The sequence below is a fragment of the Streptomyces sp. RGM 3693 genome, from assembly GCF_050471125.1.
Classification (GTDB): Bacteria; Actinomycetota; Actinomycetes; order Streptomycetales; family Streptomycetaceae; genus Streptomyces.
The window spans coordinates 621,925-679,595 of the sequence record NZ_JBMPPQ010000001.1 but is presented as its reverse complement, the minus strand read 5'-3'; the positions used below and the strand labels follow the sequence as shown (position 1 = coordinate 679,595).

General features: G+C 73.4%; 25 protein-coding genes and 2 pseudogenes (2 of these 27 only partly in view). 13 read left to right on the top strand and 14 right to left on the bottom strand.

Annotated features, from left to right (window positions below; genetic code table 11):
* The 6 genes from scy to ACO0M4_RS02845 form a co-directional block, all read left to right on the top strand.
* On the top strand, window positions 1–3,079 hold the 3' portion of the coding sequence (gene scy / locus ACO0M4_RS02870) for a polarized growth protein Scy (RefSeq protein ID WP_430367947.1). It extends 1,370 nt beyond the left edge of the window; the window shows 3,079 of its 4,449 coding nt (coding positions 1,371–4,449); its start codon lies beyond the left edge, outside the window; the stop codon is at window positions 3,077–3,079.
* A 114-nt stretch (window positions 3,080–3,193) separates the two neighbouring features.
* Window positions 3,194–4,132 (top strand): cellulose-binding protein, encoded by a 939-nt coding sequence (locus ACO0M4_RS02865; RefSeq protein WP_430367946.1) that lies wholly within the window; start codon window positions 3,194–3,196, stop codon window positions 4,130–4,132.
* Window positions 4,133–4,284: 152 nt separating this feature from the next.
* Window positions 4,285–5,307: an ABC transporter ATP-binding protein gene (locus ACO0M4_RS02860; protein ID WP_430367944.1), complete on the top strand. Its 1,023-nt coding sequence runs from the start codon at window positions 4,285–4,287 to the stop codon at window positions 5,305–5,307.
* Window positions 5,308–5,310: 3 nt separating this feature from the next.
* Window positions 5,311–6,084, top strand: coding sequence for an ABC transporter permease (locus ACO0M4_RS02855; protein ID WP_430367942.1), 774 nt, complete (start codon window positions 5,311–5,313; stop codon window positions 6,082–6,084).
* A 126-nt stretch (window positions 6,085–6,210) separates the two neighbouring features.
* Window positions 6,211–7,551: an ABC transporter ATP-binding protein gene (locus tag ACO0M4_RS02850; RefSeq protein WP_430367940.1), complete on the top strand. Its 1,341-nt coding sequence runs from the start codon at window positions 6,211–6,213 to the stop codon at window positions 7,549–7,551.
* 335 nt (window positions 7,552–7,886) lie between these two features.
* Window positions 7,887–8,843: an ABC transporter permease subunit gene (locus ACO0M4_RS02845; RefSeq protein WP_430371216.1), complete on the top strand. Its 957-nt coding sequence runs from the start codon at window positions 7,887–7,889 to the stop codon at window positions 8,841–8,843.
* Window positions 8,844–8,847: 4 nt separating this feature from the next.
* Here the strand turns inward: ACO0M4_RS02845 and ACO0M4_RS02840 are convergent, their stop codons facing one another.
* Complete coding sequence (locus tag ACO0M4_RS02840; protein ID WP_430367938.1) at window positions 8,848–9,171, bottom strand: ATP/GTP-binding protein; 324 nt, start codon at window positions 9,169–9,171, stop codon at window positions 8,848–8,850.
* 228 nt (window positions 9,172–9,399) lie between these two features.
* On the opposite strand from ACO0M4_RS02840, the gene ACO0M4_RS02835 reads away from it, so the two are divergent.
* Complete coding sequence (locus tag ACO0M4_RS02835) at window positions 9,400–10,449, top strand: LLM class flavin-dependent oxidoreductase (protein ID WP_430367937.1); 1,050 nt, start codon at window positions 9,400–9,402, stop codon at window positions 10,447–10,449.
* A gap of 122 nt (window positions 10,450–10,571) precedes the next feature.
* Here the strand turns inward: ACO0M4_RS02835 and ACO0M4_RS02830 are convergent, their stop codons facing one another.
* On the bottom strand, window positions 10,572–10,964 hold the full coding sequence (locus ACO0M4_RS02830; RefSeq protein WP_390014845.1) for an SCO5389 family protein: 393 nt from the start codon (window positions 10,962–10,964) through the stop codon (window positions 10,572–10,574).
* A 252-nt stretch (window positions 10,965–11,216) separates the two neighbouring features.
* Between ACO0M4_RS02830 and nucS the strand changes: the two genes are divergently transcribed.
* On the top strand, window positions 11,217–11,879 hold the full coding sequence (nucS, locus tag ACO0M4_RS02825) for an endonuclease NucS (protein ID WP_390014843.1): 663 nt from the start codon (window positions 11,217–11,219) through the stop codon (window positions 11,877–11,879).
* Window positions 11,880–12,016: 137 nt separating this feature from the next.
* Here nucS and ACO0M4_RS02820 read toward each other — a convergent pair whose 3' ends face one another.
* From ACO0M4_RS02820 to ACO0M4_RS02805, 4 genes and pseudogenes are all read right to left on the bottom strand, one after another.
* Window positions 12,017–14,716, bottom strand: coding sequence for an ATP-binding protein (locus ACO0M4_RS02820; RefSeq protein ID WP_430367935.1), 2,700 nt, complete (start codon window positions 14,714–14,716; stop codon window positions 12,017–12,019).
* A gap of 324 nt (window positions 14,717–15,040) precedes the next feature.
* Entirely contained in the window at window positions 15,041–15,364 is a 324-nt protein-coding gene (locus tag ACO0M4_RS02815; RefSeq protein ID WP_430367933.1) for an STAS domain-containing protein, read from the bottom strand.
* Between the two features lie 145 nt (window positions 15,365–15,509).
* Window positions 15,510–16,358: a 3-hydroxyacyl-CoA dehydrogenase family protein gene (locus ACO0M4_RS02810; protein ID WP_430367932.1), complete on the bottom strand. Its 849-nt coding sequence runs from the start codon at window positions 16,356–16,358 to the stop codon at window positions 15,510–15,512.
* Window positions 16,359–16,502: 144 nt separating this feature from the next.
* Window positions 16,503–16,961, bottom strand: a pseudogene (locus tag ACO0M4_RS02805) (TetR/AcrR family transcriptional regulator); the annotation flags it as partial.
* A 149-nt stretch (window positions 16,962–17,110) separates the two neighbouring features.
* On the opposite strand from ACO0M4_RS02805, the gene ACO0M4_RS02800 reads away from it, so the two are divergent.
* From ACO0M4_RS02800 to ACO0M4_RS02790, 3 genes and pseudogenes are all read left to right on the top strand, one after another.
* The gene (locus ACO0M4_RS02800) at window positions 17,111–18,310 is read left to right on the top strand and encodes an RNA-guided endonuclease InsQ/TnpB family protein (RefSeq protein WP_430367931.1); all 1,200 of its coding nucleotides are present in this window, start codon (window positions 17,111–17,113) and stop codon (window positions 18,308–18,310) included.
* A gap of 94 nt (window positions 18,311–18,404) precedes the next feature.
* Window positions 18,405–18,734, top strand: a pseudogene (locus ACO0M4_RS02795) (ABC transporter permease); the annotation flags it as partial.
* A gap of 10 nt (window positions 18,735–18,744) precedes the next feature.
* Window positions 18,745–19,335, top strand: a complete 591-nt coding sequence (locus ACO0M4_RS02790) for a cob(I)yrinic acid a,c-diamide adenosyltransferase (RefSeq protein WP_430367929.1) — start codon at window positions 18,745–18,747, stop codon at window positions 19,333–19,335.
* A gap of 27 nt (window positions 19,336–19,362) precedes the next feature.
* Here the strand turns inward: ACO0M4_RS02790 and ACO0M4_RS02785 are convergent, their stop codons facing one another.
* Window positions 19,363–19,950, bottom strand: a complete 588-nt coding sequence (locus ACO0M4_RS02785) for a hypothetical protein (protein ID WP_430367928.1) — start codon at window positions 19,948–19,950, stop codon at window positions 19,363–19,365.
* A gap of 183 nt (window positions 19,951–20,133) precedes the next feature.
* Here ACO0M4_RS02785 and ACO0M4_RS02780 point away from each other — a divergent pair, with 183 nt between their 5' ends.
* Both ACO0M4_RS02780 and ACO0M4_RS02775 read left to right on the top strand, forming a co-directional pair.
* Window positions 20,134–21,411, top strand: coding sequence for a sensor histidine kinase (locus ACO0M4_RS02780; protein WP_430367926.1), 1,278 nt, complete (start codon window positions 20,134–20,136; stop codon window positions 21,409–21,411).
* A complete protein-coding gene (locus ACO0M4_RS02775; RefSeq protein WP_430367925.1) occupies window positions 21,408–22,097 on the top strand; it encodes a response regulator in 690 nt (229 codons plus the stop codon). Before ACO0M4_RS02780 ends, ACO0M4_RS02775 begins: the two co-directional genes overlap by 4 nt.
* Window positions 22,098–22,223: 126 nt before the next feature.
* On the opposite strand, the gene ACO0M4_RS02770 is transcribed toward ACO0M4_RS02775, so the two are convergent.
* The 7 genes from ACO0M4_RS02770 to ACO0M4_RS02740 all read right to left on the bottom strand — a co-directional run.
* Entirely contained in the window at window positions 22,224–24,788 is a 2,565-nt protein-coding gene (locus tag ACO0M4_RS02770; protein WP_430367923.1) for a type I polyketide synthase, read from the bottom strand.
* A gap of 10 nt (window positions 24,789–24,798) precedes the next feature.
* On the bottom strand, window positions 24,799–25,947 hold the full coding sequence (locus ACO0M4_RS02765) for an OzmP (RefSeq protein ID WP_430367921.1): 1,149 nt from the start codon (window positions 25,945–25,947) through the stop codon (window positions 24,799–24,801).
* Between the two features lie 50 nt (window positions 25,948–25,997).
* Window positions 25,998–29,651, bottom strand: coding sequence for an amino acid adenylation domain-containing protein (locus ACO0M4_RS02760; protein WP_430367919.1), 3,654 nt, complete (start codon window positions 29,649–29,651; stop codon window positions 25,998–26,000).
* A complete protein-coding gene (locus ACO0M4_RS02755) occupies window positions 29,648–44,836 on the bottom strand; it encodes an SDR family NAD(P)-dependent oxidoreductase (protein ID WP_430367918.1) in 15,189 nt (5,062 codons plus the stop codon). The genes ACO0M4_RS02760 and ACO0M4_RS02755 overlap by 4 nt, the downstream gene beginning before the upstream one ends.
* 87 nt (window positions 44,837–44,923) lie before the next feature.
* Window positions 44,924–48,295: an ACP S-malonyltransferase gene (gene fabD / locus ACO0M4_RS02750; protein ID WP_430367916.1), complete on the bottom strand. Its 3,372-nt coding sequence runs from the start codon at window positions 48,293–48,295 to the stop codon at window positions 44,924–44,926.
* The gene (locus ACO0M4_RS02745; protein WP_430367914.1) at window positions 48,292–54,294 is read right to left on the bottom strand and encodes an amino acid adenylation domain-containing protein; all 6,003 of its coding nucleotides are present in this window, start codon (window positions 54,292–54,294) and stop codon (window positions 48,292–48,294) included. Before ACO0M4_RS02745 ends, fabD begins: the two co-directional genes overlap by 4 nt.
* Window positions 54,295–54,344: 50 nt before the next feature.
* Window positions 54,345–57,671, bottom strand: partial view of a beta-ketoacyl synthase N-terminal-like domain-containing protein gene (locus ACO0M4_RS02740; RefSeq protein ID WP_430367912.1) — the 3' portion only. The gene runs 288 nt beyond the window's last position; 3,327 of the gene's 3,615 nt are visible here — the last part of the coding sequence; its start codon lies off the right edge, out of view; its stop codon occupies window positions 54,345–54,347.

Sequence of the window (57,671 nt, the reverse complement as noted above, 5' to 3'; positions counted from 1 at the left end):
GGGCGAGCGGATCCGTGGTGAGGCGCGCCGGGAGGCGGTTCAGCAGATCGAGGAGGCGGCCGGGACCGCCGAGGAGCTGTTGGCGAAGGCCAAGTCGGATGCGGAGGAGTCTCGTTCGGGTGCGGTCGCGGAGAGCGAGCGGGTTCGGACGGAGGCGATCGAGCGGGCGGCGGCGCTGCGGCGGCAGGCCGAGGAGGCGTTGGAGCGGGCCCGTGGTGAGGCCGAGCAGTTGCTGTTGGAGGGCACGCAGGCTGCTGAGGAGTTGACGGGCGAGGCGGAGAAGAGCGCCGCGCGGCTGCGTGCGGAGGCCGAGGAGGCTGCGCAGGAGCGGCGGGCCGAGGCGCAGTCGGAGTTGGACCGGCTGCGTGGTGAGGCCGAGGAGAAGCTGGCGGCGGCTGAGGAGTCGTTGCGGGAGGCGCGTTCCGAGGCTGAGCGGTTGCGGCGGGAGACGCAGGAGGAGGCGGCTCGGCTCAAGGCGGAGGCGGCGGAGCGGCGGCGGTCGCTTCAGCAGCAGGCCGAGGAGGAGGCCGAGCGGCTGCGGTCGGAGGCGACCGGGGATGCGTCGGCGGCGCGGTCGGAGGCCGAGGCGGCGGCGGCGCGGCTGCGGAGTGAGGCGGCTGCGGAGGCCGAGCGGCTGAAGGCGGAGGCGCAGGAGACCGCGGACCGGGTGCGTGCGGAGGCGGCGGCGGCCGCTGAGCGTACGGGTGCGGAGGCGGCGGAGGCGCTCGCCGAGGCGCAGGAGGAGGCCGGGCGGCGGCGTCGGGAGGCCGAGCAGCTGCTGGGTGAGGCGCGCGAGGAGGCTCATCAGGAGCGGACCGCGGCGCGGGAGCAGAGCGAGGAGTTGCTGGCGTCGGCCCGTACGCGGGTCGGTGAGGCGCAGGCGGAGGCCGAGCGGCTGGTCGAGGAGGCGGACCGGCGGGCTGCGGAGTTGGTGGCGGCGGCCGAGCAGACCGCGCAGCAGGTGCGGGATGCGGTGGCGGGTCTGCATGAGCAGGCCAATGAGGAGATCGCCGGGTTGCGTTCGGCGGCGGAGCACGCTGCGGGGCGTACGAAGTCGGAGGCGCAGGAGGAGGCGGACCGGGTCCGCGCGGATGCCTACGCGGAGCGTGAGCGCGCGTCGGAGGATGCGGCGCGGGTGCGGCGGGAGGCTCAGGAGGCGACGGAGGCGGCCGCGTCGCTTGCCGAGCGGACGGTTGCGGAGGCGATCGAGGAGGGCGAGCGGCTGCGGTCGGAGGCGGCCGGGGTGCTCGACGAGGCGCGTCGGGATGCGCATGCCGCCCGGTCGGAGGCGGCGGAGCAGGCGGACCGGCTGGTTTCCGAAGCCACTGCGCAGGCGGAGGAGTTGGGCGCGGAGGCGTCCGCGCAGGCCGAGGGGTTGCGGGCCGAGGCGGCGGAGGTCCTGGACGGGGCGCGTCGGGACGCCGATGGTGTGCGGTCGGAGGCTGCGGAGCAGGCCGATCGGTTGGTTTCCGAGGCCACCGCCGAGGCGGAGGGGTTGGTCGCGGAGGCGACGGCGAAGGCCGAGAAGTCGGTTGCGGACGCCCTGGCGAAGGCGCAGCAGCTGCGTACTGATGCGTCGGATGCGTTGGCGTCGGCGGAGCAGGATGCGGCGCGGGCGCGGGCCGAGGCGCGCAACGATGCGAATCGGATGCGGTCGGAGGCGGCGGAGCAGACGGAGCGGCTGCTCGGTGAGGCGCGTGCGGAGGCCGAGCGGATCGTCACCGAGGCGGCTGAGCTGACGTCGTCGGCGCAGGATGATGCGGATCGTGCGGTCCGGGAGGGTCAGGAGGCCGCCGAGCGGTTGCGTGCGGAGGGTGAGCAGCGGGCGCAGCGGTTGGTGGCGGAGGCCACGGAGGCGGCCGAGCGGTTGCGGGCCGAGGCGGCTGAGGTGTTGGAGGGTGCGCGTACGGATGCCGGGCGGACCGCCGACGAGGCGCGTACGGCGGCCAACAAGACGCGGGCGGATGCCGCGGCGCAGGCTGATGAGTTGGTGGCGGAGGCGGCCGGCGAGGCGGAGCGGCTGCGGTCGGAGGCGGCGGAGCGGTCCGCGGAGGCGGAGCGGGAGGCGGACCGGGCTCGGGCCGATGCCCGTGAGCAGGCGGACCGGATGGTCGCGACGGCCACTGCGGAGGCGGATCGGTTGCGTGCGGAGGCGGCGGAGACCGTCACTGCCGGGCAGGAGCATGCGAATCGGACGCGTGCGGAGGCCGCGAAGGTCTTGGAGGAGGCCGAGGCGGCTGCCGAGCGGGCTCGTGCGGAGGCGCAGGAGGAGTCCGATCGGGTGGTGGACGAGGCGCGGAAGGGTGCCGCCAAGCGTCGTGTCGATGCGGCCGAGCAGGCCGATCAGTTGATCGCCAAGGCGCAGGAGGAGGCGCTGAAGACGGCGACCGCTGCGGAGGAGCAGGCTGACTTGATGGTCGGGGCGGCGCGCAAGGAGGCCGAGCGGATCGTTCGGGAGGCCACCACCGAGGGCAATGTGCGGGTGGAGAAGGCGCGTACGGATGCCGACACGTTGCTCGGTGAGGCGCGGCGGGATGCGACGGCGATAAGGGATCGGTCCGAGGAGTTGCGGGTCCGGGTCGAGTCCGAGGTCGAGGAGTTGCACGAGCGGGCTCGGCGGGAGTCGTCGGAGGCGATGAAGAACGCCGGTGAGCGGGTGGACAAGCTGATCGCGCAGGCCACCGCGCAGCAGGTGGAGGCCGAGGAGAAGGCCGAGAAGTTGTTGGCGGATGCCAACAGTGAGGCGAGCAAGGTGCGGATCGCCGCGGTGAAGAAGGCCGAGGGTCTGATCAAGGAGGCCGAGAGCAAGAAGGCCGCGGCGGTGCGGGACGCGGAGAAGATGCGGGTGGAGGCGGAGGAGGAGGCCGCCCGGGTCGTGGCGGAGGGCAAGCACGAGTTGGAGGTGCTGACGCGCCGCCGGAAGGACATCAACACCGAGATTTCCCGTGTTCAGGACGTGCTGGAGGCGTTGGAGTCGTTTGAGGTTCCTGCGCAGGGCGGGGAGGGCAAGGGTGGGGCGGCGAAGGCTGCTGCGGGGGCCGGTACAACTCGTTCGAGTGGCAAGCCGTCTGAGGGGTAGCCACTCAAATGAGGGGTCATTCTCCACTTCAAACGCGCAATGACTCGATGACACGCCGTTAAGACCCCTAGGATTCTCCTTATCACCTCACCGGTCTCTTTCGACAGGAACCCCATGAGCGACACTTCCTCCCCCTTCGGCTTCGAGCTCGTGCGGCGTGGGTACGACCGCGGTCAGGTGGATGACCGCATTACGAAACTGGTCGCGGATCGCGACAGTGCGCTGGCCCGTATCACCTCGCTGGAGAAGCGCATCGAGGAGCTGCACCTCGAGACGCAGAACGCCCAGGCTCAGGTCACCGACGCCGAACCTTCGTACGCGGGCCTCGGGGCGCGCGTGGAGAAGATCCTCCGTCTTGCGGAGGAGGAGGCCAAGGAGCTGCGTGAGGAGGCCCGTCGGGCCGCCGAGCAGCACCGTGAGCTGGCCGAGTCGGCTGCCCAGCAGGTCCGTAACGACGCGGAGTCGTTCGCCGTCGAGCGCAAGACCAAGGCCGAGGACGAGGGCGCCCGGATCGTCGAGAAGGCGAAGGGCGAGGCGGCCACGTTGCGCGCGGAGGCGCAGAAGGACGCGCAGTCCAAGCGTGAGGAGGCGGACGCGCTCTTCGAGGAGACCCGCGCCAAGGCCGCGCAGGCCGCTGCGGACTTCGAGACCAACCTCGCGAAGCGTCGTGAGCAGTCCGAGCGTGATCTGGCTTCGCGGCAGGCGAAGGCCGAGAAGCGGCTGGCGGAGATCGAGCACCGGGCGGAGCAGCTGCGTCTGGAGGCGGAGAAGCTGCGGACGGATGCGGAGCGTCGGGCGCGGCAGACGGTGGAGACGGCGCAGCGTCAGGCCGAGGACATCGTGGCGGACGCCAATGCCAAGGCCGACCGGATCCGTAGCGAATCGGAGCGGGAGCTGGCGGCGCTCACCAACCGTCGCGACTCGATCAACGCGCAGCTGACCAATGTCCGCGAGATGCTGGCGACGCTGACGGGTGCGGCGGTGGCCGCCGCCGGTGCGCCCGGCGACGACGAGTCCGTGTCCCGCGGCGTGCCTGCCCAGCAGAGTCGCTGAGGCTGACGTCGGAGGTTTCGCGGCGTTCTTCTTCGTGCCCCTGTACCGCCTGTGTGGTGGTGCGGGGGCACGGGTGTGTGCGGGGCGGGGTGGTCGTCCGGGCGGCGTCGCCCAGGTGGCGGGGGTCTTGGGGCGCGCCTAGCGTGCTGTACATGATCGAGCTCAAGGGGCTGACCAAGCATTACGGTGAGAAGGTCGCGGTGGATCAGCTGACGTTCACCGTGCGGCCGGGGATCGTCACCGGCTTTCTCGGTCCCAATGGTGCGGGGAAGTCCACCACCATGCGGATGGTGCTCGGTCTGGACAATCCGACGGCGGGTTCGGTGCGGATCGATGGGAAGCACTACCGGCAGTTGAAGGATCCGTTGACGTACGTCGGGGCGCTGTTGGACGCCAAGGCGATGCACGGTGGTCGTAGTGCCGCCAATCACCTGCTGTGTTTGGCGCAGAGCAACGGTATTCCGCGGTCCCGGGTCGACGAGGTGTTGGATCTTGTCGGGTTGACGTCGGTGGCGAAGAAGCGGTCGAAGGGCTTTTCGCTCGGGATGGGGCAGCGGTTGGGGATCGCGGCGGCGTTGCTGGGCGATCCGCGGATCTTGATGTTCGACGAGCCGGTCAACGGGCTGGATCCGGAGGGCATCCACTGGATTCGTCATGTGATGAAGCGGCTCGCGTCCCAGGGGCGGACGGTGTTCGTGTCTTCGCACCTGATGAGCGAAATGGCGTTGACTGCGGAGCATTTGGTGGTGATCGGGCAGGGGCGGCTGTTGGCGGATACGTCGATGGCGGAGTTCATTGAGGAGAATTCGCGGTCGTACGTGCGGCTGCGGTCGCCGGAGCGGGAGCGGCTGTTGGACGTGCTGCACCGGGCGGGTGTCCGGGTGGTGGTCGGTCGGGATGGTGCGTTGGAGGTCGATGGGGTGTCGGCGGAGCGGCTGGGTGAACTGGCTGCTGCGCAGCAGGTGGTGCTGCATGAGTTGAGTCCCCAGCAGGCGTCGTTGGAGGAGGCGTTCATGCAGTTGACGGCGGGGGTGGTGGAGTATCACGCGCGCAACGGTGGGCCGCCGGCGGCGGGGCGTGGGGTGCCGTCGCGGTCGGTGGTGCCTCAGGGGGCGTTGTCGGGTGGGGCGCCGCCGGGTGGTTGGGGTACGGGCTGGCAGAGGAAGAGGAGCTGACGGATGGCTGTCGTCGGGCAGGCCCTGCGGTCGGAGTGGACCAAGATCCGGTCGGTGCGGTCGACGGTGTGGACGCTGGGTACGGCGGTGGTGGTCACCGTGGTGCTGGGTGTGCTGATCTGCACGTTGGCGCGGAAGGACTTCGATGGGATGCCGGATCGGCAGCGGCTTGCCTTCGATCCCACCAACATCAGTTTCGCGGGGATGGGGTTGGGGCAGCTGGCGATGATCGTGTTCGGGGTGCTGGTGGTGTCGAACGAGTACAGCACCGGGATGATCCGGACGTCGCTCGCGGCGGTGCCGCAGCGCGGGGTGTTCCTGTTCTGCAAGGTGTCGGTGGCGGCCGGGTTGGTTTTCGTGGTGGGCGTGGTGACCAGTTTCGCGACGTTCTTCGCGGGTCAGGCGGCGCTCGGCGAGCATCGGGCGCAGCTGGGTGATCCGGGGGTGCTGCGGGCGGTGATCGGCGGCGGGCTGTACATGACGATGATCGCGTTGTTCTCGATGGCGGTGGCCACGATGTTGCGCAGTCCGATGTTGTCGCTGGGCATCCTGATGCCGTTCTTCTTCTTGATCTCCAACATTCTGGGGAACGTCTCGGCGACCCGGAGGATCGGCCGGTACCTTCCGGATCAGGCCGGTTCGAAGATCATGCAGGTGGTCACGCCGGTCAATGACGAGACGCCGTACGGGCCGTGGGGCGGTTTCGCGATCATGGCGGTGTGGACGGTGGCCGCGTTGCTCGCCGGGTATCTGATGTTGAACCGGCGGGACGCCTGAGGTCGGGGCGGGTTGGTCGGTCGTCTTTCGGCGTTTTGGCGGGAACCGTCAACATCCCGATAGCCTCATAACCCTCACGGGGGTACGAGGGCGCCTCTGCCCCGACCATCTCGCGAGGGGCGGAGAATGATCGAGGCAGTCGGCCTGACCAAGCGCTATGGGCCGAAGACGGCCGTGCACAACTTGTCGTTCCAGGTGCGTCCGGGCACCGTCACCGGCTTTCTCGGGCCCAACGGCTCCGGCAAGTCGACGACCATGCGGATGATCCTGGGCCTCGACGCCCCGACGTCCGGCCACGCCACGATCGGTGGTCGCCCGTTCCGTCAGACCCCGAACGCGGCGCGTCAGGTGGGTGCGCTGTTGGACGCCAAGGCGGTGCACGGTGGCCGTAGTGCGCGGGCGCACCTGTTGTCGCTGGCGCAGTTGTCCGGGATCCCGGCCCAGCGGGTCGACGAGGTGCTGGGGGTGGTCGGTCTTCAGGACGTGGCCCACCGGCGGTCGAAGGGGTTCTCGCTGGGCATGGGTCAGCGGTTGGGGATCGCGGCGGCGCTGCTCGGCGATCCGCAGGTGTTGCTCTTCGACGAGCCGGTCAACGGGTTGGATCCGGAGGGCATCCTGTGGGTGCGGAACCTGATGAAGCAGTTGGCGGCCGAGGGCCGTACGGTCTTCGTCTCCTCGCATCTGATGAGCGAGATGGCGTTGACCGCGGAGCATCTGATCGTGATCGGCCGTGGCCAGTTGCTCGCGGACATGGCCGTCAAGGACTTCATTTCGGCCAACTCTGCGGACTTTGCGCGGGTGCGGACGCCGGACGGTGAGCCGGAGCAGCGGGAGAAGCTGACCGCGGCGCTGACCGAGGCCGGCGGCCAGGCGGTGGCCGAGGCGGACGGTGCGCTGCGGGTGATCGGGCTGCCGCTGCCGCGGATCAGTGATCTGGCGCATGCGTCCGACATCCGGCTGTGGGAGTTGTCGCCGCACCAGGCGTCGCTGGAGGAGGCGTACATGCGGATGACGCAGGGGGTCGTCGACTACCGCTCGACGGCCGATCAGCGGGCCGGTCTCCAGCAGGCGCCCGCCGGGTACCCGCCGCAGGGCGCCGCCGTGCAGGGGTACGGGCCGGGGCAGCCGGGCGGGCCGGGGCAGATGCCGCCGCGCCAGGTGGCGCCGGGGCAGATGCCGCCAGGGGTGCCCGCGCCGCCGAACCCGTACGCGCAGCCGGGGCAGTACGCGCAGCCGGGTCCGTATGCCCCGGCGGATCCCTACGCCGCCCAGGCCGCCCCGGTGCCGGGTGGACCGGTGCCCCCGCAGCAGGGTCACCCGTACGGGGCACCCGGTGCGTACGGTGCGCCCCACCCGTACGGGCAGCAGCCGCCGCCCGCCGCGCCGGTGCCGCCCGCCCAGCCGCCGGTGCCGCCGGCCGCCGCCCCCGTCGACCAGCCCACGCCGCACACCCAGGACGCCCGATGACCAGCCCTCAGCAGCCGCAGCCCCAGCCGCAGCCGGAGAACGGCGCGCCGGAGGCCGGTGCGCAGCCGATGCCGCCCTCCCCCGAGCTCTCGACTCCGTTCGAGCAGGGGGCACCCCCCTCGCCCTCGCCCGTCCCGACCGCCGGGCCGATGCCGCCCGTCGCTCCCCCGGCCCCCGCGAAGGAAGCGGGGACGATGATGCTCCAGGCCCAGTCGCCGCCAGCCCCCGCCAAGGAGGCCGGCACGATGATGCTCCAGGCGCAGCCGCCGGCCGGGGGCCATCCCGAGCCGACGCCGTTGGCGGCGCACGGGCCGGGCAGGGAGGGCGGCACGATGATGCTCACCGTCCCCACCCCCTCGCCGGCCCAGCCGCCGCACGCCCAGCCCCAGCCCCAGCCCCAGCAGCCGCAGCAGGCACCCGTCCCGCAGCAGCAGCCGCAGCAGCCGGTTCCGCAGCAGCACGCCGCCGCCAACTGGCAGGCGGGGGCGCGGGGTTACGTCTCGCCCATCCCGGTCCGCCCGACCCACCTCGGCCATGCGCTGGCCGCCGAGTGGACCAAGATCCGTTCGGTGCGGTCGACGGTGTGGACGCTGGGCGTGATGTCCGTCCTCGTCCTCGGCATCGGGGTGCTGGTCGCCACGTCCGTGGGGTCGATGGACAGCGTCGGCACGACGTCGCCGCTGTTCTTCGGGCTCTTCGGGATGCTGCTGGGCGTCCTGTGCGTGCTGCCGCTCGGCGTGCTGGTGACCTCCTCGGAGTACAGCACCGGCATGATCCGTACGACCCTGGCGGCCTGTCCCTCCCGGGGCAGGGTGCTGGCGGCCAAGGCGATCGTCTTCTTCGTGCTGACCTTCGTGGTGACCACCGTCGTCACCGGGGTCGTCGCGCTCACCGACAACGCCATGATCGGCAGCATCAGCAAGGCGGAGATCGGCGCCGCCGAGTGGCTCCGGTCGACCGTGGGCATCGGCCTGTACGTCTCGTTCCTGGGGCTGCTGGCGCTGGCCGTCGGCTCGCTGATCCGGCATTCCGCGGGGGCGATCACGCTCATGGTCGGGGTGGTGCTGCTGCCGTTCGTGCTGTCGATGTTCATGCTCGCCGAAAGCCTCCAGGGGGTGCGCAACTTCCTGATGGGCTACTCGATCCCCAACCAGCTCACGGTGATGTACGGCAACAAGTTCCCGTTCGTCCAGGGCGGTCCGTCCGGCTGGCAGCCGCTGTGGATCGTCATGGGGCTCGCCGCCCTCGCGCTCGGCGGCGCCTACGCGGCCATGCGGCAGCGCGACGTGTAGCCCTTCAGTACCGCGGTGCGTTACGGGACCGCTGGAGCCGTGCGCTCCGGCGGTTCCGTGCGTTCCAGCAGGCTTTGTGCCAGTGCCGGCGGTCGTCGACGTCGCCGTGCTGGGGCCAGGTGACGACGTGCGGGACGCCGGGCGGGATCTCCTGGTCGCAGCCGGGGCAGCGGTAGTGCTTGGTCGCGCCGGAGCCACCGACCTGCCGGACCACCCAGTCCTCGCCGCGCCATTCCTCGATGGCCTCGAAGCCGTAGCGGCCGACGCCGGGCTGGTCCGCGTGGTCGGAGGGCTTCACACCGCGTTGGCGGTTTCGACGCGGAGACACAGAACACCTCGGCAGGTCGACGGGGATGGGGTCCCCCTGCTCGAACTCCAGGGGAGAGCTTGGGGGAGGGCTGTCACCAGCGTACGCGGCACGGTCAGGGGCAAAAGTCCGCCGTCACGTTTCTGCGATGATCTGGAAATTTCGCGTCAGGCCGTGCCTTGGGCACGTGTCTCACGTTGTTGCCGGGTGAGGGAGGGGTCGCGTCGGCTGCAAGGAGGCAGAAGAGCGATGCGCGTAGGGGCTTTCATCCTGGCCGCCCAGTTCCCCGGTCAGGGACAGGGGGAAGCACTGCACCGCGCGGTGCGTTCCGCGGAGATCGCGGAGCAGGCCGGACTCCATGAAGTCTGGCTGGCCGAACACCACTTCGTCCCGTACGGGGTCTGTCCGCAGGCCGCGACGCTGGCCGCGCTGTTGTTAGGGCGGACCCGGCGGATCGGGGTCGGGACGGCGGTCAGTGTGCTGCCGACCCAGCATCCGGTGGCGCTCGGTGAACAGGCGGCGCTGCTGCACCTGACGTCGGAGGGCCGGTTCACGCTCGGCGTCGGCCGGGGTGGTCCCTGGGTGGACCTGGAGGTCTTCGGCTCCGGCCTGGCCGCGTACGACCACGGGTTCCCGGAGTCGCTCGATCTGCTGCTGCGCTGGTTGCGCGAGCCGCGGGTGGGTGCGCGGGGCGAGCGCTATGCGTTCCGGGAGGTGGCGGTGGTGCCGCGGGCGGCCGAGGCGCTGGCCGATCCGGACGACCCCGGTGGGCTGACGAGCGGTCCGCCGGTGGTGGTGGCGTGCACCTCCCCGGCCTCGGTCCGGCTGGCCGCCACCCGCGGGCTGCCGATGCTGCTGGGGATGCACTGCGGCGACGAGGAGAAGGCGGAGATGGTCGCGCTGTGGCGGGCGGCGGCGCTGGAGGCCGGCCGGGATCCGGGCGAGGTGGCCGCGGCGGAGCACGTCTCGGCCGGGGTGGTGCAGATCGCGGACGGCCGGCCGGCCGCGGTGGAGACGCTGACCAAGGCGATGCCCGGCTGGCTGCGGCAGGGGCTGGGTGCGCATGTGACGGTCGACGGCCGGTACCGCGGGATGCGCGATCCGTTGGCGTACACGGAGTTGCTGTGTGCGTTGCATCCGGTGGGCCCGCCGGCGTTGTGCGTGGACCGGCTGGCGGCGACCTCGGAGCGCACCGGCATCCGGCGGTTCGCGCTGCTGGTGGAGGGCTCCGGGGATCTCGCCGCCACCGAGGAGAACGTCCGGCGGCTGGGCGCGGAGGTGCTGCCGCAGCTGGGGTAACCCCGCCCGGGGTGGGCGGCGGGGTCACCTCCCACCGGTCCGGGGCACGGCTGGTCGGTGGTGCTGCCGCCGGTGCGCGGTGCCGGAGGGTGCCCCGGTCGGCTCAGCGGCAGCAACTCCGATCAGCAGTCGCGGAGTTCGGGCGACTGGTTCAGCAACTGGCCCCGGATGGAGGTGAAGCGGGTCAGCCGCTGGTCGGCGGCCTGGTCGAGCGGGAAGACCGCGACCCGGTGGCAGTTCTGGAAGGCGAGGCGCACTCCGAAGTGACGCTCCAGCGAGCCGCGGATGGCGTTACTCGCCAGTGCGCGGAGCAGCTGGCCGCGCGCCTGCTCGTCCGGCGGCGGCGTCTGGTTGTCGGCGAACTCTCCGCCGTCCGCCTTCAGCCGGTCCACCAGAGAGCTGATCATCCCCCACGCGTAGGGCAGGGAAGTCCGGACGCAGTCGACAAACGCGGCTTCGTCGACCTCGCCTCGCTCGGCCTGTTCGAGGAGGGCCGGTGAGACGTCGAGCGACATGAGGTTCTCCTCTCGCGGCCCCGCCGGGACGGTCGGGGCCTCATGGGTAGGACAAGGGGAAATCGCGACAGAGCGTGTTCGCCCCGCGACCCCCCGCGTCAACGGTATGCCGCGCAAGGGGCCCGCACCAGGAGATTGCACATACAACCGGCCATGCACGGGCGCCGGGGGTGCGGGGGTTTCCGCCGTAAAGGGACCCTGGGGCGGGGGCGAATCGCGTCGGCGCCCCCGATTCGAGTAGCGTGACGCACCATGCGTCTCGTCATCGCCCGTTGCTCCGTGGACTACGCGGGTCGGCTCACCGCCCATCTGCCCTCCGCCCCCCGCCTCATCCTGGTGAAGGCGGACGGCTCCGTCTCCATTCACGCGGACGACCGGGCCTACAAACCCCTCAACTGGATGTCCCCGCCCTGCTCCCTCAAGGAGGGGGACGGCAATGTCTGGACGGTGGAGAACAAGGGCGGCGAGAAGCTCATCATCACCCTGGAGGAGATCATGCACGACTCCTCGCACGAGCTCGGGGTGGATCCCGGACTCATCAAGGACGGGGTGGAAGCCCACCTCCAGGAGCTGCTCGCCGACCGGATCGAGACACTGGGCGAGGGCTACTCGCTTATTCGGCGTGAATACCCCACCGCCATTGGCCCGGTGGATATCTTGTGCCGGGACGCCGACGGCCAGACCGTCGCCGTCGAGATCAAGCGGCGCGGTGAGATCGACGGCGTCGAGCAGCTCACCCGCTACCTCGAACTCCTCAACCGCGACCCACACCTGGCCCCGGTGAAGGGCGTCTTCGCAGCTCAGGAGATCAAGCCGCAGGCCCGGGTGCTGGCCACCGACCGCGGGATCGGCTGTGTGGTGCTGGACTACGACGGGCTGCGCGGCATCGAGGACGACAAGCTGCGCCTGTTCTGACCCGGCCGCGCCGGCCGGACGACGACGGCCCGGTACGCGATCCGCCCGCCTTTACGGCGGGTGGTCCGTACCGGGCCGTCGTGGTGTTCCGGCGCGCGTCGGGTGTGCCGGGCGGGGCGCGCGGGACGCCGGGGGCGTCAGCCGGTCGGGGTGCCCTGGCCGGATGCCGACTGCCCGGACGGTGCCGGTGCGGTGTCCGGGGCGGTTCCGGCGGTTCCGTTGCTGGTGGACGGTGCCACCGCGGAGTTGCTGCCGGACGGGCTGCCGCCCGAGGAGCCGCCGGACGTCGTCGGCGGCTGGCCGGTCGGGGTGTCGGTGGGCTTCTGGGTCGGCGTGGCCGGTGGGGTGTCGGTGGGCTTCTGGGGCGGCGTGGGCTCCGTGGGGCTGCTGGTCGGGCTGTGCGTGGGGTGGGTCGGGTGGCCGGTGGGCGAGGTGGGTCCGCCGGTCGGGGTGGTGCCGGAGGTCGGGCCGCCGGTCGGGGTGGTGGGGGCGCCGGTGGTGCCGGGGGCGGACGGCGCGGTGGTGGGCCGGTGGCCGGGGGTGCCGGGGGTGCCGGGTCGGGTGGTGCCGGAGCCGGTGGGCGGCAAGCCGGAGCCGGTGCCGGGCTGCTGCGCCGGTTCCTGGGTGTCGTCGCCGACGGCCGGGGACTGCTCGGTGGTGACCTTGTTGTCGTGCGGGGTGGAGTCGTCGGAGGTCATGCCGAGGGTGACGGCGGTGCCGAGAGCGGCGGCCAGCAGCACTCCGGCGCCGGCGGCGATGAGGTTGCGGCGGCCGGTGCGGCGGATGCCGCGCCCCAGGCCCCCGGCGGCGGATCCGCTGCCGGCGGCGGACTTCGCGGTCGTTGCGGCCTTCCCCATCGTCGCAGCCGTCGCAGCCGTCGCGGTCATCGCGGTCGTCGCGGCCTTGGCTGCCGGGACGGCGGCGGTGGCCGCGGTGGAGGAGGTCGTGGCGGGCCGGGCGGTGACCGTGGTGGCGGGGCCTTCCGGGCAGGCGACGGCCTGGAGTTTGGCGGTGGACACGGCGTCGGGCGACGCCTCGCCGGCCCGGCCGTGGGCCGTGGGCTCGGCCGCGCCACCGGCGGCGGCCGCCGGGTCGACGGATGCCAGCAGGGTGGTCGGCGCGTCCGCGGCGGCGGCCCTGGACCGGTCGATGACCAGGGCGAGGGCCCGTCGTCCGGCGATCGCGCCGTCGCGGTCGGAGAGCACACCGCGCAGCCCGATGGACGCCTCCAGTTCGGCGCGCGCCCGGTCGACGTTGCCACTGCACAGGGCCAGCACGCCCAGGTCGTGGTGGAAGTACGCCTCCTCGGCGACCTCGCCGGCCAGTCGGGCGGCCTCCTGGCCGTGCCGCAGGCTGCGCTCCCAGGCGCTCCAGTGCAGCGCCGCGGCGAACGCGGGGGCGGCGGTACGGGCCAGCAGCACCGCGGCGGCCGGGTGGCCGTTCTCCCGGCTGCCGGTCAGTACGCCCATGGCGGCCAGTACCGCGTCGGACTCGGCGGCGGCCCGCTCGGGGGCGACCGAGGGGTGTCCGGCCCACCAGGCGTAGTGCTGGGCGGCGGTGTGCGCCCGGGCGGCGGCGTCCTCGGCGTAGCCGGCGGCGGTCAGCTGGTCGTGGACGGTGGCGGCGAGGCGGTAGTGGCCGCCGGCCGGGCTGATCAGGCCGCAGCCGAGCAGTTCCCCGAGGGCGGCGTCGGCGTGGGTGTCCTGGGTGAGGGCCGGCAGGTGTGCCTGGTGCGGCAGTTCGCCGCCCAGGGCGACCGCGAAGCGGAGGGTCTCCTGGGCGGCGACGCCGAGCCGTTCGGCGAGCAGCGCGGCGGGCGCGGCGGCCTCGCCGCGGGCCGGCAGCGGGGTCGCGGGGCGCTGGCCCGGGTCCGTCTGGTCGGCCGTGCCGTCCTCGGGGAAGAGCCCGTAGCCGTCGTCGAGGGCGCCCGGTGCGGTCCGGGCCTTGTCGCGCTGCCGGAGCAGGGCGGCGGCCTGGACGAACCGCAGGGGCAGCCCCTCGGACTCGAACCAGAGGTCGGCGGCCCAGGTCTTCTCGTCCTTGGTGAGCGGGCGGTCCACGGCGCGCTCCAGCAGCCGCAGGCCGGCGTCCCGGCTGATCCCGCCGACGAAGACCTCTTCGATGTGTGCGTCGGCGCTGGGGGCGGGCACGTCGGGGGTGGCGGCGAGGACGAAGGCGCACTCGGGGGTGGCCTCCAGCAGCTCGTCGAGCGCGGCGCCGCCGAACTCCAGGTCGTCGAGGACGACGACCGCGCCGATGCTGCCGAGGAGGCGCAGCAGCTCGGGGCGCTCCGGGCGGTGCTGCGGGGCCCCGTAGACCGCCGCGAACAGGGCGTACAGGACGTCGGTGGCGCTGCGGTGGTAGCCGGAGAGTCGGACCACGCCGTCCGGGGCGAGGTCGGTGACGCTGCCGGCGACCGCGTCCAGGAGTCGGGTGCGGCCCGATCCGGCGGGGCCGGTGACGCGCACGGAGCGGCCGCGGGTGAGCAGCCGGATCAGTCGGGCGATGTCTTCGGAGCGCTCTTCGAGGAGGATCTCGTGGCCGGCGAAGGAGAGCGGTCCGGTCGGTGCCGGCGGCTGGGCGGCGCGGGCCGCGGCGGCCCGTTCCTGCGGGTCGAGCTTGGTGGGCGGGGTGGGGCGTTCGCCGGGCGGGCAGGGCTGTATTTCGCAGCCGTCGACCGGGTTGACGGTGACCAGGTAGTTACCGGAGACGAGCCGGACGACGCGGGCGAGGCCGCCGGATCCGCGCTGTCGGCCGGTGGCCTCGGGGGTCGGCGGGCCGGCCGGGCCGCCCTGCTGGCCGTACTCGTCGGGCCCCGGGTGGGTGTTCGGGTCCATGCTGCAAGCTCCCAGAATGTGCGTGCCGTCGGTGCTTCCGGCCGTCCGCACTCCCCCGGCTCCGGCGGATCTCCTCAGCCGTCGCGTCTGGTCCGGTGCCCCGCCGCGGATGATGGCACACGGCGGGCAACCGAACCATAGACCGATCCCCGGCATGGGGCACGGGCGGGGTGGCACCTTGACGGAAACGCCAGCAGATCAGGCGATATGTACGGTTTGCGGCGTTTGCTGCGTTTTTAGCGCTTGCTGTGCTTGCCGGCGTTGGCGTCGCCCCGGCAGCGGCCGGCGGGGCGCGGTGGTGGCCACGCCCCGCCTCGCCCCGCCTCACGCCCGGGGAAGCGATTCCACTCCGGTCCCGCCCTCGATCGCGAGGATGCGGTGGAGCCGGGTGGCGACCAGGAGGCGCTGCATCTGTGGCGGCACCCCGCGCAGCACCAGCCGGCGGTTGTTGCGGCCGGCCCGGCGGTGCACGCCCATGATCACGCCGAGGCCGGTGGCGTCCCACGACTCCAGCTCGGTCAGGTCCAGCACCAGATCACCTCGGCCGGAGTCCACGGCGGCGTGCAGGGCCGTACGGGCGTCCGCCGCGCTGCGGACGTCGAGGCGGCCCCCGACGACCAGCTCGGCGTGGTCGCCCCTGATGTACATATGCGCTCCCCGATGTCATGGGTTGTGGTGCATTGTCGTCTACCGATCTGACTGCCTCTCATACGGCGAAGTTGCCGTTTGTAAGCGAACCGATACCGAAATCACCCTGCGGGGTGACCCCGCCGGAGTACAGCCTGACGCGGTGTCAGTGCGAGTAGAAGCCCTGCCCGCTCTTGCGGCCGATGTCGCCGGCGTCCACCATGCGGCGCATGATCTCCGGCGGGGCGAACTTCTCGTCCTGGGACTCGGTGTAGATGTTCTCGGTGGCGTGCAGCAGGATGTCGACGCCGGTCAGGTCGGCGGTGGCCAGCGGCCCCATGGCGTGGCCGAAGCCCAGCTTGCAGGCGATGTCGATGTCCTCGGCGCTGGCGACCCCGGACTCGTAGAGCTTGGCGGCCTCGACGACCAGTGCCGAGATCAGCCGGGTGGTGACGAAGCCGGCCACGTCGCGGTTGACCACGACGCAGGTCTTGCCGATCGACTCGGCGAACTCCCGTGCGGTGGCGAGGGTTTCGTCGCTGGTCTTGTAGCCGCGCACCAGCTCGCAGAGCTGCATCATCGGCACCGGCGAGAAGAAGTGCGTGCCGACCACCCGCTCGGGCCGGGAGGTGGCCGCGGCGATCTTGGTGATCGGGATCGCCGAGGTGTTGGAGGCCAGCACCGCGTCGTCCTTGGCGAGCTTGTCCAGCGCCTGGAAGATCTCCCGCTTGACCTCGATCTTCTCGAAGACCGCCTCGACGACGATGTCCGCGTCGGCGACGGCTTCCAGGTCGGTGGTGGTGGTGATGCGGGCCAGCGCCTGCTCGGCGGCGGCCGCCTCCAGCTTGCCCTTGGCGACGAACTTCTCGAAGGAGTCCGCGATGCCGCCCTTGCCGCGGGCCAACGCCTCGTCCGTCACGTCACGGAGGACGACGTCCCAGCCCGCCTGGGCCGAGACCTGCGCGATACCGGAACCCATCAGTCCGGCGCCGATGACGGCAAGCTTCTTTGCCACTGCTTGTCCCCTCACACCCTGTGCATTTGACGGTCGTGAGTGACGTTAGCGGTCGCCGGCGATCGATTGGCCGCGAAGAGATGCGCGTCACGTCTCGAATGACGGACATCACACCCCGGGGAGCAAAGAGCGCCCGGAAGGCCGTCAGCGGGCGGGGCGCACGGCGTAGTTGAGGACCTTCTCGCTCAGCACCTCTTCCATCTCGTCCAGCACGACGAGCGCCTCGCGGGAGACCTCCGCGGGGTTGCGGCCGGCCATCATCTCCTGGGCGATGGTGACGATCAGGGTCTGGTGGACCCAGTTGATCTGGCCGGCCATCAGACGGGGCATCGGGTCGTCGGCGGCGGCACCGGTCTCCTGGCGGAGGGTGGCCTCCAGGTGCTCGTACTGCTGGCGCTGGAGGTGCCACATGCGGGCCTGGAGGGCGGCGGAGTCGTAGATGACCCGCATGAAGTGCTGGTAGCCCTCCATCAGGCCGACCTTGGGCGAGATGCTCACCACCTCCACGCGCAGTTCGCGCAGTACGGCGGCGGCGGCGGACTCCCCCTCCGGGCGCCCCCGGACATACCGGGAGAGCCGGTCGACCAGCTCCTGGCTCCGGTCCACCCTCACCTCCGCAAAAGTGCCCGGCTTCAGCCGGGTAGAAGATGCCCTCCTCAGGGGAAGCGACAGCCCCCTGCGTTGTCAGTGGCGGCCATTACGCTAGTTCCAGCAGCTTTGACCAGGAGAAGGCATGGGGGGAGTGGTCCGCCGTGATGCGTACGTACAAGTTCTTCATGCGGCCCACCGCACGCCAGGGGCACGCGCTCATCGCGATGCTCCGGGATCACTGCTCGCTCTACAACAGCGCCTTGCAAGAGCGCCGCGATGCCTACCGGCATGCCTCCAGGACCAAGGTGCGCTATGGGCAGCAGTCGGCGCAGCTCAAGGAGATCCGAGCGTTCGATCCGGAGCGTCAGGGCCGCTGGTCGTTCTCCAGCCAGCAGGCGACACTTCGCCGTCTCGACAGGGCATTCGCTGCCTTCTTCCGTCGGGTCAAGGCAGGTGACAAGCCCGGCTATCCACGTTTCCGTTCGGTCTCGCGCTTCGACACCGTGGACTTCCCCAGGGACGGGGACGGTTGCGGGTGGAACTCCACTCCGCACGCCCTGGTGACCCGCGTCCGCCTGCAAGGCGTCGGCCACATCAGGGTGCATCAACACCGGCCGGTGATCGGCAAGGTCAAGACGGTGTCGGTCAAGCGCGAAGGCCGCCGGTGGTACGTCATCCTGACTGCGGAACGCGCCAAACCCGAGCCGCTGCCCGCAACCGGCAGCGTAGTCGGCATCGACATGGGCATATCCAACTTCCTCGCAGATTCCAACGGCAGGTTCGTCAACAACCCCAGGCACGGCCGGAAGGCCGCCGCGAAGCTGGAGGCCGCGCAACGGGGGCTCCGCCGATGCAAGCGCGGCAGCAAACGGCGGTGCACGGCTGTAGAGAAGGTCGCGCGGCTGCACCGTAAGGTACGCCGCCAGCGCCTCGATCACGCGCACAAGATCGCTCTCGACCTCGTACGCTCGCACGACGCCATCGCACACGAGGACCTCAAGATCCGAAACATGATCAGGAGGCCCGCCCCAAGGCCCGACCCGGCCAAGCCGGGCAATTTCCTACCCAACGGGGCCGCGTCCAAGGCTGGGTTGAACCACTCGATCGCTGATGCCGGATGGGGGGTGTTCCTCGCGATCCTGAACGCCAAGGCAGAGTGCGCCGGACGAGAAGTGATGGCGGTGGACCCCCGCAACACCTCACGGCGGTGTCCCGCATGCGGGCACACTGCCAAGAGAAACCGGCCCACACAGGAGAAGTTCCACTGCGTCTCGTGCGGTCACTCTGCGCACGCGGACACGGTGGGCGCTCTCAACGTTCTACGGGCCGGGCTGGCCCGTCGCGAAGCCCAACCGGCCTAAGCGAGAAGCCGCCCCGTCTACTGGGGCGGAGGAGTCACGAACAGGTCTTCCTTGGCGCGGCGCGCGACGCGCCCCGGGCCGGAGCCGGACGGCCGTCGCCGTGCTGGCGATCGCGCTGGCCTCGCTGTCGTACGCGCTGGCCATGAAGGTGCGGATGCCGCAGGAGTTCGGTCCGGTGGTCAACGCCGTCACCATGCCGGCGATGCTGCTGTCCGGGCTGATGCTGCCGATGGCGCTGGCCCCCCGCTGGCTCGACGCACTGTCCCACCTGATGCCGCTGCGCTACCTGGTGGACGCGGTGCGGGCGGCGTTCACCGGTGCCTACGCCGCGCCGGTGGTGCTCCGCGGGGCGCTGGTCGCGGTCGGGTTCGCGGCGCTGGCGATGGCCCTGTGCACCCGGGCCTTCCGCCGGGCCGCGGCGTAGTCTCACCCGTATGGTGAATCTGACCCGCATCTACACCCGTACCGGCGACAAGGGCACCACGGCGCTCGGTGACATGAGCCGGACCGCCAAGACCGATTCCCGGATCGCGGCGTACGCGGACGCCAACGAGGCCAATGCGGCGATCGGCGTGGCGCTGGCGCTCGGCTCGCTGCCGGAAGAGGTCGCCGCGGTGCTGCTGCGTGTGCAGAACGACCTCTTCGACGTCGGTGCCGACCTGTCGACCCCCGTGGTCGAGAACCCGGCCCCTGAACAAGAAAAATGGGGCCCGCCGCTGCGGGTCGAGCAGTCCTACATCGACAAGCTGGAGGCGGACTGCGACCGCTTCCTGGCGGAACTGGACAAGCTCCGCAGCTTCATCCTCCCGGGCGGCACCCCCGGCGCCGCCCTGCTCCACCAGGCGTGCACCGTCGTCCGGCGGGCCGAGCGGGCCACCTGGGCGGCCATGGAGGAGCACGGCGCGACCATGAACGCGCTGACCGCCACCTACCTCAACCGCCTCTCCGACCTCCTGTTCATCCTCGCCCGGACGGCGAACAAGGAGGTCGGGGACGTGCTGTGGGTGCCGGGCGGCGAGCGCTGAGCCGGCTCTGAGCCGCCAGAGGCGGCCCTACCCCAGGGACTTCTCCCGCTGGGGCCGGGTCCGCGCCACGTCCGGTGCGGGCCCGGCCTCGGGGGCCTTCTTCTGCCAGATGAGGTACGTCAGCGCGATCACGCCGTGGATCGCCACCAGGCGCAGGGCCATCCCCTGCCAGCTGCGCAGCGAGGTGACGTCCCCGTCACCGCCGACGTACCAGATCGCGCCCTGGAGCAGGGCGGCGGCCACCGCGGCCATCAGGACCGTGCGCAGCCACAGTTTCGCTTCGTGCCGGAAGCGGTCCAGACCGTACCGCTTGACCGGCGGCGGTCCGCCGGCGAAGCGGTGCGCGACGAGCCGGTCGGCCCAGGTGATCGTGTAGTGCCCGTAGGCGACGGTGTAGCCGATGTAGAGGGCGGCCAGGCCGTGTTTCCAGTCCGCCGCGGCACCGTTCTTCAGGTCGATCGCCGTGACGATCAGCAGCGCCAGCTCCAGCAGCGGCTCCAGTAGCAGCACCACCGCCCCGGTCTTCGGCATCCGCGCCAGATAGCGCAGCGCCAGACCGGCGACGAGCAGCACCCAGAAGCCGACCTCGCAGGCGATGATCAGCGTGACGACCACGGCGACTCTCCTCTCGTGCCGCTCCGCGCCCCGGGCGGTTCCGGGGCTCCCACCGGGCGGAACGGTCCTGTTCAGGCTCTCAGCCGGCGGCGCCCGGAACGTCGTCGCCGGTGACGATCCGGCGCTGCATCTTTCGATGTAGCCGGCCCGGTCCGCGGGGGGAGGGCGGACGGTGTCGGCGCCATGTTGGATGGAGGGGTGATTGTCAGAGCCCTCGCCGCACCCGGACGGCCGCACCCCCACGACGTGTTGATCGCGGGCGGTGGGCTGGCCACCGGGGTGCTGCTGTGGACGCTGCGCCTGCACGGTGGACCGCCGCTGTTCGGCCTGCCCGCGTCGTTGACGCTGCTCGCGCTCACCGTGATGGCGGCGGCCGAACTCCTGCGCCGGACCGCCCCGATGGCCGCGCTGGTCCTGGCGCTGCCGGCGCTGGCGCTGGACTTCTGCACCGGCACCCTGATCGCCACCGTCCTGATGTTCACCGACGTGGTGTACGCCGCGGTGCTGTACGGGCCGCCGGGCGCCTCCCGTCGGATCCCGCTGTACTCGGAGCTGCTGACGGTGCTGGCCACGGTCGTCACGGCGGCGGTGTGGCGCGTTCCGCAGGTGATGCTGGTCGGTATCGGGCTCGCGTTGATCACCATGGCGCCGGCCAGTACCGGCCTGATCATCCGTAACCACCGGGACGCCGCGCAGTCCGCCCGGCTGCGGGCCGAACAGACCGCGCTGCTGGCCGAGATGGACCGGACCCAGGCGGTGGCCGGGGAACGTGCCCGGATGGCCCGGGAACTGCACGACCTGGTCGCCAACCACCTGTCCGCGATCGCCATCCACGCCACCGCCGCGCAGACCATCGACGACCCGGCCGCGACCCGGGCGGCGCTCGGTGTGATCCGCGAGAACAGCGTCCAGGGGCTGGCCGAGATGCGGCGGCTCATCGGGCTGTTGCGGGACCCGAAGGCCACTGGGGAGGAGCCGGCCGCCACCCCGACCCTGGACGGGGTGGCGGCGCTGGTCGAACAGGCCCGGACGAACGGCGCCGCCAGCGGCCTGGCGTTCGTCCTGGACGACGCGCGGCGGCCGGCCGGGCCGAGCGGCCCGAGCAGCCCACGCGGCCCGGCCGATCCGAGCGGTGGGCGGCCGCCGGCACCGGTGGAGTTGGCCGCGTACCGGATCGTCCAGGAGTCGCTGACCAACGCGCTCAAGCACGCCGCGCCCGGTGAGGTCCGGGTGCGGATCGCCCACGACCCCGGTGGGACGCTCACCGTCGCCGTCCGCAGTCCCTACGCCGACCGGCCGGGCCCCCGCGCGCCCGGTTCCGGGGCCGGGCTGGTCGGTATGCGGGAGCGGATCGCCCTACTGGGCGGGGAGTTCGACGCCGGCCCGACGGACGGGCCGGACGGAACGGTCTGGTGGGTGCGGGCCGCGCTGCCCGGCACCGGAGAGGAAGGACGACGATGACGAGCACCGCGGCGCAGCCGATCCGGGTCCTGGTCGCCGAGGACCAGTCCGCCGTACGGGCCGGGCTGGTCCTCATCCTGGGCTCCGCGCCCGACATCGAGGTGGTCGGGGAGGCGGTGGACGGCGAGGAGGCGGTCCGCCTGGCCGGCGCGCTGCGCCCCGACGTGGTGCTCATGGACGTCCAGATGCCGCGGCTGGACGGGGTCTCGGCTGCCGGCCGGATCACCGCGGAGGGGCTGGCCGACGTCCTGGTGCTGACCACCTTCGACCTGGACGCCTACGTGTTCGGCGCGCTGCGCGCGGGCGCCGCGGGTTTCCTGCTCAAGGACAGCGACGCGGCGACGCTGCTGACCGCGGTGCGCACGGTGGCGGCCGGTGAGGGGCTGATCGCGCCGGCGGTGACCCGACGGCTGATCGCCGAGTTCGCCCGGCCGGGGTCGGCCGGGCGGACGGCGGGTGACCGGCCGGCCCCGGACCCGGCGGTGCTGGAGGCGCTGACGCCGCGGGAGCGGGAGGTGCTGGGGTGCCTGGGCGAGGGGTTGTCGAACGCGGACATCGCGGTGCGGCTGGCGATGGCGGAGGCCACCGTGAAGACCCACGTCAGCCGGCTGCTGGGCAAGCTGGAGCTGCGCAGTCGGCTCCAGGCGGCGGTGTTGGCGCGGGAGTTGGGGGTGGTGGGGACGTAGCGGCCGGGCGCCGGGGGGCGGGCCGGGAGGTGCCTTGGGGGCCGTGGCCGCGGACCGCTCCGGAAAGTCCGGGCGGTCCGCGGCCACAAGCCGGTCAACTGCCGGCCGGTGACCGGACGGGGCCGCTCACGACGTGGCGGTCCGACGGGCGGCGGCCCGCTGGGCGCGCCGCGAGACGCGGCCCTGGCCGCCGGCCGCCGCGCCGGCCGCGGCGTCCTCCGGGTGGATCCCCAGCTCCCCGGCGAGATCGGCCACGAACGCGCGCACCGTGGGGAACTCGACGAAGGCCGAGGTCCGTACCGGGTGGTCGAGTTCGTCGCTGAGCTTGGCGATGACCTCGATCAGGATCAGCGAGTCCAGGCCCATGTCGAAGAGGTTGGTGTCCAGATCCACCGCCTGCGGATCCGGGTTGCCGACCACCGCAGCGATCGCCCCCTGGATGAACTCGGTGATCAGGGCGGTCCGGTCGGCGTCCGTGACCCCCTCGAAGCGGTCCAGCAGCCTGCTGCCCGCGGCCGGGGCCGGGGCGGTCTCCCGGCCGTGCGGCTCGATCCAGTACCGCTTGTGGTCGAAGGGGTACGTGGGCAGCGGCACCCGGCGGGCGGGATCGTGCCGGTGGACCTCCGGCCAGTCGACGTCCTCGCCGGCGGTCCACAGTCGCGCGAGGAGGTCCAGCAGGAACACCCGGCCGGTGGTGGCGTCGCCCGCCGTCGTGCCGTCGGGCAGCAGCGCGAGCGCGGGCCGCCCGTCCGGTACCGCGGACGTGGCGCCGGCGGCCTCCAGGAGCCGGCGGGCGGCCTCGGGGAGCGCCGTGCGGTCCGCGGCGGCGGCCTCCGCGCCGACGCCCCAGTCGGCCAGGGTCCGCCAGGTGGCGTACTGGATGGCGAAGGCGGACAACGGCCCGTCCCCGTTCAGGAGTCCGGCGGCGCCGTCCGGGGCGCCCAGTTCCCCGGCGCACCGGTCGAGGTGCGTGCGGAAGGCCGGGACCTGCTCGTACAGCGCGGCGGCGTGCCCGGCCGGGGCGCCGGCGGGGGCGCCGAGGACCAGGACCGGCCGGTCGGCTCCCGGTGCCCCGGTCAGTACCCGGGCTCCGTCGCCGAGCGCCAGGGTGAGTGCGGCGTCCCGTAGGTCGGTGGCGACCAGGGCGCGCCGGTGGACGTGTCGGCGGCGTCCGGTCGCCAGGGTGTGGGCCACCGCCGCCAGGTCGAGGTCCCGGTGCTGCCTCAGGTACCGGGCGAGGTTGGCGGTCGCGGTGTTCAGCGCCGTGGTGGTGCGGGCCGAGAGGACCAGGAGGCGGGGCGCGGTGGCGGCGGGTCCCGGGGTGCCGGCCGCCGGGGGTTCGGGGGCCTCCTCGACGATCACGTGGGCGTTGGTGCCGCCGATGCCGAACGAGCTGATCCCGGCGCGGCGCGGGGTCGGCCCGGCCGGCCACTCGCGGGTCTCGGCGCCGACGTGGAACGGTCCCGCCGCGAAGTCGATCTCCGGGTTGGGCGACTCGAAGTTGAGGCTGGGCACCAGGGTGCGGTGGCGCAGCATCAGCACCGTCTTGATCAGACCGGCCATGCCCGCGGCGGTGTCGAGGTGGCCGACGTTGGTCTTGACCGAGCCGATCACGCAGGACTCACGGTCGAGCGGGTCGCCGTCGCGGCCGAACGCCTGGTTCAGCGCGGCGATTTCGATCGGGTCGCCGAGCGGGGTGGCGGTGCCGTGCGCCTCCACGTAGGAGATGGTCCGCGGCGGGCAGTCGGCGATCTCCTGGGCTTCGGCGACGACGGCGGCCTGGCCGTCCACGCTGGGGGCGGTGTAGCCGGTCTTGGCCGCCCCGTCGTTGTTCACCGCGGTGCCCTTGATCACGGCGTGGACGGTGTCGCCGTCGGCCAGCGCGTCGGTGAGTCGTTTGAGGACGACGACGCCGACGCCGTTGCCGATCACCGTGCCCTGGGCCTTGGCGTCGAAGGCCCGGCAGTGGCCGTCGGGCGAGAAGATCATGCCGTCCTGGTGGAGGTAGCCCTCCTGCTGCTCGGCCTGGACGTGGGCCGCGCCGGCCAGGGCCATGGTGCAGTCGCCGGAGAGCAGCGCGAGGCATGCCTGGTGCACGGCCACCAGCGAGGTAGAGCAGGCAGTGTTGACGCTGATGCTCGGGCCGCGCAGGTTCAGCTTGTACGAGGTCCGGGTGGCGGCGAAGTCCTTGTCATTGGTGATCATCATCCGGTAGCGGTCCACGGACGACGCGGTCCGGTAGCGCTCGGCGAGGTTGTGCAGCAGATAGGTGTTCATCCCGACGCCGGCGTAGACGCCGATCGGGTGGTCGGTGCGCTCGGGGTCGTAGCCCGCCTGCTCCAGGGCCTGGAGGGCGCATTCCAGGAACTGCCGCTGCTGCGGGTCGATGAGTTCCGCCTCGTCCCGGGTGACGCCGAACAGTCCGGCGTCGAACCGGTCGGCGTGCGGCAGGACCTGGCCGGCCCGTACGTAACGGGGGTCGTCGAGCGTCCGGTCGCTCACACCGGCCGCGCGCAGTTGTTCCTCGGTGAAGTGGGTCAGGGTCTCCCGGCCCTCCTTCAGCACGTCCCAGAACGCGTCCGGGCTGTCCGCGCCGGGGAACCGGCATGCGAGGCCGATGATCGCGATGTCCGCGTCCCGGGCCTCGGGGTGCTGACGGTCCTGGTCCGCCTGTATTGCCTGCTCGTTCATTCTCTCTCCCTCAACCGACCTTGATCCCGAGGTCCGCGGCGACCTTCCGCATGTCCAGGAAGGTCTCCGCGACGAACCGTGCGCCGTCCTCGGTGGCGTCCATCTGCCGGAAGAGCTCCACCAGGATCTCCCGGTGCTCCTCGCGGTCGCCGGTGCCGGCGGCGATCTCCATGACGACCCGCCCCAGCCGGTCCTCGACCTCGGGCAGGTCCAGGGAGCGGGGGAACTTGATGCTGAAGGTGGACCGGTCGTAGTCCTTGCTGCGGCGCACCGAGCGGACGTAGCTCGAGGCGTTGAGCTTGTAGAACATGCAGCCCCAGTTGCTGAACGAGTAGTAGTTCAGCAGCGGGAACAGGGTGCAGTGGGTCTCCAGGGGAGAGGACTGGTACAGGCCCTTCTCCTTGAGTTCGGCCACCATCCGGTCCGGGTCGTAGTCGTGCCGCATGGCGATGAACGGGAAGACGATCTTGGGGAGTTCGTCGTCCTCGGCGAAGAGGACGTCCTCGATCTCGCCGTTGAACAGTTCGCCGACGAGTTCGGGTCCGAAGGTGCGGTAGAAGTCCCGCACGACCTCCCGGACGTTCGACTCCATCGTGAGGATCTGTTGGGGGTCGGCGCACAGGGCGATGTACGGGATGCGTTCCCGGAAGGCGTGCAGGATCGCCCTGATGACGAAGAACGTCCGGCAGGAGACGCACGGCAGCTTTTCGTCGAGGTACTTCCCCGGCTGCTGGGGGCGCGGCCGGTTGAAGACGTCCCGCATCATCTTCTTGATGTTGTCGTCGTCCGAGTCGAGGACGAACGTGGCCGGCAGCTTCTCCTGTGCGAGCCGGATGTTCTGGGCGGTGTGCGTGCTCTCGAAGGGCACGTCGAAGGTGTAGGCGAGGGTCCGCTTGCCGTATTCGTTGACGAACTTGTCCAGCATGTAGGTGCTGTCCTTGCCGCCGCTGTACATGAAGAGGCAGTCGAAGTCGCCGCGCGGGTTGGGCGGCGCCTGCTGGAACTCGGCGAACACCTCGTTGGTGTACTTGTAGTTCTCCAGCAGGTCGCCCGCGACGTCGAGGTTGCACAGATTGCACACCTGATCGTCGTCGAGGACCACTCCGGGGTGCCCGGCCTTGAGCGCGCAGATCCGGCAGCGCACATCGGTGGTTTGCATGAGCTCTCCTTGGAAGGGGTTCGGCTGTCCGTCGCGGTGCGGGGCCGGTGTCAGGTGCTGGTCCGGCGGCGGCGGGCCCCGAGCAGGGCGCGGTCCCGGCCCGCCGGGCGGACGGGCCCCGGCGGGGGCGCCGCCGCCCGGTCGCCGGCGAGGTGCCGGGCCATCGCCCGGATCGTCGGATGGCGGAACATGTCCAGGCGGCTCAGCGCCGGGTTCAGCTCCGCCCGGAGTCGCGCCACCACCCGGGTCAGCCGGAGCGAATCGCCGCCGGCGTCGAAGAAGTTGACGTCGACGCCGACCGTCGGGGCACCGAGCGCCGCCTGCCAGATCCCGGCGATCCGCTGTTCCAGTGGGCCTTCCGGCGCCGTCCCGCCGCTCTGCGCGGCGAGGACCGCGGCCCCGGGCGCGGGCAGTGCCCGGCGGTCGAGCTTGCCGTTCGGGGTGAGCGGGAGTTCTTGCAGGGGGACGACGACGGCGGGCGCCATGTAGGCGGGCAGCCGTGCCTGCACGTGGTCGCGCAGGGCGGCGAGGGTGGGGGCCGGGGTGCCGGCGGCGACGAGGTAGGCCACCAGGCGGCTGTCGCCGTTGTCGTCGTCGTGCACGATGACCGCTGCCTGGGCGACGGCGGGGTGGTCCCGCAGTACGGTCTCCACCTCGCCGAGTTCGATCCGGAAGCCGTGCACCTTCACCTGGCTGTCGACCCTGCGCAGGTAGGCCAGGCGGCCGTCGGGGAGTTGCCGCACCAGGTCGCCGGTGCGGTAGACGCGGCCGGGGGCGAAGGGGTCGTCGAGGAACTTCTGCGCGGTGAGGTCGGGCCGCTCGTGGTACCCGTCGGCCACCCCGTCGCCGCCGATGTACAGCTCTCCGGGAGTGCCGGGGGGAACCGGCCGGAGCCGCTCGTCGAGCACATACATCCGTGTGTTGGCCAGGGGGCGCCCAATCGTGACCGGTGCGCCGGCCACCACCCGGTCGAGGGAGGACCAGATGGTGGTCTCGGTCGGCCCGTACATGTTCCAGACCCGGCGGGCGCGCCGGACGAGGCCGTCGGCGAGGTCGCCGGGGAGCGCCTCGCCCCCGCACAGGACGGTCAGTGCGTCGCTGCCCTGCCAGCCCGCGCCGATCAGCATGCGCCAGGTGACCGGGGTGGCCTGCATGACGGTCGGCCGGCACTCCTCGACCAGTGCGCGCAGCGCGAAGCCGTCGGCGGCGGTCGCGGCCGGGGCCACCTGGACCTGGCCGCCCGTCACCAGCGGCAGGAAGAGCTCCAGGCCGGCGATGTCGAAGCAGGCGGTGGTGACGGCGAGCAGGGTGTCGGTGCGGTCGAAGCCGGGCTCGCGGGCCATGGAGCACAGGAAGTTGGTCAGGGCGCGGTGGCCGACCCGCACCCCCTTGGGGCGGCCGGTGGATCCGGAGGTGTAGATGACGTACGCCGGGTCCTTCGCGGACGCCCGGTCCTGGAAGTCCTCGGCGGTGTCCGCGGGCGGTTCGTCGGCCGCGTCGAGCTCGACGACCCGGGAGGGGCAGTCGGCCGGCAGGGCGGAGGAGAGCGCGGACTCGGTGAGCACCAGGAGGGCGCCGGAGTCGGTCAGCATGTTCCGGATCCGCTCGGCCGGATAGACCGGGTCCAACGGCACGTACGCCGCCCCGGTCTTGAGCACCGCCAGCAGGCCGGTGAGCAGGTCCGTGGAGCGGTGCAGGAACACTCCGACGAGGGTGCCGGGGTCGGCGCCGAGGCGGGCGAGGCGGTGGGCGAGCCGGTCCGAGCGGCGGTCGAGCTCGCCGTAGGTGAGGACGGTGTCGCCGAACCGGGCGGCGGGCGCGTCCGGTTGGCGGCGGCTCCACTCCGCGAAGAGCTGGTGGACGCAGCGGTCGCCGGGGTAGTCGGCCACCGTGTCGTTCCAGGTGTCGAGCACCCGGCGGCTCTCGTCCTCGGTCAGCAGGGGGAGCAACCCGGCGTCCTCGGCGGGCTGTTCGACGGTGAGGCGGAGGAAGTGGCCGAAGCGGTCGGCGAGGCGGCGCGCGGCGTCGGACCGGGCGGGGTCGGCCGGTTCGAAGGCGAGGTGCCGGGGCCGCTCACCGGGCGGGCCGAGTCGGACCGTGAGGGCGGGGCCGGCCGGCCGGCGGGCGGGGCCGGGGCGGCCGGTCAGGTCCACGGTGACGGGCAGCGCGGCACCGGACGGGGCCGCGGGGCCGCGGAGTCGGGGGGCGCGCAACTGCACCCCGCGCAGCGGTGCGCCCCGCCGCCGTACCTCGGCGAGCTGTGCGGCGACCGCGTCGGTGAACGCGGCCACGCTCTGCCCGACGGGTATCGCGGGGGTGCGGAAGGGCACGTCGGCCCGCAGCGGGCTCGGGCCCGCGCCGGCGTCCGGGCCGGCGGGCAGGCGCAGCCCGATGTCGAAGCCGCCGGTGCCGCCCCCGGCCATCCGGCCGAGGAACAGCAGCAGCGCGGCGAGCAGCCGGGCCCCGCCCTCCGTCCCGTCGGGAGCGAGGGCGTCGTCGAGCAGCACGTACGGCGCCGCCGTGCCGGTGCCGGAGGCCGTGCCGGTGCCGGTCGCCGTGCCGGTGCCGGTCGCCGTGCCGGTGCCGGTCGCCGTGCCGGTGCCGGTCGCCGTGCCGGTGCCGGTCGCCGTGCCGTCGGCGGTCTCCCCACCCGGCTGCCCGCCCGTCTCCCCGCCCGGTTCCCCGTCCGCCCAGGGCACGTCGAGGGGCGCCGGTTCGGTGAGGCGCCGCAGCCAGTGGGTCTCGTGTCGGCGGGCCGCGCCGACGGTGGACGTCCAGCGCTCCAGCGCGGCACCGTCGAGCTGGGTGAACCGGTCGCCGGGGCGGAGCGGCTCCGCCTCTCCGGCCACCGGTCCGTCCAGGTCGACGAGTTCGGTCAACCGCACGTCGAGGTCCGCGGTCGCGACGACGACGGCGGTGTCCTCGACGGCCAGTACGGTGCCCGGCGGGCTCGTCGAGGGGCGTGCGGTGACCTCCGTGCCCCGGACGGCGAACAGTCGCTCGCCCAGGGCGAGGAGGGCCAGGCCGAACGCGTTGTGGTGCGGTCCGAGAGTGGTGGCCCGGACCAGCGCGTCGAGTTCCGCGGCCGGTCGCTGCCAGGAGAACAGGCCCTCGCGGGGCGGGCCGTCGTGGCGGCCGTGGTAGGTGCGCCGGCTCAGGTCCTGGGCGGTGCGCACCTCGGTGCCGGCGGCCAGCTCGTCGACCAGTTCGCCGAAGGAGTCGGCGGCGGCCTCGTAGCAGGCGAGGTTGAGGGTGTGGGCGGTGTCGTCCGGCTTGACCGGGACGGTCCGCTGCTTGAGCAGGTCGCCGGTGTCCGCCTCCCGTTCCATCACGTGCCAGGTCACGCCGTGCTCGGTCGCGCCCTCCAGGACGGCCCAGCTGGTGGCGTGGAGACCGGCGTGCCGGGGCAGCAGCGCGTCGTGGAAGTTGACGGGCATGCGCTCGGGCAGCGCCAGGACCTCGTCGGGCAGCATCCTCAGGTTGGTGATGCTGAAGAGGTAGGCGAAGCGCAGGGGGCGCAGCCGTTCCAGCAGGTCCCGGCCGGGGGCGAGGACGGTCAGGTCGTGCTCGGCCGCCCAGCGGCGCAGCCCCGGGTCGGCGGCGACCACGGCGACCACCTGGTGGCCGCGGGTGAGCAGGTGTTCGCCGCATTCGGCGAGGAGCGGTTCCTCCCCGATCAGGACGGCGCTGAAGGGTGTGGTCATCGCTGCTCCTCCTGTTCCTGGAGAACGGTGCTCAGTTGGTGGAGCAGGCGGTCCACCTCCGCGTCGGAGAGGCCGCCGACGATCTGTGCGAGCCCGTTGTCCGGCGTGCCGGGGGCCGTTGTCGCGGGCGCGGGCGGCGGGTCGGCCGCCGCGCCGGTCCCGGCAGCGGGTCCGGTCGGGCCCGTCCCCAGGGTCGCGAGGTGGCGGGCCAGCCGCTCGATGGTGATGTGCTCGAACAGCAGGGTCGTCGGGAGCGGGCCGAAGTCCGGTTCCAGCTCCTTGGTGAGGGTCAGGGCGACGAGGGAGTCGACGCCGTAGTTCTCGAAGGTGGACGTGGGGTCGAGGAGGTCCTCGGACATCTCCAGGACGCGGGCGAAGACCGCCCGCACCCGGAGTTCCGCGGCGCGGACCGGGTCCGGCGCGGCCGGATCGCCGGGGGCCGGTGCGGGGGCGGCGGCCGGGGGCTGCGCGGGCCGGGCCGTGGGTTCCGGCCCGGCGGCGGGGGCGGGCCCGACGGCCGGTACGGGTACCAGGCCGTCGCTCTCGGCGACCAGCACGCGCTGGTAGGTGGCGCCCCCGGCGCCGCCCGGTCGGGGGCGGGCGGTGACGCTGCGGAAGCCGTTCTGGGCGAGGACGTCGCGCCAGGCGGTCAGTCCGAGCAGCGGGGACCGCGGCAGCCGATACTCCGCGTCCTCGAAGAGCCACCAGCCGGTGGCCAGTCCGAAGATCAGTGACATCTGGTCCCGGAGTTCGACGCCCTCGTTGACCACCAACAGGCCGTTGGTCCGCAGCAGTTGCTTGGTGTGCGCCAGGGTGCGGTCGATCCGGCTGGTCGCGTGGAACACGTTGGTGCCCAGCACCAGGTCGTAGCCGCCGGCCTCGAAGCCCTGCGCGGCCGGGTCCCGTTCGATGTCCAGCACGCGGAACGCGGCGAACGGGTGGTCGGCGCCGAAGCGCCGGCGGCCGTGCCGGACGAACCCGTCGGAGACGTCGGTGTAGACGTACTCGACGTGCGCGCCGTGGCCCGCGTCGGCGAGGCGCCGCAGCACCCCTTCGCTGGTTCCACCGGTGCCCGCGCCCACCTCCAGCACCCGGATGCGGTCGCCGGGCTGCCTGCGCAGGCGCTCCGCCACGTACCGCAGCACGGTGCCGGCTACCTGGTCGTTGCACCGGCCGGCGGCCGGGTCCCCGGCGTAGACCGCCTCGACCAGGTCGAACGAGCCGCCGGGGAAGAGCACCTCCAGGTGGCTGCGGGCCCCGGTCAGGACGGCGGGCAGCGCGTCGAGGCAGCGCCGCAGCAGGGTGACCACCGGGCCGGTCGAGGGGTGGCGCCCGGTCAGGTGGTCGGCCGCCGCCTCGGGCCGGTCCAGGCAGCCGCGCAGGTCCGCGTCGTCGAGCCGGTCCGTGGCGACCAGTTGGTCGCCCTCGGCGCGGAGGTAACCGCCGCGCAGCAGGACGTCGACGAGCAGGTCGAGCAGCCGCTCCTGGCCGGCGGCGACGCCGAGGCGGGAGCACAGCCCGGCGCGGGTGTGCCGCTCGCCGGGCCGGTGCAGCACGCCCCTCGTGCGCAGGGCGCCGACCAACAGGCTCCGGGCGAGCCGCTCGGTCTCCGCGGAGGCTTCGGCGGAGGCGTCCGGGCCGTCCGGCACGTGCTGCTGGGCGCCGGTCTCGTCCGGGCCCGCCGGGTCGACGGCGGGGGCGGCGGGGGCCGGCGTCGGGCCCGGCTGCGGCCGCAGCACGGTGTCCGGGTCGACGCCGAGACCGGCGAGGATGCCGGGCTCCGCCTTGACCACCAGCAGCTGCGACAGGGCGCCGGACAGCACCCGTTCGACGGCGGCCAGGCCCTCGTCGGCGCCGATCGGTCGGATGCCCGCGGCGGCGAAGCGGCGCAGGACCCGCTCCCGGTGGGCGTCGCCCGCGGCGTGCCAGTAGCCCCAGTTGATGATGCGGACGGGGTACGGCACGGTCTGCGCCGCGGCCAGTGCCCAGGCGTCGGCGATGTGGCAGCCCGCCGCGTATCCGGCCTGGCCGTGGTTGCCCTCCAGGGTGACCGCGGAGGAGTAGAGCAGCGCGAAGTCCAGCGGCTCGCCGCGGAGCGCGTGGAACATGCTCCGGACGGTGTCCGCCTTGGCCGTGAGGGCGCTGCGCAGCTGCGCCTCGTCGAGGTCCCGGATCGGCCGGTCCACCAGCACCATCGCGGAGTGGATCACGCCGTGCAGGGCGCCGAACCGGGCCTTGGCCTCGTCGACCACCTGCCGCAGCGCCACCGCGTCGGCGGCGTCGCACGGCGTGTACAGCACCTCGCCGCCCAACTGCTCCAGCTCCGCCAGGAAGGCGCTGCGCTCCGCGTCCAGCGGGCCGCGCCCGACCAGGACGAGCCGGGCCCGGTAGGTGCGGGCCAGGTACCGGGCGGTGTCCCGGCCGAGCACCCCGAGACCGCCGAGGACGAGGTACACGCCGCGGTCGCGGAAGCGCGGCGGCGCGGCGGGCAGTTCCACCCTTTCGAGCCGGCGCTCCCGGCGGACATGGCCGCGCAGGGACACCGGCCGGGCCTTGGCCCGGGCCGGCTCCTCGACCAACGCGCGGACGCCGTCGGCGAGTTCGGTACCGCGCACGTCCAGACAGGCGGTGTTCAGCTGCGGGAACTCCTTGGTCGCGACCTCGCAGTAGCCGATCAGTCCGGCGGCCGGCGGGTGCACCCGGTCCGTCTCGCCGAGCGGGAGGCCGTCGGCGGTGAGCACCTTGAGTCGGAGCGGGCGATCGAGCAGGCCGGCCCGGTCCAGGCCCCGCACCAGACGGTGGAGCGAGACCACACCGCGGTCCTGCGCCTGACTCAACTCCTCAGCGCTGTCTGGCAGTTGGCCCGGTGTGTCGACCCCGAGGAAGTACACCAGGTCGGTCCGCGGGGCGCGGGCCAGGGCGTCGGCCACCTCCTGCTCGCCGAGGCCGCCGGCGCCGAGCGTCAGCCGTACGTGCTCCGCGCCCGGGTGGGCGCGCTCCAGGGCGTCCGCGAGGGGCGCGGCCTGCTCCGCGGCGACGGTGAGGACCGTCCGGGGGGCGGGGGCGTCCTCAACGGTGCCGGTTCGGGGAGCGACCGCCCAGCGCGGCCGGTAGTCAATACCGGCCGTCGCCTTCGACGGGCGCAGTACGAGGCCCAGGATCCGCACGCAGACCCGGCCGGTGTCGTCCGCGACGGTCACGTCGAACCGGTGCGAGCCCAGGGCGCGGATGCAGGACCAGCCGTCGCCGGGCACCGGGGCGTGCCGTTCGATCCGGTCCGCGGCGAACGGCAGCAGCGCCCGGCCGCCCGCGTCCGCCGCATCGCCGAGCAGCAGGGCCAGCGGGTGCAGCGCCGCGTCGAGGGCGCCCGGGTCGAGCGGGTCGGGGCGGGTGGTGGTGCGGTGCTGCGGTTCGGGGGCGCGCAGTCGGGCGAGGACGGTCCGCTCGCCGGTCCAGACCTGCTCCACCCGCCGGAAGTACGGGCCGTAGTGCAGGCCGCGCCGCCGGAGCCCGGCGTAGAGCTCCTCGTGGCCGACCCGGTGCGGGCAGTCCGCCCGGATCAGGTCGAGCGCCAGCGGTGCGGGGTGGTCCGGTGCGGTGTCGAGCACCTGGCCGACCGAGTGGACGGGGTCGCCTCCCGGGGCGGCGGAGATCCGGTAGTCGTGCGCGGTCCCGTCGCCTTCCGGGGTGGGCCGGCCGGGCCCGAACGTCAGGGTGAGCGCGGTGCCGCGTTCCGGCACCAGGACCGGGGAGAGCCAGCGGACGTCCCGGAAGACCCGCGCCGCGCCGTCGCCCAGGGCTCCGGCGACCAGGCCGAGATGGCCGACGCCGGGCAGCACCCGCGTGCCGTGGACGACGTGGTCGCGGACGACCGGATCGGCCGGGGTGAGGGTGTGGGACGCCTCGTGCGGGGCGTCCGGACGGGACCCCACGGGCCGGGGGCCGGCCGGGGCGGCGGGCTGTCCGCCGCGGGTGGTCGGCAGCCAGTGCCGGGCGCGTTCGAACGGGTAGCTGGGCAGGGGCACGGTGCGGTGCGGGTGCGGTGCCGCCGCGTCGACCGCCGTCCAGTCGGAGAAGGCGCCGGACACCCAGAGCCGGGCGAGCCGGGTGCGGTCGCCGCCGGCGGCCAGTGTCTGGAGGAAGTCGGGGCCCGCTCCCCCGGTGAACACGTCCGCGAGCGCGGCGTGCTGTTCGGCGTTGCCGAGGACCGCCCAGGTGCCCGGGGCCCCGTCGGCGCACGCCGCGAACTTCTCGGCGGCGTCGGTGAGGTCGGACGCCAGGAAGGCCAGCCGTTCGGGCAGGGCTTCCCGGCCGGCCCGCAGGGTGTGCGCGGCCTCGGCGAGGGCGGGTCGTTCGCGGCGGAGGAAGGCGGCCAGCTCCGCGGCGTAGGCCCGCAGTCGTTCGGGGCTGCGGGCGGAGAGCACCATCAGCTCGGGGCCGTCGGAGGCGGCGGTGGGGCGGTCCGCCGGGGCCCGGTACTCCTCCAGGATCACGTGCGCGTTGGTGCCGCCCGCGCCGAACGAGCTGACGCTCGCCCGCCGCGGCTGCTCCACCGGCCCCCGGTCGGTTTCGACGACCGGCCGGGGCCAGGGGGCGAGGGTGCGCTGCACCCGGAACGGGGAACGGGCGAAGTCGATGTGGGGGTTGAGTTCCTCGGAGTGCAGCGAGGGGACCAACTCGCCGTGTGCGAGCTGGAGTACGGCCTTGGTCACCCCGGCGATGCCGGCGGCGCCCTCCAGGTGGCCGATGTTGGACTTCACCGAGCCGAGCACATGGCCGCCCGCGGGCTGCGGGGACCGGGCGAAGGCCAGCGCCAGCGCGGTGTGCTCGATCGGGTCGCCCAGGGCGGTCCCGGTGCCGTGCGCCTCGACGTAGCCGATGGTGCGCGGGTCGATGCCGGCCCGGTCCAGGGCCTCTTCGATGAGCGCCTGCTGGGCCTGTGGGTTGGGCACGGTGTAGCCGCCGGTGCGGCCGCCGTGGTTCACCGCGGTCGCCTTGATCACGGCGTGGATGTGGTCGCCGTCGGCGACCGCCTCCGAGAGCCGCTTGAGCAGTACCGCGCCCACGCCCTCGCCCGGCACGTAGCCGTCGCCGCCGGCGCCGAAGGACCGGCACCGCCCGTCGGTGGCGAGCATCCGCATCCGGCTGAGGTGGGCGTACTTCAGCGGATGCGCGGAGACGTTGACGCCGCCGGCGAGTGCGTAGCGGCACTCGCCCCGGCGCACGCTCTCGCATGCCTGGTGCAGGGCGACCAGCGAGGCCGAGCACGCGGTGTCCACCACCACGCTCGGTCCGCGGAAGTCACCGGCGTAGGAGACCTGGTTGGCGATCGCGGAGCGGTTGGCGAGCACCGTGTGGTGGTTGCCGTGGGCCGATTCCTCGGCGGCGAGCTGGGCGTAGTCGCCCCACATCACGCCGGCGAACACGCCGACGTCGCGGCCCTGGCCGCCGTAGCGGGGCCGCGGCAGGCGGGACGGCGGGTAGCCGGCGTTCTCCAGTGCCGACCAGGCGGCCTCCAGGAACAGGCGTTCCTGGGGGTCCATCAGTTTGGCTTGGGACGGTGGAATCCGGAAGAACAGCGAGTCGAAGGCGTCCACGTCGGACAGGAAGCCGCCCCACTTGCCGTAGCTGGTGCCCGGGGTCGCGGGGTCGCCGTCGAAGTGGGCGTCGGCGTCCCAGCGGTCGCGGGGCACCTCGGTGACCGCGTCCCGGCCCTGGCGCAGGTTCTCCCAGAACTCCGTCAGGTCGCGGGCCTGCGGGTAGCGTCCGCTGATGCCGATGATGGCGATGTCGTCGTCGGCCGGCGCCGGTCCCTGCGTGGGCACGGCCGGGGCCGGGTTCGGGGTCGGGCGCTCCTCGGCTGCCGCGCGGTCGGCCCGCGCCGCCTCCTCCCGCGGTGCGGCGGGGAACAACGTCCTTACGGCATCGGCGTGTTCGCGCAGCAGGTACTGCGCGAGGTCGTGCACCGTCCGGTACTCGAACAGCAGGGTCGCGCGGGCACCGGGGAAGTCCCGGTCGAGATGCGCGTTGGTCTCCATGACCAGGACAGAGTCGAGGCCGTAGGCGTCCAACGGGGTGTCCGGGTCGATTCGCTCCGCCGCCAGGCCGAGCACCTCGGACAGCAGTCCCCGCACATGCTCGCCGACCTGCGCGAGCAGGGCCGCGGCGGTCGGGTCGGCGCCGGTGGCGGGGGCCGTGCCGGCCGCGGGCGGCGGCCCGCCGGCCGGGGTGCCGGCGCCCGCGCCGCCAGTGCGCGGTGTCAGGGCCGCGTCGACGGCCGCGAGGTCACCGAGCGCCGGGACCAGCCGGACCAGTCCGGTCCGCCCGGCGAGCTCCAGGGCCCGCAGCCCTTCCGCGGCGCTGAACTCCCGCATACCGGTGCGCCGCCGGTATCCGGCGCGCTCCTCCTCGCCCATCAGGGCGTCCACGCCGCCGATCCGCCACAGGGGCCAGGCGGGCGCCAGGGTCCGGCCGGTGGCCTGCCCGGCACGGACCCGCGCGTCGCGCTGTGCCGCGTAGGAGTCCAGGAAGCGGTTGGCCGCGGCGTAGGCGCAGGTGCCGAAGTCGCCGACGACGGAGGCGATGGAGGAGAACACCACGAACAGGTCGAGCGGCTGATCGGCGGTGAGCGCGTCCAGCAGCCGGACGCCGTGGGCCTTGGTCGCCAGGAGTTCGGTGAAGCGGGCACGGTCTGCTTCGAGCACGGTGGCCGTGTCGGCGGCCCCGGCGAGGTGGAAGACGCCGTCGAGGTGCCCGAAGCGCTCGGTGGCGCGCGTCACCGCGGACCGCATGCCCTCGGGGTCAGCGGTGTCGGCGGCCACGAGCAGCACCTCGGCGCCCAGCGCGACGAGTTCGTCGGCGGCCGCCCGCGCCGCGGGCCGGTCCGCCGAGCGGCTGACCAGCACCAGTCGGGCCTGGTGGACCGACGCGAGGTGGCGTACCAGCTCCAGGCCGATGCCGCCGGTGCCGCCGGTGACGAGGTAGCTGCCGTGCCGCTTGAGCGGCAGGGCGTCCCCGGCCGGCGGGACGGACGCGTCCACCCTGCGCAGGACGCGGACCTGGCGACCTTGCGCGCCGTACCGCACCTCCGTACCGGCCGGCCGCCCGTCCTGCGCGAGTTCGGCGGTCAGCAGGCCCGGCAGTGCGGGCCCGTCGGCCAGGCCGTCCGCGCAGGTCACGGTGAACAGCTCGCACCCCGGCAGCACCCCGGTGAGGGACCGCGCGAACCCTGCCGCGGCCTCCTGGTCGGGGCGCGGTCCGGACGCGTCCTCCGCCAGTACGTAGGCGCAGCGCACGCGTCCGGCGGGGCGGACGGTGTCCACCGCCCGGACGAGGGCGCGCAGGGCGTGCAGTCCGCGCGCGAAGGCCGCGTCGAGGGCCGCGCCCGCCTGCTCGGTGGCGCCGCCGGTCCCGTAGTCGACCGGCTCGGTGGTCAGGCCCCACAGGTGGACGACGTCCAGCGAACGGACGCCCTCCTGCCCCAGGTCCGTCAGCAGCCGGGCGAAGTCGGCGGAGCGGGTGGGGTCGACGGTGTACTGGTCGGGGCCGGTGCGGGCGAAGTCCGTCGCCGCCCGGACGTCGATGACGCGGCGTCCGCCGCCCTGTGCGGCCAGGGCCCGGGTGGTGTTGCCGCCGTCCCCCAGGACGAGAACGGCGTCGGCGTCGCCGTCGGCGCGGGTGGCCGACGGGAGGTCCTGGTCCTGCCACACCTGCTGGTAGAAGAACGGGTCGTCGGCGGTGGCGGGGCGGGCGGTTCCGGTCGGGTCGGCGGGGAGCCGGTCCGCGGGGAGCCGGTCCGCGCCGGCTCCGAGGTGCCGGCCGCCGAAGTTCTCGATGCGGACCCGTTCGGTCCCGGACGCGTCGAGGATGCGGACGTCGAACTGCCGCAGCCCGGAGGCCGGGTCCGCGTCGCCGACGGGGACGGCGTGCGCGTAGCAGATGCGGGGCAGTGGTTCCCGCGGAGCCCGGACCTCCAGCGCGCCGAGGCTGAACGGCACGGCGAGCGGCCGGTCCTCCGCCGGTCGCGGCAGGTCCGCCCAGTGGCAGGCGCGGAGTGCGCCGTCGAGCAGCGCCGGCGGCAGCAGTTCCGCCGGGGCGGCGTCCGTCTCGGGCAGGGCGAGGCGGACCAGTGCGCCGCCGGGCCCGAAGTGGACGTCCTCGATGACGTCGAAGGAGGTTCCGTAGGCGAACCGTGCGGCCCGGTAGGTGTCTTGCACGGCGGCGCCGTCCCGGTGCTGCGGGCAGGCCGCGCGCAGTGCGTCGAGGTCGGCGGGCGCGGACCGCTCGGCGGGGGGCGGTGCGCCGACCGTGCCGCGTACGTGGACGGTGCGCTCCGCGCCGTTCGGGGTCCAGACGGTGAAGGCCAGTTCCCGGTCCGTGGCGTCGCTCCGGCCGGCCGGGCGGGCGAGGGTGACGAAGACGTCGCGCGTCCGGTCCTCGATCACCACCGGCCGGCCCCACAGCACGTCCCGCAGGGAGTGTGCGTCGGCGAGTCCGGCCAGTTCGGCCGCGGCCCGGGCCATCTCCAGGCAGGCGGCGCCGGCCAGCAGCGGCCGGCCGTCGATGAGGTGGTCGCGCACCAGGGGTTCGTCGGCGTGGAAGGTCCGGCGGAAGCGGACCTCGTCGAGGGTGGACTCGTTGGCGTCGAGGAGCGGGTGCGGGCGGGCGGGCGCCGCGGCGGGCCCGTGCTGGCTCCGGTCGGCGGCGGGGACCCAGTAGCGCTCGCGGGCGAACGGGTAGTGCGGGGCGGGGATGCGGCGCGGCGGCGCGCCGTCACCGGGGCGCAGCGCGTCCCAGTCGGCGGTGCCGTCGTGCGTCCACCGGGCGGCGAGCGCGGCGGCCGGATCGTCCTGGTGCTGCGGTGCGGGGTCGGTGGCGCCGCCCCGCAGCAGTGCCGGGTCCGGGGTGCCGGCGCGGTGGGCGCGCAGCGCGCGGACGAGCGTGGCGCCGTCCTCGGCGACCACCGCCAGGCGCTCCTCCCACACCTCGCGGCCGTGCTGGAGGGTGTGGGCGAGGTCCTCGGCGCGGACGTGGGCGCGCTCGGTGAAGTCGGCGAGGTGGTCGGCGTAGGCGTCCAGCCGCTCGGTGTCCCGCGCGGAGAGCGGGAAGACCAGCGGCCGTGCGAAGCGCTGGCCGGCCACGGGGGCGTCGGTGCGGGCGGGGCCGTCCCGGTACTCCTCCAGGACCAGGTGGGCGTTGGAGCCGCCCGCGCCGAAGGAGCTGAGCCCGGCCCGGCGGGGCGACGGGCCGGCTGCCGCGTCCGGCTCGGGCCAGTCGGCGGCCGCGCGCTGCACCCGGAACGGCGCGCGCCCGAAGTCGATGTTCGGGTTGAGCTCCTCGGAGTGCAGCGAGGGGACGAGTTGCCGGTGCCGGAACTGCAGCAGCACCTTGGTCAGCCCGGCGATGCCGGCCGCGGACTCCAGGTGGCCGATGTTGGACTTCACCGAGCCGATGGGCCACCGGTGCCCGTCCGGGGTCGCGGTGCCGAAGACCTTGGCGAGTCCGGCGATTTCGATCGGGTCGCCCAGGGAGGTGCCGGTGCCGTGTGCTTCGACGTAGCCGATGTCCGACGGTTCGAGTCCCGCCCCGTGCAGTGCCCGGCGTACCGCGTCGGCCTGCGCGTGCGGGTTGGGCACGGTGTAGCCGTTGGTGCGGCCGCCGTGGTTGACGGCGTGGCCGCGGATCACTCCGTAGATGTGGTCGCCGTCCCGCACCGCCGCGGCCAGTGGCTTGAGCAGCACCGCCCCGACGCCCTCGCCGGGGACGTAGCCGCTGCCGCCGGCGCCGAAGGCCCGGCACCGACCGTCGGCGGAGACGAACCTGCCCTGGCTGAGGAAGACGTACTTGTACGGGTGCAGGGAGAGGTTCACCCCGCCCGCGATGGCCACCTCGCTCTCCGCCCTGCGCAGACTCTCGCAGGCCAGGTGGATCGCGGTCAGGGACGACGAGCACATGGTGTCCAGGGCGATGCTCGGCCCGGTCAGGCCCAGGGTGTAGGAGACGCGGTTGGCGATCGAGGCGAACGAGGAGCCGGTGACCCTGATGCCGCCGCGCTCGGCGTCGGCCGCGCCGTAGAGCTGGTACTCGCCGTACATCACGCCGACGAAGACGCCCACGCTGTGCTCGGACAGGGCGTCCCGGCGGTATCCGGCGTCCTCCAGGACGTGCCATGAGGTTTGCAGGAACAGGCGCTCCTGCGGGTCCATCAGCTCCGCCTCGCGGGGGGAGATGCCGAAGAACAGCGGGTCGAAGCGGTCGATGTCGCGCAGGAAGCCGCCCCACTTGGAGGAGGCGCGGCCGCGGGCGGACGGGTCCGGGTCGAAGTAGCGCGCGTGGTCCCAGCGGTCGGCGGGGATCTCGGTGATGCAGTCGCGGCCGTCGGCGAGGTTCTGCCAGAACGCGTCCAGGTCGTCGGCCATGGGGTAGCGGCCGGTGAGCCCGATGACGGCGACGGCGTCGTCGTACGGCGCGTCCGGAGCGGGGGCCGGGGCTGCGGGAGCGGTGCGGGCGGCGACGGGCGCGGCTTCCTCCCGGGCGGTGCCGGCACCGGCACCGTCAACGATGCCGGCGACCTCCGCGGTCTCCGCCTCCGCTGCCGCACCGTCCGACCCGTCTGCTCCGTCCGACCCGGCGGGGCCGGCCAGTTCGCGCAGGCGGGCAGCGTGTTCCGCGACGAAGTACCCCGCCAGTTCCTCCAGGGTGGCGTACTCGAAGAACAGGGTCTTGGGCAGCGCGTCGAAGTGCCGGTCGAGTTCGGCGTTGAGCGCGGTGATGACGAGCGAGTCGATGCCGTAGCGGTCGAAGGGCACCCGCAGGTCGAGCTCCGCCGGGTCGAGTTTGGTCGTCTCGGCGAGCAGCTCGCGCAGGAAGGTCCCCACCCACGCGGTGAGGTCCGCCTCGGACAGCTCCGTCCGGGCCGTCCCCGGGGCCGCGGACGGCCGTGCCACGGTCCGCACGGGGGTCGGCGCGAGCGCCGCCGCGACCCGGTCCGGGTCCCCGTATCCGACCAGGACCGCACCGCCGTCCTGGCGCAGTGCCGCGTCGAACGCCGCCAGGCCGTCGGCCGTCGGCATCGGAACCAGGCCGAGGCGGTGGCGCAGCGCCCGGGCGGCGTCCTCGTCCTGGCGCATACCGCCGTCCCGCCAGAGCGGCCAGGCGAGGGAGACGGTGCGGCCGGGGCGGCGGCCGTCCGCCACCTGGGCGCGGCGGCGCTCGGCGAACGCGTCGAGGAAGGCGTTGGCGTAGGCGTAGTCGCTCTGCCCCGGGTTGCCGAAGACACCGGCGATGGAGGAGAAGCAGACGAAGAAGTCCAACGGGTCCCCGGCGGTGAGCCGGTCGAGGTGGACCGTGCCGTGCACCTTGGGGCGCACGACCTCGGTGAACTCCTCCCAGCTCTTGCGGAGCAGGAACCCGTCGTGCAGCGTGCCGGCCGCGTGCAGCACACCGCGCAGCGGGCCGTGGTCGGCCCGGACGGCCGTGAGCAGTTCGTCCAGGCTCTCCTCGTCGGCCACGTCCGCGCGCCGGAAGACGACCTCGCACCCGGTCGCCCGGAGGTCGGCGATCCGCCGCTCGGCCTCCGGGCCCGGCTCGGTCCGGCCGGTCAGCACCAGGGTCGCGGTGACCTGGTGCGCGAGGTGTTCGGCCAGGGTCAGGCCGAGCCGGCCCGCGCCGCCGGTGAGCAGGTAGACCCCGCCGTCCCTGAGCGCCGCCGGGCCGTCCGCGGCTGCCGGGACGGCGTCGAGCCGCCGGTGGCGGCGTACCTGCCGGATGCCGTCGGCGTACCGCGTCTCGGTCTCCCCGTCCTCCAGGAGCGTCAGCTCCGCGACGAGCGTGCGCAGTACGGGGGCGTCGGCGTCCAGGCCGACCAGGCGGTGGAGCAGGCGCGGGTTCTCCAGCGTGACGCTGCGGGCCAGGCCGGTGAGGGCGGCGGCCGCGGGGCTCGCGCCGTCCGCGTCGGTGCGGTGGGCGACCAGCACGGTGGTGCGGTCGGCGCCGCGGCGCTCCAGGAGCGCCTTGGTGAGGGCGAAGACGCTGGGCAGTCCGTGGTCGAGCAGGGCGGGGGTGAGCGGCTGGGTGGCGTCGGTGGCGGCGTCGTCGCACCAGGTGTGCAGCACGGTGGTGGGGGTCCGGCCGCTCTCCGCCAGGTGGTCGAGGATCGCGGCGAAGTCGGCCTGGCTGGCCGGGTCCACGGTGTAGTGGTCGCCGTCCACCGCGGTGAACTCCGCACCGGGGGTCACCAGGACCACGTCGGGTTCGCCGTCACCGGCGGCACGCAGTTCCTCGGTCAGCGCGGAGCGTCGGGCCGGGTCGTGGGCGAGCAGCAGCCGCGGGCCGGCCGGGACCGGGGCGGTCGGGGCCGAGGCGGTGGGGTCCGAGGCGGTGGGGTCCACCGCGCGGTGCCCGGCGGGCTCCCATGCGCTGCCGAACAGGGCGCTCTCGGGCTTCCGTCGGTCGTCCCGCACGGTGCGCACGGACAGGTCGCGGAGCCGGGCCAGCAGCCGCCCCTCCGGGTCGAGGACGTCGACCTGCGCCTTGGTCTGCTTCTCACCCGAGCCGGCTGCGAGCAGCGTGACATGCGCGAGGCAGTGCCGGGGCAGCGGCGCGAACACCTCCAACCCGCCCAGGGCCAACGGCAGGTAGGTGGTGCCCTCGTCCTCGCCGGCGGCGAGCAGGCCGACCACGGCGTGCAGGGCGCCGTCGAGCAGCGAGGGGTGCAGGACGAAGCCGGCGGCGTCGCCGGGCGCGGTCCCGTCCGCCGACCCGGCCGTCCCGAACCCTTCGGCCGTTTCCTCCAGTTGGGCAAGTTCGGGCAGCTCGGGAAGTTCGAGGACGCCCAGTGCCTGCGCGTCGCCGCGGTGCAGTACGCGCAGGGCGCGCATGGCCGGGCCGTAGTCGAGGCCGCGGTCCCGCAGCAGGGCGTAGAGCTCGGGCGCGGCGAGCCGGTCCGGGCAGCGCTCGGTGAGGGCGGCCGGGTCGACGGGGGCGGGCGGGGCGGCCGGGGGCCGGACGGTGAGTTCGCCGCGGGCGAAGACCTCGGGTTCGCCGTCCGTGCCGCCCGGCCCGTCGGCGATCGCGAACCGCGCGCCGTCGCCGTGCGGGAGGAGCCGGATGTGCACCGTCCGCGGTCCCCCGGCGAAGGACAGCGGCCGCTCGAAGGCGACCCGGTGCAGGGACGGCCCGCCCGACCCGGCCGTGGGCAGGGCGAGCGCCCCGGCGGCGCGGGCCATCTCCAGGTAGCCGACGGCGGGCATGATGGCCTCGCCTCCGACCCGGTGCCCGGCGAGGTAGAACTCGCGGCCGGTCAGGGCGGTGGCGTAGCGGTGCTCGGCGAGGGTGGAGACGTTGGCGCCGATCAGCGGGTGCAGGCGCGCCGGCGCGCGGTCCGCGGCGTCCGGCGCGTCCGGGTCCTCGGGGTCGAGCCAGACCCGCCGGCCCTCGAACGGGTAGGTGGGCAGGGGGATGCGGCGGCGGCGCTCGTCGGCGTAGAGGGTCGCCCAGTCCACCTCCGCCCCGTCGAGCCAGGCGGTGCGCACGGCTTCGAGGAGTTCCCGCCCGGACGGCTCGCCGTCGGGGGTGAAGGTCCGCTGGCCGCCGCGGAGGTCGCCGTCGCCGGTGACGCAGCCGGGCTCGGACCGCTCCCGCAGGAGCCGTACCGCCTCGGCGCGGTCGGCAGCGAGGACCGCCCGCCGGTACCGGTGGGCCTGCCGGCCCACGGCGAGGGTGTAGGCGGCGTCGGCGAGGTCCGTGTCGGGGTGCTGGTCGAGGTGGTCGGCGAGGGCGTCGGTGAGGGTTTCCAGTGCCGTGCCGGTCTTGGCGGACAGCACCAGCACGTGCGCGTCGTGCCCGGAGGGGCCGGACGGCTCCTGCCGCGGGGCCTCCTGGAGGACGGCGTGCGCGTTGGTGCCACCGATGCCGAACGAGCTCACGCCGGCCCGCAGTGGCCCGTCCGCGGTCCAGGGCGTGGTCTCGGTGCTGACGTAGAACGGTGTCGCGGGGAAGTCGATGGCCGGGTTGGGCCGCTCGTAGTTGAGCGTCGGCACCAGGGCCCGGTGGCGCAGCATCAGCGCGGTCTTGATCACGCCGGCCACGCCGGCGGCGGCGTCGAGGTGGCCGACGTTGGACTTGAGCGATCCGATCGCGCAGAAGCCGGTGTCCTGCGTGCCGCGGCGGAACGCGTCGGTGAGCGCGGAGACCTCCACCGGATCGCCGAGCCGGGTGGCGGTGCCGTGCGCCTCGACGTACGTCACGCTCCGCGGCTCGGTGCCGGAGACGGCGTGCGCCTCGGCGATGACGGCGGCCTGGCCCTCCTTGCCGGGGGCGGCGTAACTCACCTTCAGGGAGCCGTCGTTGTTGGTCGCGGTGCCCTTGATGACGGCGTGGATGGTGTCGCCGTCGTTGACGGCGTCCTCCAGGAGCTTGAGGACCACGATCCCGACGCCGTTGCCGAGCACGGTGCCGCTGGCGTCCGCGTCGAAGGTGCGCACCCGGCCGTCGGCGGAGAGGATCGCGCCTTCCTCGTACAGGTAGCCGCGGGTCTGCGGCAGCTTGACCGTCACGCCGCCGGCCAGCGCCATGTCGCACTCGCCGTTGACCAGCCCCTGGCAGGCGAGGTGGATCGCCACCAGGGAGGTCGAGCAGGCCGTCTGGACGCTGTAGCTCGGGCCGCGCAGGTCCAGCTTGTAACTGACCCGCGTGGCCAGGAAGTCCTTGTCGTTGCCGACCATCACCTTGAAGTGGTCGGAGGTGGCGGTCTGGTCGATGCGGGGCAGCACGTTCTGCTGGAGGTAGGTGTTGATCGCCGCGCCGCCGTAGACGCTGATCAGGCCGTCGTAGCGGCGCGGGTCGTACCCGGCGTCCTCCAGTGCCGTGTGGCAGCTCTGGAGGAACAGCCGCTGTTGCGGGTCGATGACCTCCGCCTCCGCGGGGGTCAGCTCGAAGAACCCGGTGTCGAAGAGGTCGACGTCCGGCAGGATGCCGTGCGCCGGCACGTACGCCGGGTCGGCGCGCAGCGCCGCCGGTATGCCGGCCCCGGCGAGCTCCTCGTCGCTGAACCGCGCGATGCCCTCGCGTCCGGCCCGCAGCAGCTCCCAGAATTCCCCCACGCTGTCGGCGCCCGGGAAGCGCCCCGCCATGCCCACGATGGCGATGTCGGTCCCGGACACTTCAGTGCCGTCCTGCGAACTCACGGTCGTTCCCTCTTCCCTTGCTGCCCGGTCTCCGCACGGAGGTCGGGGTCATTCGACAGACGAGGAGCTTTGTGCGTCGGGCGCGGTTCACACGGCGGTGAACCGGGCCGCTCGTTCGCGCAGCAGTGCGGCGGTCTCGGCCATCAGGTGCTCGGCGACGGTGTCGGCGTGGCGTGCCTGCCAGGGCGCGAGGACGGTGCCGCGCACCCAGGAGTTGAAGGCGCCCATGGCCGGTCCGCAGTAGATCAAGTAGTCGACGGTCCGGCCGGGTTCGCCGCGTTGCGCGAGATGGAAGCCGCGGTCGAGGTAGGTCCGGAAGGCGTCGGCCATCGTCCGCTTGGGGTCGCCGCCGGCCGCCGTGCTGGCCGCGGGGAGCGGTCCGCGCAGGAACTTCTCCTCGATCTGGGCCCTGGTCGGGGCGTCGAGGTCGGCCAGCGAGTCGTGGCGGCGCCACAGCTCGTGCAGCTTGCCGGCGCGGGCGGGCAGGAACACGCCGCGCTTGACCACCTGCGCCCGCACGCCCAGCTCGAACATCTCCGGGGCGGGCGCGAGGGCCACGTCGTGCACGTCGAGTTCTTGGAGCAGGTCCTTGACGGCCGGGCTGGTGGCCGCCTCCGGGGTGCACTGGTTGATCGAGCCGGTGACCACGAAGTCCGCGCCGAGCAGGAACGCGGCGGCCGCGGCCTCCGGGCTGCCGATGCCGCCGGCCGCGCCCACGTGCACCCGCGGCCCGGTGCCGGACGCCGCGTCCCGCAGCCGCAGCACGGTGGGCAGCAGGGTGGTGAGGCTGCCGGGCGCGTCGTACCAGCCGGATCCGGTCTCCACGCACAGGTCGTCGGCGAGCGGGAGTTCCGCGTAGCGCGCGGCGTCCTGCCCGGTCAGGGCGCCCGCGTCGACCAGGTCCTGGACGAGGGGGCGGGGCGCGGGCGCGAGGAACGTGGCCGCCATGTCGGTGCTGGACACCTTGGCGAGCACCCGGCCGCCGCTGAGCCGGTACTTGACGAGGGCGGGGGTGACGCGCAGGAAGCCGGACGCCTCGACGGTGCGCACACCGGTGCGCAGGAAGAGGTCGACCAGCGCCATCTCCCGGGCCGGGTCGGCGTGTTGGTGGAGCAGGTTCGCGCCGTAGACCCCGTCGGCACCGAGGTCGGCGCGGACCGCTTCGAGGCCCGCCGCGACCTCGTCCAGGGACAGTCCGCCGGTCCCGAAGAAGCCCATACCGCCCGCCTTCGCCAGGCGCACCAGGAGGTCCGGGCCGGACACCCCGCCGTACATCGAGCCGGCGAGGTAGGCGTGGCGCAGGCCGTAGCGTTCGCGGAAGGTGTCGGCGCCGAGCGCCGCGGGCCGGGCCGCGGCGACGGCCTCCGCGACGAGGACCTCCGCGACGACGGCCGACGGTGCGGGCTGGACCGCGGGCGCCTGGACCACGGGTTCGTGGACAGCGGGTTCGTGGACAGCGGGTTCGTGGACCACGGGTTCGTGGACAGCGAGGGCCTGGACTACGGGCGCCTGGGTCGCGGGCGCCTGGACCGTGATCTCGGGGACCGTGATCTCGGGGACCGCGGGCGCCTGGGGCGTCGGTGCCTGGAGCGTGGGCTCTGCCACGATCAGCGGCTCGGCCTCGGCCTGGATCTTGGTGACGAGCTTGCGCAGCACCGCGCCGGGGCCGAGCTCCTGGAACGCGAAGTCGCCCTTGCCCATGAGGTACCGCACCGTGTCGGTCCACCGCACCGGCGAGGCGATCTGACCGGCCAGGAGCTGCTTCACCTCGCCGGGGCCGTACGGCCGGGCGTGCACGTTGGCGAGGACCGGGACCGCCGGGTCGCGCAGCGTGAACCCGTCGAGGTAGGCGGCGAACTCCTCGGCGGTGTCGCGCAGATAACGCGAGTGGAAGGGGGCGCTGACGTTCAGCGGCACGTAGTGCGCACCGAGCTCCTGGAACACCGGCTTGGCCAGGTCGATCTGGTCGGCGGGCCCGGCCAGCACGAACTGGGTGGGCGCGTTGTGGTTGGCGATGTCCAGGCCGGTCAGCCCGTGGTCGGCCAACGTCCGTTCCACCGTGGCCAGATCACGGCCGATGACGGCCGCCATCCGGCCGCCGCCGGCCCGGCTCATCAGCTCGCCCCGGCGGGTGACCAGCCGCAGCCCGGTCTCGAAGTCGAAGGATCCGGCGGCGAACAGCGCGGCGTACTCGCCGAGGCTGTGGCCGACGAGGTAGTCCGGCGGCTCGGGGTCCTCGCGCTGGGTGCGGAGCCAGGTCAGCGCGCTGACCACGAAGAGCGCGGGCTGGGTGAACTGCGTCCGGCTCAGCTCCCGGCGGGGGTCCTCGACGCACAGTTCGCGGATCGAGTACCCGAGCACCGAGTCCGCGAGCGCGGTCTGCTCGGGGAACTCCTCGAAGAGCTCCTTGCCCATCCCCTTGGCCTGGCTGCCCTGGCCCGGGAATCCGTACACCTTCATGACGCCGTCCTTGGATACGGGGTGGGATACGGGGTGGGATCGGCCCCGCGGGGGCACCGCGGCGCGCACGGCGGCCAGCGAGCGGGTGTCCTCGCCCAGCGGGCTGAGCAGCGGCAACGACCGGGAGCGCGAGGTGGCGGACAGGCCCTTGCGGGCGAAGTTGTGCAGGGTGCCGGCCGGTCCGAGGTCCAGGTACTGGAACGGGCCGCGCTGCTCCAGCGCCGCCAGGGTCTCGGCGTAGGCGATGGGTTGCCTGGTCGCCCGCCACAGGTGGTCGACGGTGACCCGGCCGACCTCTCCCGCGCTGGCGCAGGAGACCACGGGGATCCGCGGCGGCCGCAGCTCGGTGTGCGCCATGGTGGACCGGAACACCGGCTCGCCGGCGTCCATCAGCCGCGAGTGGAAGGCGTATCCGACCGGGACCCGCTGGCACACCACCTGGCGGCCCCGCAGCAGTTCCTCGGCCGCGACCAGGTCCTCCTCGGCTCCCGAGAGCACGAAGTGGCCGGGGTAGTTCCGGGCGGCGATCTCGGTCCGCTCGCGCAGCAACGGGACGTCCTGGTGCAGCGCCACGTCGTCCAGCACCGCGAGCATGCCGCCGCGCGGGGCGGCCCGCAGCGACCTGGCCTGGCGGACCAGCAGCCGCAGGCACTCGTCGGCGTCGAGCACGCCGGCGAGGACGGCCGCGGTGAACTCGCCGAGGCTCGCGCCGAGCAGCAGATCGGGCTCGATGCCGTACGCGATGAGGGTTTCCGCCAGGGCGAGTTCGACCATGACGATCGCCGGGTGGGTGAACTCGATGGCGTCGAAGGGTTCGCCGCGGCTGCGGCCGGGGGCGTACAGGGTCGCCAGCACCGACTCGCCGAGCTCCGTGGCGGCCGCCGCGTCGAGGCGGTCCAGGGCACGGCGGAACACCGGTTCCGCCTGGTACAGGGACCAGCCCATCCGGCTGTACTGCGAGCCCTGTCCGGAGAACTGGAAGACGACCGGCCGGCTCAAGCGCGTTCACCGCCCTGCTGTTCGCGGATCTCCGCGACCCGGAACTCGCCCTCGTGGAAGACGCCGAGGCTGGGCGGGACCGGCCGGTCCGTCAGGGCGGCGTCGGCGAGTTCGCCGACGGGCCGGTCGAGGCCGTCCAGCATGGCTTCGAGGACGGACTGGAGCCCGAGCAGGAGCCGGGTCGCTCCGGCGTCGGTGACCTGGTCCCGGTGGTAGGAGAGGTGCACGGTCACGACGTTGGTGGGGAACACGTCGAGGCGCAGCGGGAAACCCATCTTGGAGACGAAGAACGCGGTGCCGGAGCGCTCCATGGTGTCCACGCCGACGTTCTGGAACACGATGTAGCTCTCGCAGGGCAGGGCGCCGGCGGGCAGGTCGCTCCAGCCGAGGACAGTGTCCAGGGGCGTGGTCTCGTGGCTGCCCATCTCGACGAGGGCGCCGAAGAGTTCCCTGAGGAACTCCCCCGCGTCGTGGCCGCGGTCCAGGCGGGTGCGCAGCGGCAGGATGTTGAAGGCGGGACCCACCATCGTGGAGAGCGCCTCGGGGTCGGCGACCGGCGAGGACCGGCCGGCGAGGAGCACGCCGTGCACCACGTCGTCGGACGCGGTGTAGGCGGCGTTCACCAGCGCCCAGGCGCCCTGGAACAGCGCGTTGAGCGGGAGGTGGCCGCGCTGCGAGAGACGCCGCAGGCCCAGGGTGGTGTCCCGGTCCAGGGTGATGATCTGGCGGGCGCAGCCGTCCTCGGCGGGGCCCGCCGGCAGCTGCTTGCGGAGCCCTTCGGACAGGGCGGTCGGCCGGGTGAGGCCCGCCAGGGCACGCCGCCAGTACTTCTCGGCGGGCTGGTCCGGCAGCGCGCGCACGCCGTCGACGAACGCCTTGAACGGCAGCCGGTCCACGGCCGGGCTCGGGGCGCGGCCCGCGGCTGCGGCGTCGAGCAGTTCCTGGAGCCGGTCGGTGACGATCTCGAAGCTCCACCCGTCCAGGCAGAAGTAGTTCAGGCTCACCACGACCAGGGCGGTGTCCGCGTCGAGCAGGGCGACCAGGTAGCGGAGCCCGGAGGCGTTGCCCAGGTCGACGCCGCGCTCGCGGTCCGCGGCGAGGTAGGTCTCCAGCCGTGCGTCCTGCTCGGCACCGGGCCGGCCGCGCCAGTCGGCGAAGGTCGTCTCTGGGGTGGCCTCCTCGTGCACCACCTGTACCGGTTCCGCGAGACCTTCCCAGGCGAAGGTGGTGCGCAGCAGCGGGTGTTCGCCGATCAACTGCCGGAAGCAGTCGACGAAGACGTCCTCGCTGAACTCGGACACCCGCAGCAGCTGCATGCGGTGAACGAGGAAGAGGCCGGGCTCCGGGCGCTCCCGCCAGGCGCCGAGGGCCCACTGCTGGAACGGGGAGAGCGGGTAGACGTCGACGACGCCCGGGGCCTCGGACAGCGCGCGCAGGGCGGCATCGGCATCGTCCGGCCCGGCGGTCGCGGGCGTCGTGGGCGCGGCGGTGCCGGCCGCGGCGGCCTGCTCGTCCAAGGCGGTGGCGAGGGCGGCGATCGTGCCGTGCCGGAAGATCAGCTGCGGCGCGAACTCCAGCCCGCGCTGTCGGGCCTTGGCGACGACGTGGATGGTGTGGATCGAGTCGCCGCCGAGCTCGAAGAAGTTGGTGTGCACGCCCACGTCGTCCACGCCGAGAACCTCCGCCCACACCTCGGCGAGGGCGTGCTCGGTGGGGGTCGTGGGCTCCGCGGAGGCGCCGTCGACATCGCCCTGGTCGAGCACCGGCGGCAGTGCGTCACGGTCGAGCTTGCCGTTGACGCCGACCGGCAGGGCGCGCAGCGGCAGGAACGCGGACGGGATCATGTAGTCGGGCACCCGGTCCTTGAGGTAGCTGCGCAGTGCGCGCACCAGCTCGGCGCCGGCGCGGTGGAACGCGGGGTCGTTCGTCAGGCTCTCCGGCGCGTGCGGCCCGTCCGCCAGGGCGCGCTCCAGGGCGAGCGGGTCGGTGCCGGTGCGGCTGAGCAGGACCGCGTAGCTGCCGTCGGTCGCGTCCGGCATCCAGGTGACGGTGACGGTGTGGCCGGTGTCCTCGCCGAGTTGCCACCACTGCTCCGGGTCCACGTGGGTGCCGGGGTCGAGCGGGGTGTCCCGGACGAGTTCGCCGACGATCTCCTCGGCGTCCCGGTCGCGGAGTCGGTCCTGCTTGAGGTGGACCGCGGCGAGGCGGGCGTTGGGCACGCCGAGCACGACGAGCGCCTCGGGCCGCTCCTCGTCGAGGCGCCGGCGCACCGCGGCGAGGCCGCCGCTGTCCGGCCAGTCGAGGGTGACGACGTCCGTGTCGCGGTCGGCGGCCGGCGTTCCGACGTGGAGGACGGCGTCGTAGCGGTAGCGGGTCAGTTCGTTGTCGTGGCGGCCGCGGCGCAGCTGTACGTCGATGCCGCTGACGGTCGGGCGTTCCTCGCGCAGCGCCGTGAAGAAGGCGGGGTGCACGAGCAGTTCCTGCTCCTGGCGGGCCTGGCGGGCGATCCGGCCGCGCAACCGCCCGACGGGGAGCTTGGCGGTGGCGCGGCTCAGTTCGACGTCGGTGTGGAAGGTGTCGAGCAGAGCGAGGTTGCGCAGGTCGCCGACGAAGACGGCGCCGTCGCCGGTCAGGCTGTCCAGGGCCTGGCCGAGGACGGTGCGCAGGTAGGCGGCGTCGGGGAAGTACTGGACGACGGAGTTGAGGATCACCACGTCGAAGGGCTCGTCGGAGAGTCCGGCGACCTCGTCGGCGGCGCGGTGCGAGAGGGTGACGCCGGCGAGCTCGGGGCGCGCGTCGATCAGTCGGGTACGGACGAAGTCCAGGGCGGCCGCGGAGATGTCGGTGCCGTGGTAGCTCTCGCAGTGCGGGGCGATGCGGGAGAGCAGCAGGCCGGTGCCGCAGCCGATCTCCAGGACGCGCCGGGGCTTGAGGGCGAGGATGCGGGCGACGGTGCCGTCGACCCACTCCCGCATCTCCTCGGCGGGCAGCGGGTCGCCGGTGTAGCTGCTGTTCCAGCTGATGATGTTGAAGTCCGCCTCGCGCGGGTCGCCGTCCTGTGCGTAGGCCCGGTCGAACACCTCCGCCCACTGGGCGACCCGTTCGGTCATCGGGTCCTCGTCGGACTCCGCCACGGCGGGTCCGGTGCCGGGCACGACGTAGGCGACGAGCTGTTTGTGGTCGGGTTCGTGTGCGTCGTCGCGGGTGACGACGGCCGCCTCCTGCACGTCCGGGTGCTGGGTGAGCGCAGCCTCGACCTCACCGGGCTCGATGCGGATGCCGCGGACCTTGACCTGGAAGTCGGCGCGACCGCGGTACTCGATCGCCCCGTCGGGCAGCAGCCGGGCCAGGTCGCCCGTCTTGTACAGCCGCTCGCCCGGGGCGCCGAACGGGTCGGGGACGAAGCGCTCCTCGGTGAGCTCGGGCCGGTTGTGGTAGCCGCGGGCCACCTGTACGCCGCCGATGTGCAGTTCGCCGACGACGCCGACCGGCACCGGGTTGAGCCGCTCGTCGAGGATGCGGACGCGGGTGTTGGCGATGGGGTGGCCGATGGGCACGATGCCGCGGGCGTCGCCCGGCACGCACTGCCAGGAGGTGACGTCGACGGCCGCCTCGGTGGGGCCGTAGAGGTTGTGCAGCTCCGTCTTCGGCAGTCGCGCGAAGAACCGCTCCTGGAGGGCGAACGGCAGGGCCTCGCCGCTGCACACGACGCGGCGCAGGTCGGCGCAGTGCGCGGCGAGGTCGTCCTGGCCGAGGAAGACCTGGAGCATCGACGGCACGAAGTGGGCGGTGGTGACCCGCTCCCGGCGGATCACCTCGGCGAGCCTGGCCGGGTCCTTGTGCTCGTCGGGGCCCGCGACGACCAGGGTCGCGCCGGTCAGCAGCGGCCAGAAGAACTCCCACACGGAGACGTCGAAGCTGAACGGCGTCTTCTGGAGCACCCGGTCGGTGCCGTCGAGGCGGTAGCGGTCCTGCATCCACAGCAGGCGGTTGACGATGCCCCGGTGGGTGTTGAGGACGCCCTTGGGCTGCCCGGTGGAGCCGGAGGTGTAGATCATGTAGGCGAGGGTGTCCGGGCCGGCGCCGTGCGCTACCGGCTCGTCGGACTCCTCGGCGAACTCCGCCCGGCGGGTGTCGAGGGCGACCACCTCCGCGTCCGTCGGGGGCAGTGCGGCCACCAGGTGTTCCTGGGTGAGGACGAGGTCCGGGGCCGCATCGTCGAGCATGAACGCGCGGCGGCGGGCGGGGTAGTCCGGGTCGATCGGGACGTACGCGGCCCCCGACTTCAGGACGCCGAGCAGCGCGACGACCAGGTCGACGGAGCGTTCCGCGCAGACGGCGACGAAGCGCTCGGGGCCCGCGCCGCGCCGGCGCAGCCAGGTGGCGAGCTGGTTGGCGCGGCGGTCCAGTTCCGCGTAGCTGATCCGTTCGCCGTCGAAGACGAGTGCCGGGGCGTCGGGGGTGCGCCGGGCCTGGTCGGCGATCAGGTCGGGCAGGCAGCGGTCCGCGCCGTCGAAGGTCCGGGCGGTGTCGTTCCACTCCTCGACGATCTTGCGGCGCTCGGGCTCCGGGAGCACCGGGAGCCGGGAGACGGCGAGTTCGGGACGGTCGACGGCGGCTTCCACCACGACGCGGAAGGCGTCCATCAGGCGGCGTACGGTGCCCGGTTCGAAGACGTCGCGGTTGTACTCCACCTCGACCAGGAGCTCGTCGGCGCAGTCGACGACGCTGATCCACAGGTCGAACTTGGAGGTGTCGATGCGGACGCCCTCGATCGCCTCGATGACCAGCTCGTCGCCGGGCTTGAGTTCCCGGGCGGGCAGGAAGTTGAAGCAGACCTGGAAGAGCGGGTTCTGCGAGAGGTAGCGCTCGGGTTGCAGCGCGTCGACGAGGACCTCGAACGGCACCTCCTGGTGCTGCTGGGCGCCGTTGACGACCTCCTGCACCCGGCTCAGCACCTCGCGGAAGTCCGGGTCACCGGACATGTCCGTCTTGTAGACGAGGGTGTTGACGAACATGCCGATGAGCGGCTCGATGTCGACCTGGGTCCGGTTGGTCACCGGTGAGCCGACCGGGATGCCGCTCTGGCCGGTGTAGCGGTGCAGCAGCACGTTGAGCGCGCCGAGCAGCAGGACGAACAGGCTGACGCCCTCGCGGCGGCACAGCGTCTGGAGTGCGGTGCGCAGGGAGTCGGGGTAGACGTCCCTGAGGTCGCCGCCCTCGAAGGTCTGGAGGGGCGGCCGCGGCCGGTCCAGGGGCAGCTCCAGGTTCTCCGTTCCGTCGCCCAACTGGCGCCGCCAGTAGTCGAGTTGGTTTTCCAGGCGGTCACCGGAGAGGTACTGGCGCTGCCAGACGGCGAAGTCCGCGTACTGCACGCGGAGGTCAGCGAGCGGGGAGGGTCGGCCCGCGGCGAACGCTTCGTACAGGGTGAAGAGTTCCTGCCAGAACAGGCCGAGCGACCAGCCGTCGACCACGACGTGGTGGGCGTTGAGCAGCACGACGTGCAGGTCGGGTGCGAGCCGGTAGAGGGTGATCCGCAGGAGCGGACCGGTCGCCAGGTCGAACGGCCGGCGCCCCTCGTCGAAGATCAGCGCGTCGAGCCGGCCCGGGTCGTCGGTGACGTCGACCAGGTCGATGGGGACGCGGACGTCGTCGAGGATCTCCTGCCACGGTTCGCCGTTCTCGCTGGGCAGGCGGGTGCGCAGCGACTCGTGCCGGCGCACCACCTCCTCGGCGGCCCGCTCTAGGACCTCGCGGCGCAGCGGCCCGCGGAGCCGGAAGCTCATCGGGACGTTGTAGGCCGCGCTGCCGGGCACCATCTGGTCCAGGAACCACAGCCGGCGCTGGGCGAAGGAGAGCGGCGGGCGGTCGTCGGCCGGGCGGCGCGGGATGCCGGTGCCCCCCGAGGCGCGGGCGGCACCGCTCAGCTTCTCCAGCAGGGCCCGCTTCTGCGGGGACAGTTGCGCCTTGCGCGAGGGAGCGAGGTCTTCGCTGGACATGGCGGGCAAACTCCTCTGTGTCATCGACGGCGTCCCGGGCTCTCGCCGGTTCACGCAAGCAGGGTGCTGATGGTCTCTTCGGGCAACTCGTCGATGCGGTCGATCAGTTCGGTTTCGAGCAGCCGCACCATGTCGGCCAGGGTGCGGGCCTGGAACAGCTCGCCGAGTTCGAGCTCGATCGGGAAGCCGCTCTTCAGCCGGGAGATGATCTGGGTGGCCAGGATCGAGTCGCCGCCCACCTCCTGGAAGTCGTCCTCCGGGCTGGCCGTGGTGACGCCCAGCACCTCGCGCCAGGCGTCGATCACCAGTTCCTGGAGCGAGCCGCCGGCCGGCTCCTCGGGTGCCGCGGCCTCGGAGGCCACCTCGGCGACCGGCTCCGCCACGGGGACGGTGGCGGCCGGGGGCTTCGCCGGGGCGTCGGCGACGGGCCGGGGCGAGGTGGTGCGCGCCGCCTCGGCGGAACCCTCCAGCGCCCCTTCCTTCTCGGCCAGGACGACCGCCTGGTACGCCTGGTCCTCGCGCACCGGCGCCGGCGACAGGCTGCGCACCGCCCGGTATCCGCCGCGCTCCAGCGCCTGCCGCCACAGGGCGACGCTGAGCAGCGGGGAGCCCGGCAGCCGGCAGTCGTCCTCGAAGGCCCACCAGCCGCCCATCAGGCCGAAGGTGAGGGTGAAGAAGTCCTGTGCGCGGGTGGTCTCTAGGAGAATCAACACGCCGCCGGGGCGCAGGAGTTGCCGGGCGTGGGCCAGGGTGTCGTCGATGTTGCGGGTCGCGTGCAGCACGTTGCAGGCGAGTACGACGTCCTGGCTGCCGGCCTCGAAGCCCTGCTCGGTGGGCGAGGACTCGATGTCCAGCGGCGCGAAGGTCACGAACGGGTGGTCCTTGCCGTACTGGTTGCGCCCGTACTGCGTGAAGCCGCGGGAGATGTCGGTGTAGACGTAGCTCAGCCGCCCGTCCGCGGCGTCCAGTGCGGGCAGCACCTTGGCGGTGGTGCCGCCGGTGCCCGCGCCGATCTCCAGGACGGAGACGGTGGCCTCCGGGTCGCGCTCGCGGCGCGCCCGGACGTACCGCGCGACGAGCCCGGCCACCAGGCCGTTGGTGTCGCCGTCGCTGTGGTAGACGGCCTCCACGGCGTCGAACGAGCCGCCGGGGAAGAGCACCTCGTGCGCCTTGCGGCGGCCGGTGAGGACCTCGGGGAACTCCTCCAGGCAGATCGTCAGGAGGTGGAAGTACCCGTCCATCTCCGGGTAGTCGGCGGTCACCTCGCGCTTGAGCGTCGCCAGCTCGTCCTCGCCCCAGGTCAGCGTCGACGGGTCGGTGACCCGATCGGTGGTGACCAGTTCCTCGCCGTCGGCGCGCAGGTAGCCGCCGTCGGTGAGGACGCCGAGCAGCCCGTGGAACAGCGCCGCGTGGTCGTCCACCACGCCGAGTCGGCGGGCCAGGTCCGCCTCGCGGTGGCGTTCGCCCGCGGCCGTGAAGACGTCCATCCGGCGCAGCGAGGCGAACAGCATCCGCTGGCAGACCTGGGTCAGCTCGCGCACCATCACGTCGGAGCGCAGCGCGGCTTCGAGGTCCCCGGCCGACGGGTCGGACCGCAGGTGCTCCTCGGCCGCCGCGTCGAGCGCGCCGAGGACGGACGGTACGGCGCCGGGTTCCGGGTGCGCCGGGGCGTGGTCCCGGCCGGCCGTTCCCGGGGCGGTGCCGTCGGCCCAGACGTGCGGGAAGACGTCGCGGACGAAGGGGTGTCCGGGCAGTGCGAGGCGTCGGGGCGCGCTGCCGGTGTGCAGGCGCGGCCAGTCCACCGTGGCGCCGGTGACCCAGGCAGCGGCGAGGGCGTCGGCGTCCCGGCCGGCGGCGGCCGGGGCCGGCGCTCCCGGGCGGCGGTCGGTGACCTGTCCGCGGTGCGCGCCGGGCACCTCGGTGGCGCCGCCCGCGAACGCGTCGAGGGCGGCGGTCAGTTCGTCGACCGTGCCGGCGGCCACCGCGAGTCGTTCGGGGAACGCCTCGCGGCCCACCTGGAGCGTGTACGCCACGTCCAGGAGCGGCGCATCGTCGGGTCCGGCCGCCCGCAGGTGGGCGGCGAGCGCCCCGGCCTTCTCGCGCAGCTGGGCCTCGGTCTTCGCGGAGAGCGGGACGAGCTGCCGGCGCCGGGGCACGGCCCGGGCGGGGCGCTCGGGGGCGGTGTACTCCTCGATGATCACGTGGGCGTTGGTGCCGCTGTAGCCGAAGGAGCTCACCCCGGCCAGGCGGGGGGTCGTGCCGTCGGGGGTCCACTCGGCCAGCTCGCGGCTGACGTAGACCGGGCTGTCCTCGAAGTCGGCGTGCTTGTTCTCGTCGCGGAAGTTGGTGGCCGGGGGGAGTTGGCCGTGCCGCAGGCACAGCAGCACCTTGATGGCGCCCAGCACGCCGGCGGCGCCCATGGTGTGGCCGATGTTGGCCTTGATCGAACCGATCGCGCAGAACTGCTTGCGGTCGGTGAACTCCGCGAACGCCTCGGTCAGTCCGTGCACCTCGATCGGGTCGCCGAGGCTGGTCCCAGTGCCGTGCGCCTCGATGTAGCGCAGGCGGTCCATGGCGATGCCGTTGCGGTGGTAGACGTCGCGCAGCAGGGCGGTCTGGGCGGGGGCGCTGGGCGAGGTGATGCCGGAGGTCCGGCCGTCCTGGTTGGTCGCGCTGCCGCGGATGACGCCGAGGATCCGGTCGTTGTCCCGGACGGCGTCGGAGAGCCGCTTGAGGACGAGTACGCCGACGCCCTCGCCGACGAGCATCCCGTCGGCGTCGGCGTCGAAGGGCCGGCAGGCCCGGCCGGGCGAGACGGTGCCGAGGGCCTCCATGGTGACGAAGGTCCCGGGGTGGTTGGCCACGTACACCCCGGCGGCCAGCGCGAGGTCCGACTCGCCGGACAGCAGCAGTCGCCGGGCGAGGTCGACCGCGACCAGCGACGACGAGCAGGCGGTGTCCACCGTCATCGCCGGGCCGCTGAGGTCCAGTTGGTAGGCGAGGCGGGCGGCCATGATGCTGGTGTCGGAGCCCATCAGGGCGTGCGCGGAGTACTCGGCCTGGGGCGCGAGCCCGGTGCTGCCGACGATGGTGGCGACGGAGCGGCCGCGCAGCGTCGAGGCGTCCTGGGCCGCGTCCTCCAGGGCGTGATAGCAGGATTCGAGCAGGACGCGCTGGGCCGCGTCCATCGCCGCGGCCTCGCGCGGGGCGATCCGGAAGAAGGCCGGGTCGAAGAGCTCGCTGCCGGAGAGGGCGCCGTAGCGCGGCGGGGCGGCGTCCGGGAAGTGCTCGCGCAGCAGTCCGAGGGCGACCGGGTCGTCGACCTCGGTGGTGCGGTCCGCGCCCTGGCTGATCACCTCCCACAGTTCGTCGGGGTT

What these genes read in the sequence shown, in the direction of transcription:
- ACO0M4_RS02865 (WP_430367946.1), top strand. Translation starts at nt 3,194, where the DNA reads ATGAGCGACACTTCCTCCCCCTTCGGCTTCGAGCTCGTGCGGCGTGGG.
- ACO0M4_RS02860 (WP_430367944.1), top strand. Translation starts at nt 4,285, where the DNA reads ATGATCGAGCTCAAGGGGCTGACCAAGCATTACGGTGAGAAGGTCGCG.
- ACO0M4_RS02855 (WP_430367942.1), top strand. Translation starts at nt 5,311, where the DNA reads ATGGCTGTCGTCGGGCAGGCCCTGCGGTCGGAGTGGACCAAGATCCGG.
- ACO0M4_RS02850 (WP_430367940.1), top strand. Translation starts at nt 6,211, where the DNA reads ATGATCGAGGCAGTCGGCCTGACCAAGCGCTATGGGCCGAAGACGGCC.
- ACO0M4_RS02845 (WP_430371216.1), top strand. Translation starts at nt 7,887, where the DNA reads ATGCTCACCGTCCCCACCCCCTCGCCGGCCCAGCCGCCGCACGCCCAG.
- ACO0M4_RS02835 (WP_430367937.1), top strand. Translation starts at nt 9,400, where the DNA reads ATGCGCGTAGGGGCTTTCATCCTGGCCGCCCAGTTCCCCGGTCAGGGA.
- ACO0M4_RS02830 (WP_390014845.1), bottom strand. Translation starts at nt 10,964, where the DNA reads ATGTCGCTCGACGTCTCACCGGCCCTCCTCGAACAGGCCGAGCGAGGC.
- nucS (WP_390014843.1), top strand. Translation starts at nt 11,217, where the DNA reads ATGCGTCTCGTCATCGCCCGTTGCTCCGTGGACTACGCGGGTCGGCTC.
- ACO0M4_RS02820 (WP_430367935.1), bottom strand. Translation starts at nt 14,716, where the DNA reads ATGGACCCGAACACCCACCCGGGGCCCGACGAGTACGGCCAGCAGGGC.
- ACO0M4_RS02815 (WP_430367933.1), bottom strand. Translation starts at nt 15,364, where the DNA reads ATGTACATCAGGGGCGACCACGCCGAGCTGGTCGTCGGGGGCCGCCTC.
- ACO0M4_RS02790 (WP_430367929.1), top strand. Translation starts at nt 18,745, where the DNA reads ATGGTGAATCTGACCCGCATCTACACCCGTACCGGCGACAAGGGCACC.
- ACO0M4_RS02780 (WP_430367926.1), top strand. Translation starts at nt 20,134, where the DNA reads ATGTTGGATGGAGGGGTGATTGTCAGAGCCCTCGCCGCACCCGGACGG.
- ACO0M4_RS02775 (WP_430367925.1), top strand. Translation starts at nt 21,408, where the DNA reads ATGACGAGCACCGCGGCGCAGCCGATCCGGGTCCTGGTCGCCGAGGAC.
- ACO0M4_RS02770 (WP_430367923.1), bottom strand. Translation starts at nt 24,788, where the DNA reads ATGAACGAGCAGGCAATACAGGCGGACCAGGACCGTCAGCACCCCGAG.
- ACO0M4_RS02765 (WP_430367921.1), bottom strand. Translation starts at nt 25,947, where the DNA reads ATGCAAACCACCGATGTGCGCTGCCGGATCTGCGCGCTCAAGGCCGGG.
- ACO0M4_RS02760 (WP_430367919.1), bottom strand. Translation starts at nt 29,651, where the DNA reads ATGACCACACCCTTCAGCGCCGTCCTGATCGGGGAGGAACCGCTCCTC.
- ACO0M4_RS02745 (WP_430367914.1), bottom strand. Translation starts at nt 54,294, where the DNA reads ATGTCCAGCGAAGACCTCGCTCCCTCGCGCAAGGCGCAACTGTCCCCG.